Source organism: Roseibium marinum, assembly GCF_002906165.1.
In the GTDB taxonomy this organism is placed as follows: domain Bacteria; phylum Pseudomonadota; class Alphaproteobacteria; order Rhizobiales; family Stappiaceae; genus Roseibium; species Roseibium marinum.
This window is the reverse complement of sequence record NZ_PPCN01000002.1, coordinates 113,374-171,044: the sequence shown is the minus strand read 5'-3', so window position 1 is coordinate 171,044 and position 57,671 is coordinate 113,374. Positions and strand designations below refer to the sequence as shown.

Annotated in this window: 42 protein-coding genes, 1 tRNA gene and 3 pseudogenes (2 of these 46 only partly in view); 24 read left to right on the top strand and 22 right to left on the bottom strand. The window is 60.8% G+C overall.

The window, feature by feature from the left end:
- Nucleotides 1-43: the 5' end (the start) of an RNA-binding S4 domain-containing protein gene (locus tag CLV41_RS07685; RefSeq protein ID WP_408013641.1), read on the bottom strand. 314 nt of this gene lie to the left of the window's left edge; 43 of the gene's 357 nt are visible here — the first part of the coding sequence; its start codon is at nucleotides 41-43; the stop codon falls past the left edge of the window.
- Nucleotides 44-84: 41 nt separating this feature from the next.
- Nucleotides 85-3,414, bottom strand: coding sequence for a DEAD/DEAH box helicase (locus CLV41_RS07680; RefSeq protein WP_103221737.1), 3,330 nt, complete (start codon nucleotides 3,412-3,414; stop codon nucleotides 85-87).
- 808 nt (nucleotides 3,415-4,222) lie between these two features.
- On the opposite strand from CLV41_RS07680, the gene pyc reads away from it, so the two are divergent.
- Nucleotides 4,223-7,666, top strand: coding sequence for a pyruvate carboxylase (gene pyc / locus CLV41_RS07675; protein ID WP_103221736.1), 3,444 nt, complete (start codon nucleotides 4,223-4,225; stop codon nucleotides 7,664-7,666).
- Nucleotides 7,667-8,370: 704 nt separating this feature from the next.
- Here the strand turns inward: pyc and CLV41_RS07670 are convergent.
- Entirely contained in the window at nucleotides 8,371-9,126 is a 756-nt protein-coding gene (locus CLV41_RS07670; RefSeq protein ID WP_103221735.1) for a glutamine amidotransferase, read from the bottom strand.
- Nucleotides 9,127-9,220: 94 nt separating this feature from the next.
- Complete coding sequence (locus CLV41_RS07665) at nucleotides 9,221-9,697, bottom strand: tellurite resistance TerB family protein (protein ID WP_103221734.1); 477 nt, start codon at nucleotides 9,695-9,697, stop codon at nucleotides 9,221-9,223.
- 410 nt (nucleotides 9,698-10,107) lie between these two features.
- Here CLV41_RS07665 and CLV41_RS07660 point away from each other — a divergent pair, with 410 nt between their 5' ends.
- The 5 genes from CLV41_RS07660 (at nucleotide 10,108) to CLV41_RS07640 (ending at nucleotide 18,519) form a co-directional block, all read left to right on the top strand.
- Nucleotides 10,108-11,370 carry an imelysin family protein gene (locus tag CLV41_RS07660; RefSeq protein ID WP_103221733.1) on the top strand — a complete coding sequence of 421 codons (1,263 nt, stop codon included), beginning with the start codon at nucleotides 10,108-10,110 and terminating at the stop codon, nucleotides 11,368-11,370.
- Between the two features lie 86 nt (nucleotides 11,371-11,456).
- Nucleotides 11,457-12,983, top strand: coding sequence for a di-heme oxidoreductase family protein (locus CLV41_RS07655; RefSeq protein WP_103221732.1), 1,527 nt, complete (start codon nucleotides 11,457-11,459; stop codon nucleotides 12,981-12,983).
- Nucleotides 12,983-14,071, top strand: coding sequence for an imelysin family protein (locus tag CLV41_RS07650; RefSeq protein ID WP_208987364.1), 1,089 nt, complete (start codon nucleotides 12,983-12,985; stop codon nucleotides 14,069-14,071). Before CLV41_RS07655 ends, CLV41_RS07650 begins: the two co-directional genes overlap by 1 nt.
- A gap of 275 nt (nucleotides 14,072-14,346) precedes the next feature.
- Nucleotides 14,347-15,510 (top strand): DUF1513 domain-containing protein, encoded by a 1,164-nt coding sequence (locus CLV41_RS07645; protein ID WP_103221730.1) that lies wholly within the window; start codon nucleotides 14,347-14,349, stop codon nucleotides 15,508-15,510.
- A gap of 111 nt (nucleotides 15,511-15,621) precedes the next feature.
- Nucleotides 15,622-18,519, top strand: coding sequence for an AsmA family protein (locus CLV41_RS07640; RefSeq protein WP_103221729.1), 2,898 nt, complete (start codon nucleotides 15,622-15,624; stop codon nucleotides 18,517-18,519).
- Between the two features lie 85 nt (nucleotides 18,520-18,604).
- Here CLV41_RS07640 and CLV41_RS07635 read toward each other — a convergent pair whose 3' ends face one another.
- The 12 genes from CLV41_RS07635 to phnG all read right to left on the bottom strand — a co-directional run bounded on the left by CLV41_RS07635 (nucleotide 18,605) and on the right by phnG (nucleotide 28,676).
- On the bottom strand, nucleotides 18,605-19,663 hold the full coding sequence (locus tag CLV41_RS07635) for an adenylate/guanylate cyclase domain-containing protein (RefSeq protein ID WP_103221728.1): 1,059 nt from the start codon (nucleotides 19,661-19,663) through the stop codon (nucleotides 18,605-18,607).
- A complete protein-coding gene (locus tag CLV41_RS07630; protein WP_103222004.1) occupies nucleotides 19,660-20,028 on the bottom strand; it encodes a group I truncated hemoglobin in 369 nt (122 codons plus the stop codon). The genes CLV41_RS07635 and CLV41_RS07630 overlap by 4 nt, the downstream gene beginning before the upstream one ends.
- A 363-nt stretch (nucleotides 20,029-20,391) precedes the next feature.
- Nucleotides 20,392-21,222 carry a hypothetical protein gene (locus CLV41_RS07625; RefSeq protein WP_103221727.1) on the bottom strand — a complete coding sequence of 277 codons (831 nt, stop codon included), beginning with the start codon at nucleotides 21,220-21,222 and terminating at the stop codon, nucleotides 20,392-20,394.
- A gap of 158 nt (nucleotides 21,223-21,380) precedes the next feature.
- Nucleotides 21,381-21,935: a phosphonate metabolism protein/1,5-bisphosphokinase (PRPP-forming) PhnN gene (gene phnN / locus CLV41_RS07620; protein WP_208987363.1), complete on the bottom strand. Its 555-nt coding sequence runs from the start codon at nucleotides 21,933-21,935 to the stop codon at nucleotides 21,381-21,383.
- Between the two features lie 19 nt (nucleotides 21,936-21,954).
- A complete protein-coding gene (locus tag CLV41_RS07615; protein ID WP_103221726.1) occupies nucleotides 21,955-23,100 on the bottom strand; it encodes an alpha-D-ribose 1-methylphosphonate 5-triphosphate diphosphatase in 1,146 nt (381 codons plus the stop codon).
- Nucleotides 23,097-23,846, bottom strand: a complete 750-nt coding sequence (locus CLV41_RS07610; protein ID WP_103221725.1) for a DUF1045 domain-containing protein — start codon at nucleotides 23,844-23,846, stop codon at nucleotides 23,097-23,099. The genes CLV41_RS07615 and CLV41_RS07610 overlap by 4 nt, the downstream gene beginning before the upstream one ends.
- 116 nt (nucleotides 23,847-23,962) lie before the next feature.
- Nucleotides 23,963-24,667: a phosphonate C-P lyase system protein PhnL gene (gene phnL / locus CLV41_RS07605; protein WP_103221724.1), complete on the bottom strand. Its 705-nt coding sequence runs from the start codon at nucleotides 24,665-24,667 to the stop codon at nucleotides 23,963-23,965.
- Between the two features lie 12 nt (nucleotides 24,668-24,679).
- On the bottom strand, nucleotides 24,680-25,468 hold the full coding sequence (gene phnK / locus CLV41_RS07600) for a phosphonate C-P lyase system protein PhnK (RefSeq protein ID WP_103221723.1): 789 nt from the start codon (nucleotides 25,466-25,468) through the stop codon (nucleotides 24,680-24,682).
- Nucleotides 25,465-26,421 carry an alpha-D-ribose 1-methylphosphonate 5-phosphate C-P-lyase PhnJ gene (locus CLV41_RS07595; RefSeq protein ID WP_103221722.1) on the bottom strand — a complete coding sequence of 319 codons (957 nt, stop codon included), beginning with the start codon at nucleotides 26,419-26,421 and terminating at the stop codon, nucleotides 25,465-25,467. The genes phnK and CLV41_RS07595 overlap by 4 nt, the downstream gene beginning before the upstream one ends.
- Complete coding sequence (locus CLV41_RS07590; RefSeq protein WP_103221721.1) at nucleotides 26,418-27,539, bottom strand: carbon-phosphorus lyase complex subunit PhnI; 1,122 nt, start codon at nucleotides 27,537-27,539, stop codon at nucleotides 26,418-26,420. Before CLV41_RS07590 ends, CLV41_RS07595 begins: the two co-directional genes overlap by 4 nt.
- Before the next feature lie 4 nt (nucleotides 27,540-27,543).
- On the bottom strand, nucleotides 27,544-28,200 hold the full coding sequence (gene phnH, locus CLV41_RS07585) for a phosphonate C-P lyase system protein PhnH (protein WP_103221720.1): 657 nt from the start codon (nucleotides 28,198-28,200) through the stop codon (nucleotides 27,544-27,546).
- Nucleotides 28,200-28,676, bottom strand: coding sequence for a phosphonate C-P lyase system protein PhnG (phnG, locus tag CLV41_RS07580; protein WP_208987362.1), 477 nt, complete (start codon nucleotides 28,674-28,676; stop codon nucleotides 28,200-28,202). Before phnG ends, phnH begins: the two co-directional genes overlap by 1 nt.
- 151 nt (nucleotides 28,677-28,827) lie before the next feature.
- On the opposite strand from phnG, the gene phnF reads away from it, so the two are divergent.
- The 3 genes from phnF to CLV41_RS07565 all read left to right on the top strand — a co-directional run bounded on the left by phnF (nucleotide 28,828) and on the right by CLV41_RS07565 (nucleotide 33,944).
- On the top strand, nucleotides 28,828-29,568 hold the full coding sequence (gene phnF, locus CLV41_RS07575) for a phosphonate metabolism transcriptional regulator PhnF (protein ID WP_103221719.1): 741 nt from the start codon (nucleotides 28,828-28,830) through the stop codon (nucleotides 29,566-29,568).
- A gap of 719 nt (nucleotides 29,569-30,287) precedes the next feature.
- Entirely contained in the window at nucleotides 30,288-32,150 is a 1,863-nt protein-coding gene (locus CLV41_RS07570) for a hypothetical protein (protein WP_103221718.1), read from the top strand.
- A gap of 15 nt (nucleotides 32,151-32,165) precedes the next feature.
- The gene (locus CLV41_RS07565; RefSeq protein ID WP_103221717.1) at nucleotides 32,166-33,944 is read left to right on the top strand and encodes a hypothetical protein; all 1,779 of its coding nucleotides are present in this window, start codon (nucleotides 32,166-32,168) and stop codon (nucleotides 33,942-33,944) included.
- 117 nt (nucleotides 33,945-34,061) lie between these two features.
- Here CLV41_RS07565 and CLV41_RS07560 read toward each other — a convergent pair whose 3' ends face one another.
- On the bottom strand, nucleotides 34,062-36,131 hold the full coding sequence (locus CLV41_RS07560; RefSeq protein ID WP_170107142.1) for a sensor histidine kinase: 2,070 nt from the start codon (nucleotides 36,129-36,131) through the stop codon (nucleotides 34,062-34,064).
- 120 nt (nucleotides 36,132-36,251) lie between these two features.
- On the opposite strand from CLV41_RS07560, the gene CLV41_RS07555 reads away from it, so the two are divergent.
- Together CLV41_RS07555 and CLV41_RS07540 are read left to right on the top strand one after the other, a co-directional pair.
- Nucleotides 36,252-36,959: a response regulator transcription factor gene (locus CLV41_RS07555; protein WP_170107141.1), complete on the top strand. Its 708-nt coding sequence runs from the start codon at nucleotides 36,252-36,254 to the stop codon at nucleotides 36,957-36,959.
- Between the two features lie 685 nt (nucleotides 36,960-37,644).
- The gene (locus CLV41_RS07540) at nucleotides 37,645-41,091 is read left to right on the top strand and encodes an autotransporter domain-containing protein (RefSeq protein ID WP_146048532.1); all 3,447 of its coding nucleotides are present in this window, start codon (nucleotides 37,645-37,647) and stop codon (nucleotides 41,089-41,091) included.
- A gap of 13 nt (nucleotides 41,092-41,104) precedes the next feature.
- Here CLV41_RS07540 and CLV41_RS07535 read toward each other — a convergent pair.
- From CLV41_RS07535 to CLV41_RS07525, 3 genes and pseudogenes are all read right to left on the bottom strand, one after another.
- Nucleotides 41,105-41,862 (bottom strand): annotated as a pseudogene (locus CLV41_RS07535) (IS5 family transposase).
- Between the two features lie 186 nt (nucleotides 41,863-42,048).
- The gene (locus CLV41_RS07530) at nucleotides 42,049-43,614 is read right to left on the bottom strand and encodes a CYTH and CHAD domain-containing protein (RefSeq protein ID WP_103221711.1); all 1,566 of its coding nucleotides are present in this window, start codon (nucleotides 43,612-43,614) and stop codon (nucleotides 42,049-42,051) included.
- Nucleotides 43,615-43,736: 122 nt separating this feature from the next.
- Nucleotides 43,737-44,180, bottom strand: a complete 444-nt coding sequence (locus CLV41_RS07525; protein WP_170107140.1) for a cupin domain-containing protein — start codon at nucleotides 44,178-44,180, stop codon at nucleotides 43,737-43,739.
- 374 nt (nucleotides 44,181-44,554) lie between these two features.
- On the opposite strand from CLV41_RS07525, the gene CLV41_RS07520 reads away from it, so the two are divergent.
- Nucleotides 44,555-44,639, top strand: a tRNA-Leu gene (locus CLV41_RS07520).
- An 88-nt stretch (nucleotides 44,640-44,727) separates the two neighbouring features.
- Nucleotides 44,728-44,856 (top strand): annotated as a pseudogene (locus CLV41_RS28450) (DUF6538 domain-containing protein); the annotation flags it as partial.
- Nucleotides 44,857-44,905: 49 nt separating this feature from the next.
- Here the strand turns inward: CLV41_RS28450 and CLV41_RS28445 are convergent.
- Nucleotides 44,906-45,010 (bottom strand): annotated as a pseudogene (locus CLV41_RS28445) (IS6 family transposase); the annotation flags it as partial.
- Between the two features lie 165 nt (nucleotides 45,011-45,175).
- Here CLV41_RS28445 and CLV41_RS07510 point away from each other — a divergent pair.
- The 8 genes from CLV41_RS07510 to CLV41_RS07475 all read left to right on the top strand — a co-directional run bounded on the left by CLV41_RS07510 (nucleotide 45,176) and on the right by CLV41_RS07475 (nucleotide 53,592).
- A complete protein-coding gene (locus tag CLV41_RS07510; protein ID WP_103221709.1) occupies nucleotides 45,176-46,528 on the top strand; it encodes a sigma-54-dependent transcriptional regulator in 1,353 nt (450 codons plus the stop codon).
- A 3-nt stretch (nucleotides 46,529-46,531) separates the two neighbouring features.
- The gene (locus CLV41_RS07505) at nucleotides 46,532-48,514 is read left to right on the top strand and encodes a sensor histidine kinase (protein WP_208987361.1); all 1,983 of its coding nucleotides are present in this window, start codon (nucleotides 46,532-46,534) and stop codon (nucleotides 48,512-48,514) included.
- Nucleotides 48,515-48,732: 218 nt separating this feature from the next.
- On the top strand, nucleotides 48,733-50,454 hold the full coding sequence (locus CLV41_RS07500) for an OFA family MFS transporter (RefSeq protein ID WP_103221708.1): 1,722 nt from the start codon (nucleotides 48,733-48,735) through the stop codon (nucleotides 50,452-50,454).
- Nucleotides 50,455-50,544: 90 nt separating this feature from the next.
- On the top strand, nucleotides 50,545-51,429 hold the full coding sequence (locus CLV41_RS07495) for a LysR family transcriptional regulator (protein WP_103221707.1): 885 nt from the start codon (nucleotides 50,545-50,547) through the stop codon (nucleotides 51,427-51,429).
- Between the two features lie 295 nt (nucleotides 51,430-51,724).
- Complete coding sequence (locus tag CLV41_RS07490; RefSeq protein ID WP_103221706.1) at nucleotides 51,725-52,303, top strand: YqaA family protein; 579 nt, start codon at nucleotides 51,725-51,727, stop codon at nucleotides 52,301-52,303.
- A gap of 15 nt (nucleotides 52,304-52,318) precedes the next feature.
- Nucleotides 52,319-52,843 carry a disulfide bond formation protein B gene (locus CLV41_RS07485; protein ID WP_103221705.1) on the top strand — a complete coding sequence of 175 codons (525 nt, stop codon included), beginning with the start codon at nucleotides 52,319-52,321 and terminating at the stop codon, nucleotides 52,841-52,843.
- Nucleotides 52,840-53,118 carry a hypothetical protein gene (locus CLV41_RS07480; RefSeq protein WP_103221704.1) on the top strand — a complete coding sequence of 93 codons (279 nt, stop codon included), beginning with the start codon at nucleotides 52,840-52,842 and terminating at the stop codon, nucleotides 53,116-53,118. The genes CLV41_RS07485 and CLV41_RS07480 overlap by 4 nt, the downstream gene beginning before the upstream one ends.
- 30 nt (nucleotides 53,119-53,148) lie before the next feature.
- Nucleotides 53,149-53,592: a metallopeptidase family protein gene (locus CLV41_RS07475; RefSeq protein ID WP_103221703.1), complete on the top strand. Its 444-nt coding sequence runs from the start codon at nucleotides 53,149-53,151 to the stop codon at nucleotides 53,590-53,592.
- A 13-nt stretch (nucleotides 53,593-53,605) separates the two neighbouring features.
- Here CLV41_RS07475 and ppa read toward each other — a convergent pair whose 3' ends face one another.
- Nucleotides 53,606-54,151, bottom strand: coding sequence for an inorganic diphosphatase (gene ppa / locus CLV41_RS07470; protein ID WP_103221702.1), 546 nt, complete (start codon nucleotides 54,149-54,151; stop codon nucleotides 53,606-53,608).
- Between the two features lie 401 nt (nucleotides 54,152-54,552).
- On the opposite strand from ppa, the gene CLV41_RS07465 reads away from it, so the two are divergent.
- The 3 genes from CLV41_RS07465 to CLV41_RS07455 form a co-directional block, all read left to right on the top strand.
- On the top strand, nucleotides 54,553-55,131 hold the full coding sequence (locus CLV41_RS07465) for a hypothetical protein (protein WP_208987360.1): 579 nt from the start codon (nucleotides 54,553-54,555) through the stop codon (nucleotides 55,129-55,131).
- A gap of 514 nt (nucleotides 55,132-55,645) precedes the next feature.
- Nucleotides 55,646-56,545 (top strand): helix-turn-helix domain-containing protein, encoded by a 900-nt coding sequence (locus CLV41_RS07460; RefSeq protein ID WP_268952631.1) that lies wholly within the window; start codon nucleotides 55,646-55,648, stop codon nucleotides 56,543-56,545.
- Between the two features lie 756 nt (nucleotides 56,546-57,301).
- Nucleotides 57,302-57,671, top strand: partial view of a TRAP transporter substrate-binding protein gene (locus CLV41_RS07455; protein ID WP_103221700.1) — the 5' portion only. 662 nt of this gene lie beyond the right edge of the window; only the first 370 of its 1,032 coding nucleotides appear in the window; its start codon is at nucleotides 57,302-57,304; the stop codon falls past the right edge of the window.

Here is a 57,671-nt window from a genome sequence, read left to right as displayed (position 1 = left end):
AGCGGGATTTGGTGACCCTGGCGTACCAGAGCCACTTGTCCAAACGCAGGCTGCCACCGGCAGCTTGTGGGTCGGGCGCAGGAATTACTTCTTGTCCTTGCTGTCCATGTTCGCCTTCAGCGCCAGCAGCGCCGCGAAGGGTGAATTGGGATCAATCGGCTTTTCCCTGGGGGGCTTGTCACGCCGGTTGCCGCCGTCGGAGCCTCTCTGACCCCCATGTTGACCGCCGTGCTTGCCACCATGTTTGCCACCGGGCCGGCCGTCGGGCTGACCGCCGCGGTTGCGGTTGGGGCCGCCCTTGCCCTGGCGCTTTTCACCAGGTCCGGCGCTCTTGGGGTCCTGTCCTTTACGGTCTCCGCCGCGGCGTTGGTCCTGCCGGCCGCGCGGCCGCCGGTCCGGGCGGCCGGGCCGCCAGACTTCAATGGTGACCGTTTCCGTCGCGGCGTCCGCCGCAGCGGTCCCGGAAGACGCCTCGGCTTCCGTCGCTTCATTCCGTGTTTCGCCAGACACCTCGCCCGGCGTATCGGCAGATGGTTCGCTTTGCGTTTCGGCCAGCGGTTCGCTCGGCGTTCCGGCTGTTGCCGTCACTTCTTCGGAAGAAGCTGCTGCTTCTCCGGTTGGTTCCGGTACAGCGGTCTCGTCCACCGGTTCCGCGGCGGCTTCTGCGGCCGGTTCGGTTGCCGGCTCTACTGTCGCGGTTTCGGTTGTCTCCGGCTGCGGTGATGCCGGCTCCGCGGTTGCCGCCGGCACCGTTGCTTCCGGCTCAGCGGTCGGCGCCTCGGACCCATCGGGGTTGGCCGCCTCTTCGGCGGGGCGCGCGTCCTGCATTTCTTCCGCCGGTTCAGAAGCGGTTTCCGCCGGAGTTACCGCGGAGGCTTCCACTGCCGGATCCGCGATCGGCGCCTTGTCCTGCTCCGCCGCCGGTTTCACCGCTACCGGACGCTGAACCTCTTTGGTCTCCACCCGGTAGCCGAGGGATTTGAGAACGGCGGTGAAATCCTCGCCGGCGCAGCCGAGCAGGGAGGTCATGGCGACAGTCACCGTGAAACCGCCGCCCTGGGCGATCGCTCCATCCGGCGGGCTGACTTCCGCATCGAGCGGTTTCCAGGCGATCAGCGGCCGGATGAGATCCGCGAGGCGTTCCAGAATGTCGACGCGTACGGCCCTCGGGCCGCAGACGCGGAAGCCGACGACCTTGTAAAGTGCCTTGTCGATGGTCTCATCGACGGGAATGGACGTGCGGCCGGAGGCGGAAAGCTGCGGCAGCTCGGCCATGCCGTTCATGTCCAGAGAGCCGTGCTTGAGAGCCCAGAGCTGGGCAAGAAGCTGGCTCGGCGCCGGTTTCAGCAATGCCGGCACGAAAACCGTATAGGCACCGAAACGCACACCGTGCTTGCGTAGCGAGGCGCGCATGTCCTGGTCAAGCTGGCGGATTTCATCGGAGGCATCCTGGCGCTCCAGAATGCCAAGGCCCTCGACGATCCGGAAGGCAATGCCGCGGGCGAGGCCCTCAAGGCTTTCGCCGGTCTTCAGATCCGCGAGCGGCTTCAGCAAAGTCTCGATCTGTGCCTTGATCCAGAGATCGATGCGGGCCTGGACCGCGTCGCGGGCCGGACCGGTCAGATGTTCGTCGGCAAGCAACAGAACCGTAGGGGACAACACGTCCTCGCCGGCGACCAGTTTGGCGACCGGCTCACCGCGCCAGCGAACTACGCCTTCCGACGTCAGCACGAAGTCGCCGTTTTCGGATTTGCCCAGCTTTTCCGCGCGGGATTCGATCTCCGTCGTCAAGGCTTTCTGCGCGGCGGCGCGGACCGTCTTGCCGTCGGGGCCCTCGGCCGCCGAGTCGGGGGCAAACCGGAAGCCAAGCAGATTTCCGATGTGCTGACCTTCGACGAGCACATCACCGCTCGACGTAATTTCCGCTTCCAGCATTGCATTCTCTCTCAGACGTCGCATCAATACACTTGTCCGCCGATCCACGAACCGCTGTGTCAGCCGTTCATGAAGGGCGTCAGATAGTTTGTCTTCAATGGCGCTCGTCTCGCCTTGCCAGTGGGCCGGATCGGCCAGCCAGTCAGGGCGATTGGCGACATAAGTCCACGTCCGGATGTGAGCAATCCGGTTCGCGAGAGTGTCGATATCACCATCTGTGCGGTCTGCGAAGGCCAATTGACGTTTAAACCAGTCGTCGGCGATAGCGTTGTCCTGCATCAAATGCGTGTAAATCGTGTTCAGCAGGTCTGCGTGGTTCGCCGGCGCGATCTTACGATAGTCCGGGACCTGACACACGTCCCACACCAATTCGACAGCTTTTTCACCCCTGACCATGTCGGATATTGCGGGATCGCGCAATAAATGTTCAAGAGCGGTGATATCGTCTCCTGTAGGGGTCCTTGCCAGACCGTCTTCTGTGGGGACCGTATCGAGGCTCCGCCGCAGCGCTGCGGCGGATGAAAAATCCAGCGCACTGTTGCGCCATTGCAGCACTTTCAGGCTGTCGAAGTGGTGACTTTCAATCTGTTCGACCAGGTCGTCGCTCAGCGGATCGACGCGGCCGGTCACACCGAAGGTGCCGTCCCTTGTGTGCCGCCCGGCGCGTCCGGCAATCTGCCCCATCTCCGACGGGGTGAGCTGGCGGTACTGATAACCGTCATATTTGCGGTTGCCCGCGAAGGCGATGTGTTGGAGGTCGAGGTTCAGGCCCATGCCGATGGCGTCGGTGGCGACCAGATGATCGACATCGCCGTTCTGAAAGAGCTCCACCTGGGCATTTCGGGTGCGCGGGCTCAGGGAACCCAGAACCACGGCCGCGCCGCCGCGCTGACGGCGAAGCAGTTCGGCGATCGAATAGACCTCGTCGGAGGAAAAGGCGACCACGGCGGAACGCGCCGGCAGCCTCGATACCTTTTTCGAGCCTGCATATTCCAGAACGGACATGCGCGGCCTTGTGACGACATTGAGGCCCGGGACAAGTCTTTCCAGAAGCGGGCGGATGGTGGCCGCGCCAAGCAGTAACGTTTCGGATCTGCCGCGCAGGTTCAGGATCCGGTCGGTGAAGACATGGCCGCGATCCAGGTTTCCCGCAAGCTGCACCTCGTCGATCGCGACGAATTCCGTATTCAGGTCGAGCGGCATCGCCTCGACCGTCGACACCCAGAAGCGGGGATTTTTCGGAATGATTTTTTCTTCGCCGGTGATCAGCGCCACCGAGTCCGTGCCGGCGCGTTCGGCAACACGGCCGTAAACCTCGCGCGCCAGCAGGCGCAACGGAAGCCCGATCAGTCCGGACGAGTGCGCCAGCATGCGCTCGATCGCAAGGTGGGTTTTTCCGGTATTGGTCGGTCCAAGGACCGCCGTAACGGTACGGGACCGTGCCGATGGCGGCAGCGGCAAGGTTTGAGGACGGGGCATGGAAATAGTCGTGACCGGCTTTCTTGGGGCGCGTCGCCTATATCTGGTGCGGCGTGTCTACCACAGGCAAGAGGGACGTGTCCCCTTTCTTTTCGGATGGGGGCAGGGATTTTCAGGGGTGAAAATAAGCTGTGGAGAACGACTCTGGAACAAACCGTAACCGAATCGGCGACTCCGGAAGATTCAGGATTTGTTCCCTACGAGATGTGGTTTGCAAAGCGCGGCTCGCCACGAAATCGTGAATCAGGTCAAGGATTTGAGTCTCGAACTCAGTTTCGTGGCGATTTGAGCCGAAGCCCTGTCAAGAGTTAATTTCAACATAATCGCCCATTCGGTGCGCGCGGCGTCGGCGTTAACGTACGGACACAGGGTGAACGAAAGCTGGACGAATCGCTGTTTCAAAGGTGTTTTTGTTCTGTTCTCACAATATCTAGTAGGGGGGCTGCTTTCAGGGCGTAACCGGGTTCCCGCTTCCACCGGAAGCGATAGTCTCCTGAACGGACCGGGTCGCGAATTTGTGCTGAAATGAACCAGGCGCCGTTCCGGCCGGACTTTTCGCGGGGCCATCTGGATCCGTGTGGCTTTTTGTTGCGCCGCAAATATTTTGAAAGCCGAGTTGCTGCGGGAACTTCGCCGGAATAACCTTCCGGTATCCGGGAGTTGCCGGAGCAGGTGCAAAATATTCTGCCGGCCGGGACAGGCGATTGAAAAGGGAGCATGACTTCCGCCCCTTTCCAATCGCATCCGTCCAAAGTAGAAATCTTGCCGAAACAGGCTTCATTTTTAGGTAATATTGGGGAGAAGGCGTTTGGCGATAGCGAAAATTCTCGTTGCAAACAGGTCCGAAATCGCGATCCGGGTTTTCAGGGCGGCCAACGAGCTCGGTCTGAAAACCGTGGCGATCTATGCCGAACAGGACAAGTTGGCGCTGCACCGGTTCAAGTCCGACGAGGCCTATCAGGTCGGCAAGGGTCTTGGTCCGATCGAAGCGTATCTGTCCATCGACGAGATTATCCGTGTGGCCAAGCTTTCCGGCGCCGATGCGATCCATCCGGGATACGGTCTCCTGTCGGAGAGCCCGGAATTCGTTGATGCCTGCGAAGGGGCGGGCATCATCTTCATCGGACCGAAGTCTGAAACCATGCGCCGGCTCGGCAACAAGGTCGCCGCGCGCAATCTGGCGATCGAGGCCGGTGTGCCGGTTATGCCGGCCACCGATCCGCTGCCGGACGATATGGAAGAAATCAAGCGGCTTGCCGAAGGAGTCGGGTATCCGGTGATGCTGAAGGCGTCCTGGGGCGGCGGCGGCCGCGGCATGCGGGTGATCCCGGACGAAGCGACGCTGGAAAAGGTCGTTCTGGCGGCCAAGCGCGAAGCCATGGCGGCTTTCGGCAAGGACGAGATCTATCTGGAAAAGCTGGTGCAGCGCGCGCGGCACGTGGAGGTGCAGATCCTCGGCGACGGCCAGGGCGGACTGGTTCACCTGTTCGAGCGGGATTGTTCCATTCAGCGCCGCCACCAGAAAGTGGTGGAGCGCGCGCCGGCGCCTTTTCTTGCCGAGGAAAAACGGGCTGAACTCTGCGCATACGGCCTGAAGATCGGCCGGGCTGTGAATTACCGCGGCGCGGGTACGGTCGAGTTTCTTATGGATGCCGATACCGGCGCCGTCTATTTCATCGAGGTCAATCCGCGCGTTCAGGTGGAGCACACGGTGACCGAGGAAGTCACCGGCATCGACATCGTCCAGGCGCAGATCAAGATCGCCGAAGGAGCGAAGATCGGCACGCCGGAAAGCGGGGTGCCGGAGCAGGAGAATATCCACCTCCACGGCAACGCCCTGCAGTGCCGCATCACGACCGAGGACCCGGACCAGAATTTCATTCCCGACTACGGCCGCATCACCGCCTATCGCGGCGCGACGGGCTTTGGTATCCGTCTGGACGGGGGCACCGCCTATTCCGGCGCAGTGATCACGCGTTTTTACGACCCGCTTCTGGAAAAGGTCACCGCCTGGGCGCCGACCGCGGAAGATGCGCGCAAGCGCATGGATCGTGCCCTGCGCGAATTCCGTATCCGCGGTGTCGCGACCAATCTGGTGTTTCTGGAAAACATCATCGGCCATCCGGATTTCAAGGCCAACAACTATACGACCCGGTTCATCGACGATACGCCGGAGCTGTTCCAGCAGACCAGGCGCCAGGACCGGGCCACCAAACTGTTGAGATATATCGCCGATGTGTCGGTCAACGGTCATCCGGAAACGAAGACCCGCGTGCGGCCGCCGAAAGACGTGGCCGCCCCGGTGGTGCCGGATTTCGGCAATGCAAGGCCGGACGGGACCAGGCAGTTGCTCGATGAACTCGGGCCGAAAGGCTTTGCCGGCTGGATGAAGGGGCAGAACCGGGCCCTGATCACCGATACCACCATGCGCGATGCGCATCAGTCGCTGGTCGCCACCCGCATGCGCAGCCATGACATCGTCAGCGTCGCGGAGGCTTACGCCTCAGGCCTGCCGACACTGTTCTCGCTGGAGTGCTGGGGCGGGGCAACCTTCGATGTGGCCATGCGCTTTCTGACCGAAAGTCCGTGGGAGCGTTTGCACAATATCCGTGAAAAAGCACCGAACATCCTGCTCCAAATGCTGCTGCGCGGCTCCAACGGCGTTGGTTACACCAATTATCCGGACAATGTGGTCCGGTTCTTCGTTGCCCAGGCGGCGGAAAACGGCATCGATCTCTTCCGGGTGTTCGACTGCCTGAACTGGGTCGAGAACATGCGCGTGTCGATGGATGCGGTCCAGGAAGCGGGCAAGCTGTGCGAGGGCGTGCTGTGCTACACCGGCGACATGCTGGACAGCGCCCGGCCGAAATACGACCTGAAATACTACGTCGGGCTCGCAAAGGAACTGGAAGCCGCCGGCGCGCATATCCTCGGCCTGAAGGACATGGCCGGCCTCATGAAGCCGGAAGCGGCGAAGATCCTGATCCGGACACTGAAGGAGGAGGTCGATCTGCCGATCCACTTCCACACCCACGATACGTCCGGCATCGCGGCGGCAACCGTTCTGGCGGCGGTCGAAGCGGGGGCGGATGCGGTCGACGCGGCGATGGACGCGCTTTCCGGCCTGACCTCGCAGCCCTGCCTCGGTTCCATCGTCGAAGCCTTGCGCGGCAGCGAGCGGGACACCGGTCTCGACGCCAAGGCGATCCGCCAGATCTCCTTCTACTGGGAGGCCGTGCGTACCCAGTACCGGGCCTTCGAGAGCGACCTGCGCTTCGGCGCCTCCGAGGTCTACCTGCACGAGATGCCCGGCGGCCAGTTCACCAACCTCAAGGAACAGGCACGCTCGCTTGGTCTCGAAACCCGCTGGCACGAGGTCGCCCAGGCTTATGCGGACGTCAACATGATGTTCGGCGACATCGTCAAGGTGACGCCGTCGTCCAAGGTGGTCGGCGACATGGCGCTGATGATGGTCAGTCAGGGCCTCACGGTTGAAGAGGTCGAGGATCCGGCCAAGGACGTCGCCTTTCCCGACAGTGTCGTGCAGATGCTGCATGGCGATCTCGGCCAGTCCCCCGGCGGCTGGCCGGAAGCCCTGCAGAAGAAGGTCCTGAAAGGCGAAAAACCCATCACTGTGCGGCCCGGTTCGCTGCTGAAGGAGGCCGACCTGGAGGCGGAACGCAAAGAGGCGGCGGACAAGACCGGGCGCGAGATCAGCGACACGGAGCTGGCCTCCTATCTGATGTATCCGAAAGTGTTCACGGATTTCGACAAGGCGCAGCAGCAATACGGCCCGACATCCGTCCTGCCGACGCCGGTTTATTTCTATGGCCTCGAACAGGGTCAGGAGATTTTTGTCGACCTCGAACCCGGCAAAACCCTGGTCCTGCGCTGTCAGGCCATCGGCGAGACGGACGAGAAGGGGGAGAAAAAGGTCTTTTTCGAACTCAACGGCCAGCCGCGCAGCGTCAAGGTCCCGGACCGGGCCCATGGCGCGTCCGGCGCGGCGGCCATGCGCAAGGCGGAGGATGGCAATGCCGCTCATGTCGGCGCGCCGATGCCCGGCGTGATCTCCACCGTTGCGATCGCCGCCGGACAGGACGTCAAGGCCGGCGACGTGCTGGTCTCCATCGAAGCGATGAAGATGGAAACCGCGCTTCATGCCGAGCGTGATGGCAAGGTCAAGGAGGTTCTGGTCTCGCCGGGCTCCCAGATCGACGCCAAGGATCTTCTGGTGGTGTTCGAGGCCTGACAACAGATGACAACAACAAGGCTGCCCAAGGGCGGCCTTGGCCTGATGACAAAGCCCGCAGCGCGACATTCCGGACAAGAGCAGCGTCGCTGCACGCTGATCCGGACGCCAGCGTGTCAGCACGAGCGCAAGCGAGCACTCAGCCAGTCAAGCCTTTGAAATCATGAAACAAGATGCGCCTATGGCGCGAAATATGTCTGGTTCCCGGATCTGGCCATGCAGCTAGCGCTGCAGACCGTCCGGAATGACCGCAGGGGGGCTGCTGCTGCAATCGGGTCAGCGGTATCCGGATGAGGCGTTCCGCTTCTCTGGGGAAGCCCGGACGGTTACGTTGTTGATTTGGCAACGCTCCCCTGCACCGGGTGTCACCGCGGGCGCAGCGAAGCGGAGACCCGGGGCCCACTCGCGGTGCCGCTTGCTGAAGCAAGGGAATTGTTCATCGGCGGTCGCTACCCGCTTCGGGCCTGCGCGCCGTATTGTTTGTCCCGGGCTGTGTGTGAAGCGGCCTTGCAGACACCCAACAGAGCCTCTGCAAACGAGTGGGCCCCGGCTCAGCGCCGCGCTTGACCGGGGTGACAGCCGAGGGTGGTACTCAGCCTCTTCTTCATTCAACAGAGTTGATGACGCCCGGGGGTGGTCAGCGGTCTGAGGCCGCTCAAGGGCGGCCTTGAACCGGGCGACCCGGTGGGGAACCTGCTTGCGTCCTATTCCGCCGCTTTCAGCATGCCGTGTTGCACGGGAGCTTCCGCCGTGCCGATCCACAGGTCCAGAAACCGGTCGAGCCATTGGCGGACCGCGGGATCATAGACGAAGCGGCCGGCGAAATGATCGCGGCGTTGTTGAGCGCCGGGAAGCTCCATGCGCGGCGCACCCTTGGTGGTCCAGCGCACCATCATCTGGTGGGTGAGTTCCGGATGGAACTGGATGCCGTAGGCGCAAGGGCCGACACGGATCGCCTGATTCGGATAGGTAGGGCCTTCGGCAAGAAGGTCCGCGCCTCGGGGCAGGTCGAAGCCCTCCCGGTGCCACTGATAGACCTTTTTCGGCCAGTCCATGAGGGACTCGCCCGCCGCGGTCGGCTGCAGCGGATAATAGCCGATTTCGACAAGAGCGTCGTGATGCCCGGTGACCTGGCCGCCCAGATGCCTCACCATCAATTGCGCGCCCAGACAAATCCCCAGGAAGGGCTTTTGCTCCTTGAGCGGGACCTTGATCCAGTCGATTTCCTTGAGAACGAAGGCGTCGGGATCGTTGGCGCTCATCGGGCCGCCGAAAATGACAGCGCCCGCGTGTCCGTCCATGGTGTCCGGCAGCAGGTCGCCGAAGCGCGGTTTGCGGATATCCAGGGCAAAGCCGCGTTTCACCAGTTCGCGGCCGACGCGGCCGGGTGAGGAATGTTCCTGGTGGAGAACGACCAGTATCCTGGGACGATTCCCCGTGTGATCAGTTTGGAAATGCATGGCCTTAATATGCTGCAGGCGCGATTGAAAATCGAGTCCCGTTGTCTGTGCAGGCTGCGCAAAGGATTGTCACAGGCGATTGACGGTCCAGGTGTCAGTCAAGTTCGTCCATCTCCGGAGCGGTCTTGGCCACCTTGTGCCGGAGGGTCATCCGGTCCCGCGTGGAGACACCGAGCAGTTCGGCCACCCGCCAGATGGTGTTGTCCTCGAATTCGTGGACCTGACCGTCCGCATAGACGATTTCCCACATCATCTCGACAATGGCGAGGCGTTCTGTCTCGTCGGTAGTGCGCTTCAGGATGGATGTGAAACCGTAAAGATCCACGGCCTCCTCATCGCGCTGCCTGGCGATGTTGATGAGCTCCGTGGTTTCCTTGTCCGTCAGCTCGTAGCGTTGCTGCAGGATCTGACGGAGCTTTTCGCTCTCGCTCTCCTCGATGACGCCGTCAATATCGATCAGATGAAACAACAAGGCCGCCGCCGCCAGACGTTTGTCGTCCTCTGCGAAGGTCTTGTCCCCACTGTCGCCAAAAGTCAGTTCGCGAACAAAGCTTTTCAGCGAATCCAGCATGTCTTTCGTCCCTTTTTCCCGGCCGCGCCCCCGGCAACCTGGAGTATCCCGCTCTCATTCAAACCAAGCAAAGACGCTCCTGCCTTCCAAGATCAATCAACTCTTCCGCTCTGCTGAGGTTCCATAACAAAGCGGGCTGATCCAGATAGCCATAACAAAGTTTCTTTAGCATCAAAGAGTTGATGATGACTTTAAACGAATGACACGGGAACAGAAACCGGCATTTCATAATCAGCTTTTTTGAATCGTTCTAAACTATTGATTTTTTTGGATTTTTAACTTGACTTCAAGCCTCATAAAATGTTTTGACCGGTTTCTGAAAAGCGCTTCCGGCGCGTCGAAATCATTCAGTTTTCGCCTGTGGACTGACCTTTACCTGCCGCGGGCGGCATTTAAATCGGGATGGAAAAATGAATTCTTTCAAACTTGGCCTTCTGGCCGCCACCGCCCTTTTCGTCAGCCCGGCATTGGCCGCGGGCCCCGCGGACGTCCTGTCGACCTATGGCGATATCGCCCAGGCGAAATATGAAGATTCCCTGGAAAGCGCCAAGACGCTCAAAGCCGCCATTGAAGCGCTGGTTGCCGAGCCGACCGAAGCCAATCTGACTGCTGCCCGCGCTGCCTGGGTCGAAGCACGCAATCCCTACCAGCAGACCGAAGCCTACCGCTTCGGCAATGCCATCGTCGATGACTGGGAAGGCAAGGTGAATGCCTGGCCTCTGGACGAGGGCCTGATCGACTATGTCGACACATCCTATGGCGAGGATTCCGAAGAAAACGCCTTCTACACCGCGAATGTCGTCGCCAATCCGAGCCTGAAGGTCGGCGGCGAGACGATCGATGCCAGCGTGATCACGGCCGAGCTGCTTGCCGAAACCCTGCAGGAAGCCGGCGAAGTCGAAGCGAATGTCGCGACCGGCTATCATGCCATCGAATTCCTTCTCTGGGGCCAGGACCTGAACGGCACCGACGCGGGCGCGGGCAACCGTCCGGCGACGGATTTCGATGCGGCCAATTGCACCGGCGGCAATTGCGAGCGCCGCATCCAGTATCTTCAGGCCGCGACCGATCTGCTGATTTCCGATCTGGAAGAAATGTCGGCGGCATGGGCTCCGGGCGGTGCCGCCCGTGAGGACCTGGCCGGCAAGGGCGATGAAGGCGGTCTCGCAACGATCCTGACCGGCATGGGTTCCCTTTCCTATGGAGAGCTGGCCGGTGAGCGTATCAAGCTCGGCCTGATGCTGCACGATCCGGAAGAAGAGCACGACTGTTTCTCCGACAACACACACATGTCCCACTACAATGACGTGGTCGGTATCCGGAACGTCTATTTCGGCGAATACAAGAGCCCGCTCGGAAACGATGTTACCGGCGCGTCTCTGGCGGAAATGGTCGCGGAAAAGGATCCGGCCCTGGCGGAAGAGATGAAGGCGAAGCTGGACGCCACGCTGGTCGCATTCGAGGTCATGAAGGCCCGCGCCGAAGGCGGTGAAGCCTATGACCAGATGATCGGCGAAGGCAATGACGAGGGCAACGCCGTCGTTCAGGCCGCCGTCGATGCCCTGGTCGACCAGACTGCTTCAATCGAACGCGTTGTGAAAGTGCTCGAGTTGCACGACATTGCTTTCGAAGGATCCGACAGCCTGGACAATCCGACCGCCGTTTTCCAATAAGAACCAGGGGTCGGGTGGTGACGAAAACCACCTGACCCTAAACTTTCGCGGAATAGGGGCCCGCGGAAGAAAATCAGGATGCGAATATGGGATTATTCCCGATACCGGGCGCTGCTGCCGCAGCGGCGCTTGTTTGTTTTTCGGCAGGGTGCCTGTCGGCGGAAGAGCCTCTGGCGCACCGGACAGACCTGTCGGTGGCGGACCGCGCGAAGGCGGCGCAAGTGCTCCGGCTGCCAAGTGAATTCGACCGGCCAGAACCATTCGAACCGATGCAGGGCGGCGCGGGAACGTCAACCCGGCGGCCCGGGCGGGACGCCTATTCCCAGTCAAACGCCAATCTCACCTTCGAAGAAGAACAGACCTTCAAACTCGGCAACGGGCTGTTCAAGAAGTTGTGGACCTCTTCCCCATCCTCGACACAGGCCTCCGACGGTCTCGGGCCGCTGTTCAACGCCCGCTCCTGCCAGGGATGCCATCTGAAGGACGGACGCGGGCGACCGCCCCGGCCCGGGGATGAGGCCGTCTCGCTGTTCCTGCGGCTTTCCGTTCCGCCGCAGAGCGAAGAGCAGCGCCGGGAGCTTGCCGCGAGGAAGATCCTGTCGGTTCCCGAGCCCACCTATGGCGGCCAGTTCCAGACGTTCGCCGTCACCGGACTTCAGGCCGAAGGGCGGTTCGACATCGAGCATGAAAACATCGAAATACCGCTCAACGGCGGCGAGACAGCGGTGCTTCACAAGCCGGTCTACACGATGCGGGATCTCGGATACGGCGAGATGCATCCGGAGACGATGATTTCACCGCGTGTCGCGCCGCCGATGATGGGCCTTGGTCTGCTGCAGGCGATACATCCGGGCGATATGGAAGATCTTGCCGATCCGGAGGATCTCGACGGGGACGGAATTTCCGGCCGGATCAGCCATGTGCCAGATCCGAAGTCCGGTGAAATCACCCTCGGCCGCTTTGGCTGGAAGGCGTCGAAACCGACGATCCGGGCGCAGTCGGCGGCCGCATTTTCAGGCGATATCGGTCTGAGCTCGCCTGATGAGCCGGATAATTACGGCGATTGCACACCGGCCCAGACGGGCTGCCGCGCGCTGCCGCATGGCGAGCAGGCCCGGTTGGGTGAGACGGAAACTCCAGATCCGGTCATGGATCTGGTGACGTTCTATTCGGAAAACCTGGCGGTGCCGATGCGGCGCGACGTCGACGACCCGGATGTTCTCAGGGGCAAGCAGATTTTCTACGGCTCCGGCTGCGCCTCGTGCCATCGACCGAAATACGTGACCAGCCGCGACGCGGAAAATCCGGCGCACAGGTTTCAGCTGATCTGGCCCTATACCGATCTGCTGCTGCATGACATGGGCGAGGGTCTCGCGGACGGGCGGCCGGTGGGCGACGCGGACGGGCGCGAATGGCGCACGCCGCCGCTCTGGGGGATCGGCCTGACGCGGACGGTCAACGATCACACGCGGTTCCTGCATGACGGGCGCGCGCGGAACCTGCTGGAAGCGATCCTGTGGCATGGCGGCGAAGCGACGCAGGCGCGTGACAACGTCATTGCATTAAGTCCCGGGGATCGTCAGTCTCTGATCAAGTTCCTGGAGTCCTTGTAATGCGTTTTTGGGTAATGCGTTTTTGGTTTTTGGCGGCCTTCGCCGTGTTTTCTGCCGCGCCGGCGATGGCTGCGGATTTCAACCCGCCGATCGACCGGCTGATTTCGAACTATATCCGTCCGGCGATGACGGAATTTGCCGCAGTCACGGACAGGCTCCCGGATGCGGTGGCTTCCGTTTGTTCCAGTGCCGGCCCGGCGGAGATTGCCGGGTTCCAGGCCGCCTATTCGGATAGTCTTCGTGCCTTCTCGAGAGTTCACTTTCTGAGGTTCGGTCCGCTTCTCGACGATGACCGGCTCAGCCGGCTTGCCTTTCTTCCCGACCCGCGCGGCATCGCACAGCGCCAGATCCGCAAGATCTATGCGCAAAAAGATCCAAGTGTCGGGTCCGCGGAAAGTCTGAGGGACAAGAGCGTGGCGGTTCAGGGACTGACGGCGCTGCAGATGATCGCCTTCGACACTGAGAGCGAAGTGGTTCTCGGCAGCCCGGACGATGACAAGGACTACACTTGCGGTTATGCGCTGGCGATTGCCCGGAACCTTGCCGCGATTGCGGCCGGACTCGATGCCGACTGGTCGGACCCGGACGGATATCGGGCGGTGCTGTTGTCGGGCGGCCCCCGGAATGACCGGTACAGGACGTCCAAGGAAGCGATGGAAGATGTGTTCAATGCGCTGGTCACCGGCCTGATCATTGTCCGCGACCAGGATCTTCTTCCGGCGCTTGGCGCATCCGCGGCCAAGGCCAAAGCGAACCGCTTGCCGTTTTCCCGGTCCGGCAATTCCATCGTGTTTCTTTCCGGTGAATTGCACGGCATCCAGGATGCCGTTGCCAGCCTTGAGCTGGAAGACATGACGCCAACCGATTTTCAGTGGATCTTTGCCGCGCTCGACTTTGAATTCGGCAACGCTCAGGCGTTTTTGAGCGGACTGGAACCGCCGCTGCGGCGGACCTTCGGAGAAGGCGACAGTTATTCGCAGATATCGGTGCTGGCAATCACGCTGAAGTCCATCCGCGATACCATGGCGCTCGAACTCGCAGGCGCCCTGGAACTTGCCGGCGGTTTCAATGCTCTAGACGGTGACTAGGCCGTGTGGACGAATTGGGGACGCATTTCGTGAAAAAAGAGGCGAGAGATTGCGGCGAAAGATCCGCGGAGCGTATCGGCGATGCGTTCAAGGGTCCTTTGGCGTCAGGTCGAAGTCTCTTGTCTCACCTGAAGACCCGGGCCCGCAGCGCCCAATCCCCGCGCCAATCCGTCTTGATGATGCGCCCGCATCACCTGCGCCGGATTGACTTGATCTTGAACGATGCAGCTCCCGGCGAAATGCATCTCCAATTCGTGCACACGGCCTAGAACGAGATGACCCACGCAATCAAGACCGTTTCCAGAAGAAGTTTTCTTGCCGCCATGGGCAGTCTGGCGGCGGCGCCGGTCTTTTCCGGGTCCACGCTTGCGGCGAGCCTGCTGAACCGGGAGGCGGCCGACGGCGTTCCGCTTTTCGCCAGCGCCTACCGGAAAGCCGATGGCGAATTCGGCGTCGGCATTGTCGATGACCTTGGCCAGATCCTCGCGCAGATCACGTTGCCGGGCCGGGGGCACGGTATCGCGGTCGCGCCGGAGGGGTCCCGGTTCGTCGCCTTTGCCAGACGGCCGGGAACCTTCGCCGTCGTCGTGAGACCTTTCGAGGATGTCCAGCCCGAACTGATCACCTCCGAACCCGGCAGGCATTTTTACGGACATGGGTGTTTTTCGGCCGACGGCCGGTTGCTCTATGCGGTGGAGAACGATTTCGCCGCCGCACGCGGTGTCGTCGGCATCTACGACACGAGCGGCAGTGCGACACGGCGTATCGGCGAGTTCGAGACCAACGGTATCGGACCGCATGACGTTCTTCTTGGGCCAGATTATCGCACCCTGATCGTTGCCAATGGCGGAATTGAAACTCGTCCCGACATGGGCCGCGAGAAACTCAACCTGGATACGATGGCGCCGTCCGTGGTGTTCATCGACAGCCGCAGCGGGGATATTCTCGCCCAGCATGCGCTGGACAAGGAGCTGCACCAGCTTTCGCTCCGCCACATGGCGCTGGATGCCGAAGGCCGGGTCTGGGCCGGTGGCCAGTTCGAAGGTCCGCTTGACGAGGTGCCGCCACTGGTCGGGGTTTTCTCCCGGGATGCGGCGCCGAAACTTACCGCCATCCCGGAACCTGTCGCTTCCGGCCTGCAGAACTATATCGGTTCGGTTGCGGCCAATGCCGGTGGTGAGGTGATTGCGGCCTCCGCGCCGCGCGGCGGGCAGACGCTGTTCTGGAACGCATCCACCGGCGCGTATCTCGGCGCCCGGTCGATCCCGGACGGCTGCGGCGTTGCCCCGATCGATCAGGGCAGTTTTCTGATCTCGGATGGAAACGGCGCGCTTTCCCTGGTGAGCGATCCGGCCGCTCCGGCGGAAATCCTGGCTCGTCCGCCGGGTATTTCCTGGGACAATCACCTGTTTAATCTCGCAAAGATCGACGCTGCGTAACATTTAAACGGTCACAAACCCGCACTTTTCCTGCTTTTGTCAAATTCAACGGGCATCTTTAAGTTCGGATTGGTCTACATTGGGGCCGATTCGCGAAAGGGAGACGTTGAAATGCGGCGGCTTTTGATCGGACTGGGCAGTCTGGTATTCATGCTTGTGACCATCGTCCTGGTGGTTCCACTGTTCCTGCCCAAGGACGAAATCAAGCGTCAGGTAGTCGAAGAAGTGGACAAACGTCTCGGCTGGCGTGTCCGTCTCGACGGGCCTGTGTCCCTGTCCCTGTTCCCGGGGTTTTCTCTCGTTGCGGAAAATATCGGACTCTCCGGTGAAGCAGGCGCGGACGGGATTGAATTCGCCAAGGCCGAGCGGGTCGAGTTCGGGCTGGCCTGGGCCGGGTTGATCTCAGGCAATGTTCAGGTGACCGCAATTGCGCTCGACAAGCCCGACATCTATCTGGAGATCGGCCCTGACGGCGCCACAAGCTGGGAACCTCGCAGAGATCTGGAAGGCGAAACGCCAGCGTCGGACGCAGGGACCGCCGCACCGCGTGTCGTGGATAGCACCGCTGAGGACACGCCTGCCGAAACAGGCGGTCAGGCCGGATCGCCTTCGGAAGGATATCTGAAAAGCATCGGCGTCGACAGTCTGAAGATTACCGGCGGCACGCTGACCTACAAGGATCAATCCGGCGGGCAGCCGCTCAAGGTTGGCAATCTGGACCTGGCGCTGCGGGCTCCGGACCTTGGCGGCGATGTGGATCTTACCGCGAGCTTCACATTTCAGGACATGCCGATCAGCGTGGCCGGCACATTGACCGATCCCCTCGGCTTGAGCGCGGGCGAACAGACGCCCGTCTCCCTGACCGTCTCCTCCGGGGAGAACACGGTGAAGGTTACGGGCGAGGCCGGTCTGGGCCCGCTGCGGGCGGATCTGGCGCTTGAAGGCGGAGGACCTTCCCTGAAGGCGCTTGCCGCTCTGGCGGGGCAGCAGATAGCGACCGATCCGGGCGCTTATCAACTGGACGCGAAGGTTTCTGGCAGCGAAGCAGCCGTTTCGATCGCGGACCTTCATCTGGTCCTCGGTGAGCTTTCCCTGGGCGGGGCGGCGGATGCGGATCTTTCCGGACTGGTGCCGGAAGTCTCCGGCCGGCTTGTTCTGAAGGACGGATCCATATCGGACCTTCTGCTGCTCGCGGGACAGGATCTGCCGGCCAGCGGCAAATTGAGCGCGGATCTGGCGTTTGAAACGGTCGGCATGACCGGTGAGGAACTGGTGGCAGGTCTTGACCTCAACGGATCCGTCTCGATCGCCGGCGGCGAGATCGGCGGTCTCGGACTGGCGTCCGCCATGGGCGGCGACCCGGAAGCCGACAGACTGACAAACCTTGCCATGGATGTGGAGCTGCAGGGTCTTGAAAAGCCGATTGCCCTCAGTGGCGCGCTTTCCTGGCGCGGTGAAGCGTTCAGTCTTACGGGGCGGGCGGACACGGCCAAGCTGCTTGCCGGAAACGCCGCGCCGGTGTCGTTGACCGTGAAGGGCAAGCGGCTGAGTGCCGGATTTGACGGCAAGGCGTCAACGTCGGGCGCACTTGATGGCGCTGTAAACGTCGAAACAGCGGATCTGCGCGGACTGATGGCCTGGATGGGCCAGCCGATCGGCGCGGGCAACGGACTGAAGACCTTCAAGGCCTCCGGCATTTTCGGCATGCAGGGGGACACGCTCACATTTGAGGAAACCCGCTTCACGCTGGACGCGACCTCCGGAGAGGCGAACGGCAAGGTTCGGCTGGGCGGCAAACCTAGCGTCACGGCGCGGCTTGCGCTGCGTGAGCTGGTGCTTGACCCCTATCTGGGCGGAACTTCCGGATCGGGTGGCGGTGCGGCAAGGTCCTCCGGGTCTTCCGGCGGCGGCAAGAGCAATGGCAACGGCGGCAAAAAGGGAAGCGCTTCCAACTGGAGCACGGCGCCGATCGATTTTTCCGGCCTGCAGGCTGTGGATGCCGACCTCAAGCTCACGACCCGCGAAATCCGCTGGGAGAAGATCAAGATCGACGAAAGCGCGCTGTCAACCACTATCAAGAACGGTGTCCTGACCGCCAATCTGGAGAAGTTCGCGCTTTACGGGGGCACGGGAAGCGGAACCGTGACGCTGAACGGCGCGTCGGCAACGCCGCAAATCGCCGCCAAGGTTTCGCTCGCCAAACTGAACGCCTATCCCCTGTTGCGCGACGCGGCGGGATTTGACTGGATCGAGGGCAAGGCGGCGATCAGCCTGGATGTGACTTCCAAGGGTGGAAGCGAAATGGCGCTTGTCCAGGGGTTGAACGGCACGGTGAGCTACCAGTTCGCCGATGGGGCGATCCGGGGCATCAACATTCCCCAAATGGTCAGGGGCCTGTCCCTCGATACCTTGCTCGGCTGGCAGGAGGCTTCGTCGGCGAAAACCGATTTCAGCTCTCTCGGGGCGACGTTCCAGATCAAGAATGGCGTTGCCACGACAAAAGACCTTTCGCTGGTCGGCCCGCTGGTCCGCATGAGCGGCAAGGGCACGACCGACATGCCGAAGCAGAGCCTTGCCTGGAGGGTGGAGCCGAAAATCGTGCCGACGCTCGAAGGCCAGGCGCCGCGGCCGCGCCGCAAGGGCGAGGACAAGAAGCTCGCCGGGCTGGGCGTGCCGATCGTGATCGAGGGTTCCTGGAACGATCCGCGCATCTATCCGGACATCAAGGGAATCCTGGACGACCCGGAAGCGGCCTACAAACAGCTGCAGAAATCCGGCGGGGAACTGATTTCGATCCTCCAGGGCAAGAAAGAGCCTTCCGAGGCGCTGGTCGATACCGCAAACAAGGCGATCCAGAAGGCGACGGGCGGCCGCACCCAGATCGATGTCCAGAAGGTTATCGAGGGCGACGTCGACGACGAGGAAGTTCTCAAGGCCGTCGAGGAAGGCTTCGGCCTGCCGGCCGGCCTGCTGGGGAACGTGTTCGGGAACAAGAAAAAGAAGAATTAAGGTGTCTTCGACCGGTTCCCGGGAACCGGTTTATCCTGCTTCGGGACTTCGAAATCGAACGATTACATGCATGTAATCGCATGCTCTAAAACTGTCTGGCCTTCCGGGCCAGTTCGGTGCCAGGGCTGACACGCATCAGGCGCAGTTCGCCGAAACTGCGGATGTCCTGTTTGCCGAGATCCGTGAGATGAAACTCGTCGGCGAGGAATTCCTCCATGGTGCCGGGTGCGACGACACACATGGGACTGGCAAACGCCTGCAGGCGTGCTGCCAGGTTCACAGCCGATCCGAAAACGTCATAGACATATTTTTGTATACCGACCACCGATCCGACGGCGGAACCGGTGCCGAGGCCGATGCGTGCCTCCCATTTGTGCTGGTGGCTCTGGTTTCGGCGTTCCAGATACCGGACGAAACGGACGGCGCAATTGGCGACCGCGCGCGCATGATCCGGCGAGGGTTCCGGCATTCCTGCAACGGCAAGATAAGCGTCGCCGATGGTCTTGATCCTCTCGCAGCCGAATTGTTCGGCGATGCGGTCGAAGGCAGTGAAAATGTCGTTCAATTCGCCAAGTGTGACCGTCGGGTCATGTTCTGACGCAAACCGGGTGAAACCGACGAAATCCAGCATCACTACCGATACGCTTTCGTAGAGCTGGGGCGTGACAACTCCGAAGGTCTTGAACTCCTCATAGACCGAGCGTGGCATGAGGTTGAGCAGCAGGCGTTCAACACGTTCCTTCTCGCGCTCCAAATCCCGCGTGTTCCGTTCGACCATCGACGAATAGCTGTCGATCATCGATTCCAGTTCACGGATTCGCGTGATGTTCTGACACTCGGCAACATACAGGTCCTGCACGTCCGCGTTGGCAGGCGCAATTGACAGCGCAATGACCAGAGTCCGGCGCTTCACCTTGACAGAGAGTTCTCCGGTGTAGCGGCCATTTTGCTGAAGAGCCGCGCGGATTTCTTCCATGTCGACATCCCGAAGGACGTCTGGAAGGGACGATCCGGAATCCGGCTTGCCGAACCATTCCGAAAACGGTTCGTTCCAAAAAAGAAAATGCAAATCGTCTCCCCGCAGAACGGCAATGCCGACGCCGATGGCGCGCAGGAGTTGCTGGCTGATCGCGGTGATGCTCATGGAGTGCCGACCGACAGAATGGAAGTCCGGCGGGATTCGATTTCCCTCATGACGGTATCGATGTCCTGCGGCTCGATACCCTGCTCGGTGAGCGTCTCCTTCAGAAGCCTTCCCACCTCGTCAAAATCCTCGTGCGTGAGGTCCAGCGATGCATGGGCCTTTTTGATGCGCTCATCGGAATAGGAGACCGGGCCTCCTAGAAGCGAGGCAATGAACTTTGTCTGATGATCTATGAGACTTGGCATATCGACGTTGTCGAAAAAATCACCGATCTCATCGGAATCGAGTACCTTTTCATAAAAGGCCATAACGATGCGGCTGACGGATTTAAAACCGCCATATTTGTCAAAAAGGGCCTTTGCCATATCCGCGAAACTCAATTCCTGGTTAGCCACGATCAAATAAGTTTGAGAGTAGGCGACCGGGGCCTCAAAGAAAAGCCGTTTGGAACGTCCATTACAGGGTTCGATTACTTATCATCAAGCGCCGGACCTTCTTGTCGTCACGGGTGGAACGACCTCACGTCGTCGGCGATTGCAGCCGGTCTCGCGGCACCTGTGCACAGGGATATGCGGACAGGAGAGCTGGGCGGACCGTAATTCAGACTTGTTTTCAGATGCTCCAAGGGAGTGCCGGTATCGGAAGGATCGAGCGAGGAGGCTCAAAAGCCCAAGGCCTCCATCATCGCATCGACGCCGGAGTCAATCGGTTTCGCCGGCACGTGTTCACTATGAGCGTGAAACGCTCTTGTTGCCGATGCGCTGCAGGAAATCCCGGAGCCGGCCGACGAGCCGCTTTTTTGTAGCGCGGAGGGCATTGGAATATGTCGGCGACTGTTCATCCAGCCAGATCACGTTGACCGGCATGGAAGACATGGTCAGCTTGTCGGACCGCAGGGCCGTATCCGGATCGACGACCTCGTAGAAGCACTCATAGTCCGGCCATTGGTATCCGTCTTCCCAGGTCCAGCAATTGTGATCCTGGTAGTGGCGCATCAGCTTTTCGCCGAGCTTCTTGTCCGTCGGCAGCAAATCGGAAGCAGTGCCGATGCGCGGCGTGTTTCTCTCCATGAAATAGAGCACACGATCGCTGGCATAGCTGGAAACGAATAGCCTGATGTTCCGTCGCTTGCGGAGATGCGCGACGGCCCGGAAGACCTGAATATGTTCCTCGTGCCCATATTCGCCCCAGGGATTGTGGGTGACGACGAGGTCTCCGTCCTCAATGTGCGCTTCGAGGGCCTTCACAAGCAGGTGGAAGTTTTTCTTGTAGACGACCTTGTTTCGGCCGCAACGAACGCCGTAGCCGGTCTCTACCGGCTCGCGCCAGTGCGTGGAGTCGTAACAATGGGATTCGGGAATCTCCAGGCTGAGGGCATTGCTCAACGGGAAATCGTCGAAGACGGTCTGCCGCCCTTCGGTTGTCAGGGGGTCGTTTGGTGCTTCGCCGTAACACAGAACGACCTTTCTGGCCGTAGACAGAATTGAGCTCGCCCACAGCACCTCATCGTCGGGATGGGCCATGACGATGACGGCTGATTTGAAATTGTCCAGCTTCATCCTCATGGAAAGCCTTGGCCTTTAAATTCTGTTTTGTCCATTCGCGCATATGGCGAGCGATGCCTGGACTGAAACCCAATTTTCTTAAATGTTGGTTCAATCCGCAAAAAATCATCGGTATTTTTACAGGTGGGAATACTCTTCGGGCGTAGGCCGGTTCAAAACGCCAGCGCCGCCATCATCCTCTCGACGGCACCTTCCACCGTGCCGGTGTTTTCGATGCGGATGAGATTGGCGACGTTTTCCGGTTCCAGATCCGCACGTTCCAGCCGCTTCCGGATCTCCTGACGGGTTTCGCGGCCGCGGGCAGCGAGACGCTCGGCGAGAATTTCGACCGGAGCCGTGATCAGAAGAACGACGGCGTTTTCGTATTTCCGTTCAGCCTGTTTCAGGACCCGGCGGGAGCCGTTGGCAATGACGGTGCCGCCGGTGCGGATGATCTCGTCACAGGCTTTCGGGATGACATAACCGAGACCATGGGCTTCCCAGGCGAGCGCCACCTCGCCGGTGGCGACCAGCCGCTCGAACCCGGCCCGGTCCAGCGTATCGTGGTCCTCCGCGTCCGCATCCGCCTGCCGGGTGATGGCCCTTCGGGCGAATTGCACATCGCTCCGGCCCCGGAGCCGGGCTTTCAGTGCGGCCATCAGCGTATCCTTGCCGGCCCCGCTCGGACCGACGACAAGCACCATGCGGCCGGGGCCGAGTTTTGGCACTGGCGCGCCTGGCGTTTCCTCAGGCAACGCGCCGTCCCTGGCGCCAGACACCGCGCACGATGGGAACGTCGCCGACCAGCTTCACCTGGATGAGATCCGCCCTCAGTCCAGGCTGCAGCACGCCGCGATCCTTCAGGCCGATGGCTTTCGCCGGAGTCGAGGTGACCATGGCGACAGCCTTTGGCAGGGAAATCGCCTCGACTTCGTCGGCGAGCTGGAATGCCGCCTGGATCAGGGATACCGGGACATAATCGGAGGACAGCACGTCGAGATAACCGGCTTCCGCCAGCTCCTTCGCCGAGACATTGCCGGAATGGGACCCGCCGCGCACCACGTTCGGCGCGCCCATCAGCACGGCCATGCCGGCTTCATGCGACGCCTTGGCGGCCTCCGCGGTGGTCGGGAATTCGGCGATTCTGGTGTGCAGGTCGATCGCTTCGTCAACATGGTCGCGGGTTGCATCGTCATGGCTGGCGATGGTGATGCCGCGCTTCTGCGCGATCGCGGACAGCTGCTTGCGGTTCTCCGGCGCCAATCCGCTGGCACGTTCCTTTCTGCGGCGGATGAACTCGTCCATCTCGGCGTCGGAAAAACCCTTCTTGCCCTGGTAGTAGATCTTGTAGGAGTCCAGCGAAACGAACTGCCGCTGTCCGGGTGTGTGATCCATCAGGGAAATCAGCCGGATGCTGTCATCGTCCCGGAACACCTCGAAGGCTTCCAGAACGTCCGGGGCGGAGACCTCACAGCGCAGGTGAATGAAGTGATCGGCCCTGAGGCGATGTTCCTTCTGGCCGGTCTCGATGGCGTCGGCGAGAATGCGCATGTCGGGATAGCGCAGGTCCGCATCCTCGTCCATGCCGACCCTGAGGGCGTCGAACACCGTCGTGATACCCGCGCAGGCAATCTGCGCGTCATGGGCCTGGACGGCGGAGATGGCGTTCCAGCGAACTTTGGGTCGCGGCGCGTAATGGGTCTCGAGGTGATCGGTGTGAAGCTCGATCAGCCCGGGCAGCAGGTAGTCGCCGTCGCAATCGTGCCCGTCGGCCTCCGTCGGAGATCCGATCGCTTCGATCAGGCCGTTGCCGTCGAGCGAAAGAGATCCGTCAATGACTTCATCCGCCAGAACAAGCCTGGCGTTCCTGAAGACTTTCGGATGCGTGCTCATGCGTTCTCCTCGCGGGCGGTTCCGCCTGTCTGTTCTTCCGCTGCCTGCGGCGTGACGCTGCCGGTCAGCGCAAACACTTTCAACACCTGAAACGGATCGCCCGCTTGCGGCTCGACATAAAGCCCGAAGGTCCGGCAGGTGCGCGGCCGGCCGGTGACTTCGGCGAAAAAGGATCGTGCAGCCTGTGCCAGTGCGTCCGCTTCCGCATCGTTTTCCAGCTTGTTGGAAAGCGTCATGTGAAAGCGGAATTCTTCGAACACATACGGATAACCCCATGCCGTCAGATAGGCGTCCTGCCTGGAGGTCAGACCGCTTTTGCGGCGGCGTTCCAGATCGGCGGCGCTCAGGGGGGCGCGGAACGGTTCGAAGGTCCGCAGGCACTGGGCGGCAAAGGCTTGCAGCGCCGGTTCGCTTTCGTTCGGGGTCAGGGCCAGGAACCTGCCGAGCCGGTTGACGTCGAACCCCTGGATTTCAAATGGCGCAGTCCGGCCCGCAAACTCCGCGCAGGTTTCCAGTAGAGCCGCTTCGCTTTCTCCGCCACGGAGATAGAACGGCGCTTTCAGCGTGCCGTGAAAGCCGTAGCGGCGCGGGCTGGCGGTGAGTTCGCGAACCTTCTCCGGCGACAATCCGGCAATCTCCGGCTGCGAAAGGTCTCTGTCCGAAAAGGGATCGCGCCCGAGCCAGGCATTGCCGAGCTGCATCAGGCGGTCGTCGGCTTCGGCGGCGAAATAGATGGCGTAGCGCATGTCCGGAATTACGACTTCATATCTGGGGAGTTCGTGACCTAAAGAAAGGCGGTGACTTTTCTGTGACAGATTTCATTTGCTCGCAAGGCTTTCCTCATTTTTCGAGCCGACTTGCCTCAGGCGGCGGCCTCGGAACCGAACCTGGTAACGTCGATAATCCGGTCGGCGATTTCGGTGCGCACATCCTGATCGTGCAGAATGCCGACCATGGCAACCCCCTGCGCCTTTTTCTCCTCCACCAGCCGGACGACAACGGCCCGGTTGACGGCGTCGAGCGAGGCGGTCGGTTCGTCCAGAAGCAGGATCGGATAATGGGCGATGAAGCCGCGCGCGATGTTGACCCGCTGCTGCTCGCCGCCGGAAAAGGTCGCGGGCGGCAGGGTCCACAGGCGTTCGGGCACGTTGAGCCGCGACAGCAGCGCGCGCGCCGTGTTCCGTCCTTCCGTCTCGCCTGCCCCTTGCGTCATCAACGGTTCGGCAACCACATCCTCGGCGGACACGCGCGGGATGGTGCGCAGGAACTGGCTGACATAGCCGATGGTGCTTTCGCGCAGGCTGAGGACCCGGCGCGGTTCGGCCCCGGCCACGTTGATGATCTCGTCGCCGGCCGTGACAAGGATCTGACCCTCGTCGCAGCGGTAATTGCCGTAGATCATCTTCAGGATCGAACTCTTGCCGGCGCCCGAGGGACCGCCGAGCACGACGCATTCTCCGGCATTGACCGAGAACTCGACGTTTTCGACCACCGGAATGACGGTTCCGCCCTGCAGATGCATGGTGAAGGCCTTGCCGACATTGTTGAGGTAGAGACGGACTGGCATCTGAAGCGTCCTTTACACCTGGAGAATGGAAGAGACGAGAAGCTGGGTGTAGGGCTCGCGCGGATCGTCCAGCACCTGATCGGTCAGCCCGGTTTCGATGACATTGCCGTGGCGCATCACCATGATCCGGTGGGACAGCAGCCGGGCAACGGCAAGGTCGTGGGTGACGATCACCACCGACAGCCCGAGATCGGCCACCAGACGGCGCAGGAGATCCAGCAGGCGGGCCTGCACCGAAACATCGAGACCGCCGGTGGGTTCGTCCATGAAGACGAGTCTTGGCTGGGTGACGAGGTTGCGGGCGATCTGCAACCGCTGGCGCATGCCGCCGGAGAAGGAGCGCGGATCGTCGTCGATCCGGTCGCTGTCGATTTCCACCCGGCCAAGCCAGTCGTCCGCCGTGGAGCGGATATTGCCGTAATGGCGCGCGCCGACCGCCATCAGCCGCTCGCCGACATTCGCCCCGGCGGAGACATTCATGCGCAGGCCGTCGGCGGCGTTCTGGTGCACGAAGCCCCAGTCCGTGCGCATCAACAACCGGCGCTCTGCTTCGCTGAGCTGATAGAGATTGCGCATGGCGCCGTCGCGCATGCGGTATTCGATGGCGCCGGCCGTCGGTGCGAGGCGGGTGGAAAGGCAGTTGAGCAAGGTGGTCTTGCCGGAACCACTCTCGCCGACGATCGCCAGAACCTCGCCCGGCCAGAGATCGAAGGAGACCTCCGAGCAGCCGACACGGTCGCCGTAATAGCGGGTGACGTTATGGACCTGCAGCAGCGGGTCCTCCCCGTGAAACAGGTTCATCGGACTGTCTCCCCGGTTTTCGCGCCATCGATGCCGGTACTGCTGATACGGGCGGCCGCCGGATCCGCCGCCATCGGTCCGAGATGACCGTCCGCGCGGCGTTCCTCGCAATAGTCGCTGTCGGAACAGACGAACATGCGCCCGCCCCTGTCATCGAGGATGACCTCGTCGAGATAGACGTTTTCCGCGCCGCACAGGCCGCAGGGCTTGTCGAATTTCTGGATCTCGAAGGGATAATCCTCGAAATCGAGGCTCTTGACCTTCGTATAGGGCGGTATGGCGTAGATGCGTTTTTCCCGGCCCGCGCCGTAGAGCTGCAGCGCGGCCATCCGGTCGATCTTCGGATTGTCGAATTTCGGCGTCGGCGAGGGGTCCATCACATAGCGGTCGTTGACCTTGACCGGATAGGCATAGGTGGTGGCGATATGGCCGTTTTTGGCGATGTCCTCGTAGAGCTTCACATGCATGAGCCCGTAATCCTCCAGCGCGTGCATCTTGCGGGTCTCGGTCTCGCGCGGTTCCAGAAAGCGCAGGGGTTCGGGGATCGGCACCTGAAACACCAGGATCTGATCCCCGGTCAGGGGCTTTTCCGGAATGCGGTGGCGGGTCTGGATGATGGTGGCCTCCGCCGTCTCGCAGGTCGTCCTGACCTCGGCGGTCTTTTCGAAAAAGCCGCGCAGGGAGACAGCGTTGGTGGTGTCGTCGGACCCCTGGTCGATCATCTTCAGGCAATCGTCCCGCCCGAGGATTGCCGCCGTCACTTGCACACCGCCGGTGCCCCAGCCATAGGGCATCGGCATCTCGCGGGAGGCGAAGGGCACCTGATAGCCGGGAATGGCGATGCCCTTGAGGATCGCGCGGCGGATCATGCGTTTGGTCTGTTCGTCCAGATAGGCGAAATTGTATTCGCCCTGCTCATAAACGCTGTCCGGGATTTGTGCCGTATCGGTCATTGCGCGGCCTCCGTGGCGGCTTCGCCTTCTTCCTGCTGTTCGCGTCTGCCGAACCATTCGGCGCGCATGCGGCGCACCAGGTCGAGCTCGGCCTGGAAATCGACGTAATGCGGCAGTTTCAGGTGCTCGACAAAACCCGTCGCCTGGATGTTGTCTGAATGGGACAGGACGAATTCGATGTCCTGCGCAGGCGCGACCTGTTCCTCGCCAAGCTCCTGCCAGCGCATCGACCGGTCGACCATCGCCATCGACATGGCCTTGCGCTCCACCTGGCCGAAGACAAGTCCGTAGCCGCGCGTGAAGGTCGGGGCGGCCTGGGCGGAGCCTGCGAACTGGTTGACCATCTGGCACTCGGTGACCTTGATGGCGCCGAGCGTGACGGCGAACCCGAGCTCCTCGGCGAAGAATTCCACTTCGACCTCGCCATAGCGGATTTCACCGGCGAAGGGATGCGTGCGGCCGTAGCCGCGCTGGGTGGAATAGGCGAGCGCCAGCAGAAAGCCTTCGTCGCCGCGGGCAAGGTTCTGCAGCCTCAGGTCCCGGTCGGCGGGAAAGGACAGCGGCTCGCGGGTCAGGTCGCCGACAGGGGCGTCCTCGTCGGTGACGGGATCCGGTTCCATCAGGCCCTCGTCGCCCAGCAGGTCGGTGACGCGCGGCATGGGCCGGTCTTCGCTTTGTGCCGTTTCGACAGGTAGCTGCGCGCCGTCGTCTTCCGCGGCAAGAGCAAAGTCGAGCAGGCGGTGGCTGTAGTCGAAGGTGGGGCCCAGAACCTGGCCGCCCGGAAGATCCTTGTAGGTGGCCGAGACACGGCGCTCGACCAGCATGGCGCCGGTATCGACCGGCGTGCTGTAGCCGAAGCGCGGCAGTGTGGTGCGGTAGGCGCGCATCAGGAACGCTGCCTCGATCAGGTCGCCGCGCGCCTGCTTGATCGCCAGAGCGGCCAGCGTTTCGTCGTAGAGCGAGCCTTCGCCCATCACCCGCGCGACCGAATGCGACAGCTGCTGGGCGATCTGCTCCAGCGTCAGCGCCGGAACGGAGGTGTCGCCCCTGCGGCGCTTCGCCGTGAGTTTGTGGGCGTTGCGGATGGCCTTTTCGCCACCCTTGACGGCAACATACATGGCGTCAGACCTCCGTCGGCATGATGCGGGTGGACCGGGGAAGCGCGGCAATTTCCGCATCCCCGGCGAATATCAGGTCGATCCCGCGCGGGAACTGCCGGCTGTTGGCGGCAACCTGCTCCCAGAACACGGGGGGAACAGGGCTGACCGAAAAAGCCGCGCTGTCCTGAATGCCGGGTCCTTGCAGGGTTACCGCCTGCACCGCGCCGAAGTCCTGGCCCAGAAGGATGACGGTTGCCGAGCGGTCCGGATATTCGGCTGAGCCCTGGTTGAAACTTGCCAGGGGGATCATCTGCCCCGGATTGCCGACCAGCGCGAAGGCGGCCTCCACCGGTTCGCTGACGATCGGCGCTCCGGTGTGGAAGCGCAGGAAGGCCTTGACCGCGTCGGACGCCATCAGCGGCTTGTCGAGCCAGACGGGCGTGTCGTAGTCGAGGAGGGTCAGCGCGAGCGCCGCCGCAACGGGTGTCAGCGGTGCTGGCGGGGTGAGGCCACCCGCGTCAACCGCCTGCCGGGTGCCCGGACGGGCGATGGCGTTCATTGCGGCCCGGAAGCAGGCCTGGGCGTCGTGAACCGGGTCCTGAAACCCGGCTGCGAGCGGTGGTGTCGCCGGGGTTTTCCGGCTTTCCTGCGTTGCATTTGTCTCGGGAGCGGTCGTCATCAGTTGTCTCCCCGCACCATGGTGAAAAAGTCGACCCTTGTCGCCCCGGTTTCCTGCCGGACCGTCTCCTTGGCGGTTTCCTGCGCGGCGGCGAGCGGAGCGATAATGTCGTTTTCGATCCGCGCACGTGTTTCCGGGCGTTGCCAGAGTGCGTCGATCACCGCAGAATGCAAGGCCTTCTTCTTGTTGCGGCCGAGGCTGTAGGCGCTGCCGGTTTCGCCGGTCTCCAGACGCACGACGCAGCGGGTCACGGTGACTTCGCCCAGATTGAACGGGCTGCCGGTGCCGCCCATGCGGCCGCGCACCATGACCAGGCCGGTCTCGGGCTGGCGTACGAGTTCGAAGGAAGGCGGGGAGAGGTTTTCATATTTCCCGGCAATGGCTTCCGGCGTGGCCGCCGCCAGTGTCGCCATGATTTTCTTCCGGTCGCCCTCAGCGGCATCCCCGGTCCGGTCGTCGAATGTGGTTTCGGTCATGAAGCGCCTTTTGGAACTGGGCGGTCGTCGGGACATTTGGCGATCGTTGGACGGGATCGCGATTTATGCGGAGTCTCTAGCTTTGATTTGTCTATTTGTCTATACAAATAATCCGATTGACTCTTTGGTAGCGAAATTTGATGACGGGCGCATGACGAACCACAGCACTCTCGATCGCGGCGCGGGCATCGCCGTCTGGCGGCAGATCATGGAAACGCTCAAGGCCGAGATCGTCAGTGGTGCTTTCGGTAAAGGCAGCCGTCTGCCGCCGGAATCCGAGCTGGCCGCCCGCTTCGGCGTCAACCGCCACACCGTGCGCCGCGCCATCGCCGCGCTGACGGGCGAAGGCATCCTGCGCGCCGACCAGGGCCGCGGCACCTTCGTCGCCTCAGCGCCGCTCAGCTATCCGATCGGACCGAGGACGCGGTTTTCGGAAATCGTCTCGGGCCAGGACCGGGCGCCGGACGGCCGCCTCATCGGCTCGGCGTCCGAGGAGGCCGACGCGCTGCTCGCCAATCGCCTCGACGTACCGCTCGGCACCGCGCTGCTGCGGGTGGAAACCCTGCGCGTTGCCGACGGCGTGCCGATGATCATCGCCACGGGCTGGTTCGACCAGACGCGCGTGCCGAATTTCGTCACCGACTACGCCGACAGCGGCTCCATCACCACGGCCCTGAAACGCGCCGGGATCACCGACTACCGGCGCAAGGAAACCCGCATCACCGCCGAACTCGTCGAGGCCAATGACGCCCGCCAGCTCGGCCTGGCGCTGGGCCAGCCCGTCATGGTCATGGAAAGCGTCAATCTCGACATGGAAGGCCGCCCCATCCAGTACACAAGGGCGCGCGTGGCGGCGGACCGGATGCAGCTGGTGGTGAACGAGGCGGGGTGAGGGGGACCTTTTTGCAAGAATATGCCGGTCGCCGGACGATCGTCACAACTTGACTTCACGTCTGTTCCGAACGTCTGGCACGGTTCGTAATGCGCATTCCTGTTTAGTTGATCTTTCAATATCCTAAGGTGCATTTGGCACGGAGTCCGGCTCAAAAAAACCGGCCAATGAAGAGGTGCGGCCAGCGCGCTGGTCTGGCCCGCCTCGGTCCGGCTGGAGACCAGCCCCGTAATCAGGCACTTTACAACAGTCCAATAAAACGGCATGGTATGCGTGTATTGTTTATTTTTAACACTCTTTAATTGAATGGCGGTTTTGGGCCGCCGGAACGTAAAACCGGGTCGAAGCGGAGCCGGGAAGCATTTTCAGAAATACAGAAATGTATTGTGGTTTGGCCGCCAGAGCATCTTGTCTGCGTTCAGCTGAATGCAGGATGCTCTGACACTTTAAACCGATCAATTTTTGGGCCTCCGGTCTATTCCGGCCGGATGTCCGCCGATCTTGCCAGATCACAAGGGGTGAGACCAACCAGGCCCCGCAGTCGATTTTTTAGACATGGCCATGCGCGATCAGCCGCATGGGGGCCAGTTAAAGACAATACGGGATCACTCCGGGAAGGCCAGTCGCGACCCGGCCGCAAAGGAACGTTTTAAAAGATGTTCCGATGAGGCCCGCGCCTGGCTTGAAGCAGGAATTTGACTGCAGCTTGGAGGTTTTCAATGGCAATCAATTTATACGGGAAATGGCGGCTTGAGGTCGTCAAGGCGATACACAACTGGGAAAACCGGTATGTGATCGACGGGGCGTCCTCGGGTGGCGGCACATTTGACGGCGTCGTCGGACCGGCCAAGGTCATAGACGGCGTACACTGGCAATTGCGGGCCGAATACCGCGAGAATGCCGGCGAGCCGTGGGCGGAATCGGACATGATGATCGATGCGGCGCCAGACCGTATCGACATCAGGGCGACCATCGGAGCGGAAGATCCGCTGCCGCAACTCGACTTCGAGGACATCGAATGGGACGCGCGCTGGCAGGGGGACACGCTCTTCGACATCCCTGTCAGGCCGTTCGCGGTGCGTATTCTCGATCTCGGGCAAATGCCCGACGGCATTTTCGAGACGGCGATCGGTGTCTATTACATGGGCGTTCGGGTGGAAAACCACTGGGGGCTCGCCTTCGGACCCGATCACGCTATCGATATCACGCCGCAAAGCCGGGCGCAGCTTACCGCGCGCGGTATCGATGTCATCGACAGCTTCACCCAGCGCGAACTCGATATGCTGGGCCAGAAGCTGTCGGGAACCGGTATCAGCCTTGAAGGACTGGAACCGGATCGCTCCCGAGTGTTCTATTTCAAGATCGATGTGCGCGAAGCGTCGCCACGCAAGCACGACATCACCTTCTCCGTGACCAACCGTGCCGGCATGGCGGATCCCGGCGATCCGCGCCGGTTCAAGACCAAACAGATATTCGTTTCCTCTTCCTATATCGACGAGACCACAGGCCAGATCGTTTCGGAGGTGCAGGAAGGTGAAATCCGCGTGCAACTGCGCGAGGTCGCCATCGACCGTGTCACCGCCAAGAAAAAGCGCAGGCGCCTGGACGGTTCCGACGGAAAGGGTGGAGGAGAGAAGCCGCGACGCGGAGGCCGGCGGCGCAATCCCGGTGCCCGGGACCTTCGCCGTGCGCTCGAGGCGCTTCTGAAGGGCAAAGACATCGATCCCTGCCTGATCCAGAAGCTGCTTACCTGCTACTGCAGTTGCAGGGATCTGCCGGGCTTTCCGGGCGGCGGCGGATACGATCCCACCGATCCCTGGGGCGGCGGTCGCGATCCGAGGTTTCCCGGCGACGGGAAATGGCAATATCCGCCCTTCCTCGCCTTTCCCACCAAGTTCGACTACACCGTGACGCCGTCCGAACCTTTCGACGGCCAGTACGGGCCTCTGCCTTATGACGATCCGTGGTGGAAGGTGCTGCTGATCATCATTGCCGTTATCCTCCTGATCGCGGGCATGATCGCCGAAGCCGCCGACATTGCCTATCAGGACGAAGACAATGTCATCGGCACATTGGGAGCTTTCCAGCAGGACGATATCGACGCGGCGCTGTGCGTGATCGATACGGACCGGGCGCTGGCGATGAACACGGTTCTCGACGCGCAGGGCGATGAGGACTTCCTGAACCCGCTGACCGCCCTGAACGGCATGGTCACCGCGGTCACCGGCAACGTGATGACCCATGCCGAAGTCAGCAACCTGCTGGTGCTGCCGATTGACGACCCGCAGCGCAAGGTCTTCAAGTCCGGTGCGACGACCGGGTTCACCCACGGGATCATATCCGGGCTGTCTCCGACCGGGCATTCGGAAGCCGCTTGGAGCATCGATCAGCTGCAGATCACTCGTGATCCTGCGTTCGATGAGCCGACAAGCCAGAAAGGTGATTCCGGATCGGTCTGGATACACACCGAGACATTGCGTCCGGTCGGGTTGCACCACTCCGGTGCCGCCGACGGGTCGGGTAACTTCAGCATCGCTTCGCTGCTCGAAGACGTGCAGCGCATCCTTAACATCACAATCTGACGGAGGGCATGAGAAATGGTTGAAATCAACGAAACCGTTGCCCGTATTCAGGCCAGCGTGCGCCGTTTGCGCGCAGAGTATGCCGACGACCCCAATGTGGTTGCCATCGGGTTCGGGTCTCCCGAACGCGGCGGCAAGCCTCGGGACGGATTGGCGATCCTGTTTCACGTCCAGGAAAAACTGCCCTCCGAACGGGTCATCGAAGCGAAGGGCTCGAAGCCGATTCCAAAGGAGATCGACGGCTTTCCGACCGATGTCCGCGATGAAAACTACGTCAGCGGCTCCGTGGGTCAGCGCGATGAGCGCAAATACGACCCTCTTCTCGGCGGCCCGGCGTCCTCGAATTCCGAGCAGCACGTGCTGTGGTTCAACGGCGGCGGCACGCTCGGCATTTTAGGGACCGACAATGTGACGGGCGCTCCTGTCGGGTTGTCGAACTGGCATGTGTGGGCCGATGGCGGTTCGGCTGGGGATCAGATCATCCAGCCCGGGCACCCGACCGGCGGCGACCATGTGGAGGCAATCGGGAAGGTCCTTGCCTGCGGGCCGCTGGTCACGTCGCTGATCGAATGGGAAAGCCCCGATCCCATCGCGGCTATCCTCTATGGCGGCGCGGCGGCAGCGGCGATTGCGGCGGCCTGCTCCGACTACAAGGACCAGACCCGCCGCGGCCAGGACGCGACGGTCCCCCCCGCCGGGGAAAAGACCCTGCGCGAGCGGGTTTCGAACGAGATCCTCTACTACGATCTGCCGCTGCCGGGATATCCGTTCCGCGCCGAGACGATCTGGCGCTATGAACGGGAAACCGACCAGCGGGTCATGGTTCACGAGGAACGCGAGAAGGTCGCGAACGCCCAGTTCCTGCTCGGCAAGCAGGTCGTCACCGACAAGCCCGGCTACAATCCGGGCGAGCGGGCGGAAATCTTCGCCTCGATCTGGGATTATCAGCTGGCGCGCACCTGCAACGACTATCACGTCGTCGCGCATATGATCCCCCATGACAAGCCGTCCACGGCCGTGCGCTCGATCCTTCAGCCGGTTCCGTGCGACGAGGATCCCTTCGGCGGGACTGGCGACGGCGAACTGGATTGCATCCGCTTCTTCGAGATGGAAAACCAGGAAGTTGTCTACAAGGGAAGGTTCGACTGGCTCGGGTATCTGCAGCCCCAGCAGCAGAATATGTCGATCGTGTCCTGGGGCGAACTTGCAAAGGGGTTGTTGCTGCCGTCGCGCGGCATCCAGTTCAGTCACCAGCCTGTCTCCGAGGTCCGGATCAAAGTCGTTCAATACACAAGTCAGCCGGTCAGGCTGAGGGCCTTCGCCGGCGGCGTGCTGGTGGGCGAGGATGCGACGGACGGAACGCAAGGCGTCGTTCACACGCTGACCGTCAAGGGCAATGGCATTTCCTCAACGCAGGTCCTCGGTGGCGGCGGCGAGGCGGTCCTTGTCGAATATTGCGTTGACGGCCTCGACCGGGAAGGCGAGTTCCGGATCGATCTTCCCAAGGAGCAGCTCGAGGCGATCCTGAAGGATGCGCTGGAAGCGCGGATCAAGGTGAATGCGGCAAAGGCCCGTCAGTGCTGCTTCAAGGGGTCCGTGCGCATTCCGGCGACGTCGAAGCCCGGCAAGTGGGATGTCTATCTGACGGTTCAGAACATCAACAACGTTCCGGAAGGCACGAAACCGGAAGTGGCCGCGGCGACCATCGGCGGGCACCTGCTGAGCGCCCAGACGCTCAGTCCGTCTGGATGCCTGGGTATCATGCTGCTCGATCATGTCTTCGACGTGATCTAGCGTCAGTCTGCGTTCGGATGGACGCAGACCAGCTCCAAAATCGTTCAACTTGCAACAGCGCGCGGATTTTCGGACCCGCGCGCTGTTTCGCAGGAGGGTGGGCAAGGCTTTCGAATGTCACGCCGGGATGGTGAGTGCCGTGACAACGCCGCCTTGATCGCCATTGGCGATGGCAAAGGTGCCGCCGTGGGCGGCCGCAACGGCCCTGACGATGTGCAGGCCCAATCCGGTACCGGGAATGCCGCCGGTATTGGAAGCGCGAAAATAACGTTTGGAAATATCCTCCCGCTCCGCTTCGGGAATACCGATACCTTCATCGGCCACTTCGATGACGAGGGAGCCGTCCTGCCGCCGGCAGCGCATCCTGACGGGCTTGCCCGCGGCAGAGAACTTGACGGCATTGTCGATCAGGTTGGTCAGCGCCAGACCGAGCATGTCGGGATCTATCCGGCCCCTGTCATGTGCCCCGATCGACTGGAATTCGATCTCAAGACCGCTTTCGGGCGACAGTTCACGGTTTCGTCCGACAATCCCCTCCAACGTCGGGACAAGCTCCACATCCTGCAAGTTCGCCTTGGCGGTGCTGCCGTCCACACGGCTGCGATGCAGCGACACGTCCAGCACCTCGATCAGCCGCTTGACCGCGGAACGTATCTGGCTGACCCGCTGACGATTGCCCTCATCCTGCGGCGCAAGTGTTTGAAGAATGGCCGCGATACTTGAGCGGATCACGGCGAGCGGCGTTTGATACTGGTGGGTGACCACATCCACGAAGCGCAGCTGTTCGGCCTGGGCGGCGCGCTCATGCGCCAGAGCCGTTTCGGCCTCTTCCTTTGCCGTCTCCAACTCGGCGGTGCGGATTTTCACCAGGCGCATAGCTGCTTTTTCCGCCTTGCGCGACACCTGCAGCGCCTGACTTTCGCGTCTTCTCTGCTCGGCCAGTCGCGCCCGCTGCAACAGCGACAGGTTCATGAAAAAGATGAACAGGACGACGCCCGCCAGAAAAGCATGTTCGGTGGCGGTGGCGAAGGGCAACAGTCCCGACAGGCGCCCGGCGGTCGCGACAAAACCCGCCAGCAGGATCAGATAGGCCATGGTGGCCAATCCGCTGCCCGGCCTTTTGCGCCGGTACAGGATCACATTGTAGACGGAAACCAGCAGGATCCAGCTTGTGGAGAGCGCGAGCGCCGGGGGGATGACGGTGCTGCCATAGCCGGCGATGGCTGCGACCAGAACAAAGGCATATAGCGCGATCATGCCCTGCAGGCCGCGATAGAGTATCGGGAAGCGTGCCCTGGCCTCAAGCTGATCGATCATGAATACATAGCTTGTCAGCTGCGCGATGATCATGGTGCAGCCCAGGTACAGATCGCTGGCGTAATAGACCCCCAACATGGGGCCGTCGGTGATCAGTCCGCTGTCGAACAGAAACACCGAAGCCAAAGCGACCAGGAAGGCGCTGAAGGAAAAATACAATCGTTTGCGCAGAAAGAAGAAATAGTAGAGGTGAATGATCGCCAGAATGATGAAAAACGACAGGATCGCACCGAGTTTGATGCTTTCCTGGGTCGCGACATTCAGCATCGACGCCCCGGAAAGAACCCATCCCCGCAGCGCCAAGTTGCTGGTCGTCTCCATACGCATGTAAATATCGGTCAGGTCGGCGTCGGGCAGCGTCAGTTCCGCAACGAGCGAGGGTACGAATATCGCGCGCTCGGCGGAGGGAACATGGTCGCCCAGCCGCAGCAGTTCGAAATCATCGACGGACGCAGGGTGGGCCACCCGCGCGACATAGACATCCACCCGGTCGAGATAGGTGGGTATCAGATTGAGAAACAGGCTGAGCGGCCATGCGCGGTCGCGTTTGAGCGAAAACTTCACCCACAGCGCGTCCTGCGTATAGCCAAGCGCGATGTTGCCGCTTGCCGGATGCATGGCCTGACCCGCGGCGCCAAAGGCGACATCGGCAAGCGAGATCGCATGGTCGGGATCGCGCAGAACCGACATGCGGCCGGTCAGGGACGCGGATGCGAACTCCGGCCCGGCGCCGATGGCAGGAAGTTGCCCGGCGGCCGCCTCCAATTGCCAAATCGAGGTGACGTTCGAGGCAAAAAGCACCGCGGTGAAAAACAGGAGACTTCGTGTAATATCAACGACGGTTGGTACAGGACGGAATAAGCGCCGCATGCTGCTGCCTTGATCGTGGGACAATTGCATTCCTGTCCCTGTTTAAAGTACATAGGCTCTCGATAGACATGTTTGGTAAGCAAATTGTCAGGCGAGCGTGCTGGTCCCATGGCTGAGGTGATGTTGGTAGAAGATGACGTTGCGCTGCGCGAGAGCATGGCCGATTGTCTGGTCCTGCTGGGGCACACCGTTGCCGAGGCCGGCAGCGCCGTCGAACTCTATCAGCTGATGGCGGACAAGTCCTTCGATGTCGTCGTCGTCGATATCAATCTGCCGCATTACGACGGGTATTCGATCACCCGATACCTTTCCGATCAGGCCGATACGGGCATCATCATCACCACCGTGCGCGCGAGCCTGGAGGACCGGGTGCGCGGCTACCAGAGCGGTGCGGACATCTACATGACCAAGCCGGTAGAGCCGGAAGAGCTTTCCGCCGCCATCAGTGGTCTTGTGCTGAAGAGATGCGTATCGCGTACAGCCCCTATCCCTGGAACCGACACGGCCACCACCGGTGAAATGCCAGGCTGGTCCTATTCCTCCACCAACCTGGAACTCACCTCGCCCAACGGCCGCTCGGTGCGCCTGACCCGCCGCGAGGCCATGTTCGTTGATCATGTCGTGCATTCCCGGGACATCGTCATCAGCCGTGGCGACATCATCGCCACGCTGGGCGACGATACCTCCGCTTCCTCCTATCGCAAGCTGGACTCCATGCTGTGCCGCCTGCGCGCCAAAACGCTCAGCCACACGGACTTGAGCCTCCCGATCAGCACCGTCCAGGGCGTCGGGTTTTCGATGATCGCCGTTATTGCCGGACGCGGCTGAACGCCCGCATTTCCTTTCTTTCCGAACACCCTTGATCACGCCTGCGTTGCGCGTTGCCGGCCTTGGCGGTCTGCTTTCATCGTGTTCAATTTACAACAAGATCATCGAAACACAACGAGGCTTCATGGCGGAGATGCGAGAATCTCATCTAATGAAACTCGTTCTGCAACATATGTTGCAAAAGTAAAACATATGTATTTGTTTATAGATATTTCTATCAACATTATATGTTGACTTAGGATTTATATAACTATCTACATTAGATCTTGTTTTAACTTGTTATTTCAGGGAAGCGCGGCACCTCGCCTGTTACTGAAATTCAATTCAGGTGTTTGCCGGACGGCTCAAGGGCAGAGCCGGAAAAGCCGGCACCCAGAAGGGTGTGTGGAAATGAGACTGTCGACATTAAGGGAATTGAGACTGAACTCGGAAGCACCGCCGGCCTCCACCGCCCTATCGGCAACACCCGGCCAGTCGCTTTCAGGATGTTCCGACGCGCTTCGGCGGCGATGTGAGGCTGACAATCACAATGGCGCAGCGTGATTCCGGCGTGCCCGGTTCAGGACTGCCAATTCCATTCGGAGTTCCGGTTCGGCGATCGTGCCTTGCCACGGTCGACCGCCGAAAAGCGCCGCTTCCGGCTCAGAGCAAATTATCTTCTCCACATGACAATTCGGACGATGAAATGACACTGCACAAGAAACTCCCGGACACCGACCCGGCACATCGTTCGCGTGGCGCACTGTTTGGTGCGGTCTTCGCAAGCCTCGGCGTTCTGCTTGTCACCGAGGCGCAGGCCATCGACGTCTCCAGCCAGACCGATTGGAACACCGCGGTCGCGGCTGTTGCGGCAGCCGGTTCCGGCTCTGCCGTCAGCATCAACATCACCAGCGGCTTCACACTCACCAGTTCACTGGCTGGCCTGCAGGCAAGCAACGCGAACGTCACCGTGAACATCACCGGCAACAGCCAGGTGATCGATGGCGCGTCGTCTTTCCAGGGTATCCAGGTCAACGGCGCCAATGCGCCGACCGTCAACATCTCCAACCTCTCGGTCGCCAATACGGCGGTCGTTGGCGGCAACGGCGAGGCTGGACAGGATGGTTATTACAGCTCCGCGCTTTCCTACGGCTCCGGCGGCGGCGGCGGCGGTGGCCTTGGCGGCGGCGGTGGCCTTCTGGTCGGCAGTGGCGCCGATGTCACGCTCTCATCGGTCACCTTCACGGGCAATTCCGCTACGGGCGGCACTGGTGGCAATGGCGGCTCGGCGCAGAATATCGCGGCCAGTGCGTCCGGTGGCGATGGTGGTGACGGCGGCGCGATGAACGCCGGCGGCGCCGTCGGCGGCGGCGGGGCCGGCGGCGAAGGCGGCAATACCGGTACATCGGGCACGGTGGGCAGCAGCGGCGCGTCGGTGGGTGACGGCGGCGGCGGCGGCGGCGGCTCCGGCACGACCGGCAGCTCAGGTTATACGGACAGAAACGATGGCGGGGCGGGCAATGCAGGCGGGGGTGAAGGCAACTCGGGCCGCGGCGCTGTTACCAACAACGCTGGCTCGTTTGGACCCGGCTCGGATGGTGGTAACGGCGGTGACGGCGGTGGCGGGCGGGGCGGCGCGATTTATGTAGCGACCGGCGGCACACTGACCATCCTCGACACGCCGATCTCCGGCGCGGCAGTCACCGGTGGCGCAGGCGGCGGCGGCGGCACCGGTCAGGGGTCATCAGCAGCAGGCGGCTTGACCGGCAGCACCGGCAGCACCGCGGGTGCCGGGATCTTCATCGACACCACGACCGTAAACATAGGCGTGTCCTCCGGCACGGTCACCTATGCCAACACCATCGCCGGTACCGGTCGGACTGCCGGATCCGTTACCACAGCCATTAACAAGACCGGCACCGGAAACCTGGTGTTGTCCGCGGCCAATACCTTCACAGGCAACGTCACTATCGCCGGCGGCAATTTGTCGATCGCCGGTACTGCCAACCTTGGCGACGTAGCTAACGACGTGGTGATCTCGGACGGTGGAACGCTCGCCGTGACCGGCACCACGACGATGGCTTCCGGCCGGGGATTCAGCCTCGCCGGTTCGTCCGCGATCGACGTCGCCAGCGGCACCACGACAACGCTGCAGGGTGTCATTGCCGACGGCGCATCATCGGGCAGTCTGGAAAAGGCGGGTGACGGAACCCTGCTTCTCACGGCCACCAATACCTACACAGGTTCGACCGACGTCAATGCCGGCATCCTGCGCATGGGATCCGCGACGGCCTTGGCATCCACCAGCGCCGTTACGGTTGCGGCGGGTGCCACTTTCGATGTCAACGGTTTTGACTCGACGCTCCCATCACTCTCCGGCAGCGGCAGCATAACCAATGGAAACGCCACCGCGGCGGTGCTGACGACGGATTTCAACAACGCAGACACCACCTTTTCCGGAACCTTACAGGATGGAGCGGGCGTACTGTCACTCACGAAAACCGGTACAGGGACGCTAAATCTCACGGGCACCAGCAGCTATACAGGCGCAACCACCGTGAATGGCGGCACACTCTTCGTGAACGGTTCGATCGTCAGTTCCTCGGCGATCACGATCGCCAGTGGCGGCACGTTAGGCGGTTCGGGCACGGTCGGCATGGTGAGCGCGAATTCCGGGGGCACCATCGCGCCGGGCAATTCCATCGGCACGTTGAACGTGTCCGGAGATGCCAGCTTCGCGTCCGGTTCCATCTATGCGGTGGAAGTCGATGCCGCCGGAAACTCCGACTTGCTGCACGCCACCGGTACGGTGACAATCAACAACGGCGCGAGCGTGACCGTGGGTCCTGAAAACGGCACCGACACCGGTTCCACCTATGCCACCGACACAACCTACACGATCCTCACCGCCGATACTGCGGTCAACGGCACCTTCGGCTCGGTCAGCGACAGCTTCGCCTTCCTCGATGCCATGCTCGGCTATGACGCCAATAACGTCACTTTGACACTGACGCGCAATGAAACCAACTTCGCTTCGGCGGCGAACACCGCGAACCAGCGCGCGACTGCGGCGGGGGTTGGTGGCCTGACCGCGGGCAATGCGGTCTATGACGCATTCATAGGTCTGACCGACGCCGGGGCTCGCGAGGCGCTGGATGCGCTGTCGGGCGAAGTGCATGGAACGGTGCACGGCGCGCTCGCCGCTGACAGTCAATTCGGACGCGACACCATCGGCAACCGTATTCGTGGCGCCTTCGACGGCGTGGCCGCCGGCGAGATGCCGCAGATCGCCTTTAACGGCAAAGGCGAAACGCCGGGGATCAGTGGCGGCGTGGTGGCCTGGGGGCAGGGATATGGCGCCTGGGGGTCGACGGACGCCACCGCCAATACGGCTGGCGCCGACCGCAGCACCGGCGGCTTCTTCATGGGCGCCGATGCCGAGCTTTTCGGCGGCTGGCGCGCCGGCGTGCTCGCCGGCTACGGCCACAGCAGCTTCGATGTCGATGCCCGCGCGTCATCCGGCAACGCCGACAGTTACACGCTTGGCGCCTATACCGGGCGCCAGTTCGGCCCGCTCGGTGTACGGCTTGGCACCACTTACACATGGCATGATGTCGGCACGACCCGGAACGTCACCGTCGGCGCCTTCACCGACCATCTTACCGCCAAATATGCCGCCCCGACCGCGCAGGCCTTCGGCGAGGTCGGCTACACGATGGATACGCAATTGGCGCGGTTCGAGCCTTTTGCGGGCCTCGCGCTCATTCACCAGCGCAGCGACGGCTTCACCGAGACCGGCGGTACCGCGGCGCTTACCGTCTCCTCCACCGCGCAGACGCTCGGCGTCACGACCCTGGGCGCACGGGCCGAAAGGCAATTCGCCGTCATTGGCGACATGACCGCGTCACTCGCCGGTGCGCTCGGCTGGCGCCACGCGATAGGCGATGTCACCCCGGACACAGCCATGCGTCTTGACGGCGGCAGCGCCTTTACGGTCTCAGGCAGCCCGATCGACCGCGACACGGCGCTGATCGAGGCCGGTGTCAAGCTCGACTTCGGCAAGGTCGGCCGATTCGACATCGGCTACCAGGGCGATATCGGCGCCAACGCCCAGGACCACGGCTTCACCGCCAGTTTCTCGGCGCGGTTCTAGGATCTGTGGACATTTAGCGCAATGCGATGACTGTTGCAGCCATGTTCCCTGAGGCTTGATAGCTGACATCGGTCTTGTCGTATCTTGTGTTGATCCCTCTGAACTCTTTGATTTTGCTGAAATAGTTTTCAATCAGATGACGCCACTTGTAGGTTTCTTCATCGTGGGGGATGTGGACGCGACGATTGTTTTTTGCCGGAATGACGGCTTGTGCTTTGCGAGTGTCGAGGTCTTCGCGCAAGGAATTGGCATCGAATGCCTTGTCGGCCAGCATGGCGCCGAAATCCTGATCGGCGATCAGGTCTGGCACACCAACGATTTCACTGCGCTGGCCGGGCAGCAGCTTGAAGCGCACCAGATTGCCCAACGCATCGGTGAGGGCCAGAACCTTGGTGGTTAATCCGCCTTTCGAGCGCCCGATGGCCTGATTGAGAGTCCCCCTTTTGCGCCACTCGCTTTGTGGTGGACGCTGATGATCGTGCCATCGACAAGAACATATTCAAAGTCTGGATCACCCGATACAGCCTCGAAAAGTCGCTGAAATACACCGCGTTGGGCCCATCGGCGGAAACGCCGAAACACACTGTTCCATTCGCCAAACCCCGATGGGAGATCTCGCCACGGGCCGCCAACGCGCACCTTCCAGAGCACCGCCTCAAGAAACAATCGGTTGTCCCTTGCTGTCCGGCCTCGATCACGAATACTGCCGGGCAGTAACGGTTCTATAATCGCCCAGCTGCGATCCGAGATGACAAAACGTTCGCTGTGCATAAGAGCCTCCTCAAAAGGAAGCTTGAATCACAAAAATGACGATCTGTGAATCTTAAATGTCCACAGACTCTAGAGCACTTTAAAAGAATACGGAGCCGCTTGACCCGTTTTTCCGGCCTACGCCATTCGGATTGCGTTGTGTCTGAACAAGCCAATTCAAATGATTCAATATGAGCGGAAAATGTTTTAGCTCCAGAATTTCGGCGTCTTTCTGGTGGCGTCCCAATAGCCCCTGGCGTGCCGCCACATGGTCTGGCAGCGGCACTCGTGCCAGCCGATGACGAAGCCGATGGCCTGCCGCGCCGCGTCGGCTTTCGGCCCGGAGGCAGTGCAGGTCTCCGGCAGCTTCTCGGCCATGGCGACGTCGTTCAGATAACCGAAAATATCCTGCAGCTTCTTCATGCGCTTGAGGAACGGCTTGACCGTGTCCCGCGGATAGAGGCAGCCGAAAAACTCGATGCCGTAGCGCATCTTCTTCATCGTCTTGCGCATTTCGTGGCGTTCGGCAATTGACAGGTCTTCCAGCCGCTTGCCGTATTTGAGGACCTTCTTCCATTGCCTGGCGAGGGCCTTGCCGGCGAACGTCTCGACCGGCTGCGCCAGCAGCACCGTCTGGTCGAAATTCTCCGGGTCCAGCCAGCCCCGGCCTTCCGTGTAGGCGGCAAGGTCGAGCAGGAAACCGTTCACTTCGGCTGACTTCAGATGTTCTTTCAGTGTGCGGCGGGTGTCTTGTCCCCGCGTTGCGTTCAGGTTTTCCAGCAGCGCGTCGAAGGACAGGCTTTCCGGCGCCTTGGCGGCCAGCGGGGCGACGATTTCGTCGATCAGCACGTCGAGATCGCGCAAGGCGCCTGCCTCGGTGGCGATGATGCGCGCCATCTCGTCCAGAGGCAGCAGCGTCGCCGGGTTGAGGATCGGCCTGAACAGCCGGAAAGCGCTGCGCAGCCGCCGGAGGCCGACGCGAAGCTGGTGCGGTCCCTCCGGGTTATCGGAAGACAGAACCGCCAGACGGTTCTCGGCAATCTGGGTGAGGCAGGAGCGCAGGACATCCCGGAAAGCAAGCTCGGCGCTGATCCCGGAGGCGAATTCGACGGGCTCGGCGAAATAGGGAGCGCCTTCCGCCGCCGTGACGCCTTCGGCGAACCGGTAGCCCCGTTCGGCCTTGTTGAAGGGGGAAAACCGGAAAGGGGTATCCTTGAGCAAAGCCTTCGCCGCCTCGAAGACAGCAAGGCCCGGTCCGGATTTCAACTCCATCTCAAGTTCCGTCAGAGGCTGGCTGCCGTTGCCGGCGAGGATGTTGCCGGTGTCGAGCGCCAGTTCGATCCGCGCGCCGTCGCTGCCGCGGGTGAGCTGACGGGTGGTCCGCTTCATCACCGTCTCAAAACACTCGCCCAGAGGCGCGTCGCCGATGGTTTCCGCCAGTTTTTTCCTGACTTCAGGATCTTCGATGACGGAAAAATCCAGCGCCCGTGCGCTGACCGGATGCTCGGCTTCCACTGCGGTGGACAATCCGGCCATGACGCCGGTGCCGATCTTGGCCGTCTGCACCCAGCTCCGGCCGGTTTTGCGCACCCTCAGGGAGATTTTCGCCTTGCGCAGCGCCTGGTCCGGCGTGTCGAAATAGATTGACTGCAAGGTTTTGGTGACCGCCCGTCCGGCGGTGAAGCCTTCGATGGTGCCGGCGCTTTTCAACGCATCCTGCGCCATCGGATCCAGTTCGAGCTTGAGCTCGATTTCGCGTCCTGATTTGCTCATCCGGAATTTCTAGCCAAGCAAAAAGAACTTGTCCAGAAAAAGCGCACAATTTGCGCTTTTGTTCGCCGTCTAAACGTTTCGGCCGGGAATTTCCGTCGCCATGCCTGTGGCGGGCCAGAGGCTCAATTGAAGATGTTTTTTTGGATCTTGTTGATCAACCGGCAGAATTTATGAAGGTAAGAAGGCACAGGCTTCTGGTTGAAGGCGATCTTGCGGACATAGGACGGGATCTCCCAGTTGGCCGCCGATCCGTCCGGGAAAGACAGCGTCGCGCCGGGCACCGCGTGATATCTCACGCCGTTGTCGTCCGTGATGAAAGCTTCGCCTTCCAGAATGAGAATGGTTTCGTCGTAAAAATACCGCCAGCGGAACTTTCCGGAGGTGCAGGACCAGTGATCGACAAATGTCCAGTCGTCTCCGAAGCTGGAAAGGTTGTTGCAGCGTGCCTTCGGATCGCCCTCCAGGATCCAACTCGGTTCGATCGGGGAAGGTTTGAGTGCGTCCTTGTTCAGATACGAAAGGGTGAACAGGGCCGATTCCGGTAGGGCGGCGGTGTCCGGTGCCATCGCAGGCGCCGGTTGAACGGCCGGTCCTGTGTCCGCAATGCGTGCTGCGGCAGTCGGTCTTGCGGTCATCGAATTGTTGCGGAACACCATGGTTCTCCCCTTCCCCCACTATCGGGCCCTCACTATCGGGCCAATCTAGGAAACGGCCTTTGAAGGAGTCTTAAACCTTGCGGGATTCCGTTCGTCTATTGGTGGAATTTCCAACATGTATCGATCCATGGTGAATATCCGGTTTTCACAACCTCTAAAATTGTCGGAGTCCCGCTTGTGAACCGACCGGAAAAGCAGTTCCGCAGGACTGCCGGCCCCCGGTCCCCATGGAACCGCTTGCATCGCTCAAATGCCCATGATAGGCACCCTTCCCGGTGCCGGTCGCCCCTCTGGCGGAACTGGTAGACGCGCGGGATTCAAAATCCCGTTTCTTCGGAAGTGCCGGTTCGATTCCGGCGGGGGGCACCAGTTTTTACCTTGAACCTCTTTTCTTTCAATGATTTCATAGACCTAAGGCTCCAAGCGGTACACGACGCGGTACACAAGGGGTACACAAATGGGTCTCGTCTTGAAGTACATCAAACCTACCAAGACCGGTTCATATCACTATCGAAGGCGGGTTCCTGATCGTCTCAGGGAGATAATCGGAAAGCGCGAAATCAAGCGGGTCCTCGGCAATAGCGAGAGGGAGGCACTTGCGGAATTTCCGATTGCTCATCGACGCACTGAGAAGCTGTTCTCTCACGCTTGCGAAACGGCAGGTGGCTGTTTCCGGCACGGTTGTTGATGCCTTTTTGCGACCAGTAATCGAGGCTGGGAGCGACCTCTCGCTTTACCGCGTGCCTGTCCCGTTTGGATCGTTGCCCGGGCAACCGGCGGTGGTTTACGTGACAACTCCCTCGAGCCAAGAGGAGACTCTTTCCGTTGCAAGTCCAGCCTTGCAACTTTTTACGTATTCTTGCTAGGGTTTCCCGATTGTGGGGTCATAGGACAAGCGGTGGCAGATGCAGGCGGGATCAAGCGAACGAAGCAATCCGCTTGCCTCCGCGAGAATTCTTGTCGTTGATGACGAACCCGGCATGCGGCACTTCCTGGTCAAGACGCTGCAACCGATATGTCGGCATGTGGACGAGGCGCAGGACGCTCGTTCCGCCGAAGTTCTCTTGTCGTCATACCAGTACGACGTGATGATACTCGATAACATTATGCCTGGGCAGAAGGGCCTGGAATGGCTGAAGGATCAGCGGGAGAACGGTGGTTTCACCGACACGATCCTGATTACAGCCTATGCTGATCTTCAGACTGCCATAGACGCGATGCGGGCCGGTGCTTCGGATTTTCTGATCAAGCCTTTCCGGTCCAACCAGGTTCTGAACGCGATACGAAAGTGCCTCGAGCTTTCCCGGCTGAAACGTGAGAATTCTCTTCTGAGGCGTGAGTTGGATACTGTAACCAGCGGTAATCGCCGCCGGGAGCTGATCGGAAGGTCCAGCGCAATTGCCGAAGTGCGAAATCTATTGGAACGAGTCGCCCCGCTGACCACGCCTGTCTTGATCACCGGGCCGTCCGGGTCCGGAAAAGAGGTGGCTGCACGGCATATTCACGGCCATTCGGGGCGCGGCGAGGCTCCCTTCGTGCCGATCCAATGCGGCGCGATTCAAGCGGACATGATCCAGTATGAGTTGTTCGGCCATGGAGCGGGCGCCTTTCCGGGGGCACAGTCCGGGCGTGAAGGGCTGCTGACTCAAGCCTCCGGCGGCACCGTCTTTCTCGATGACGTGAGTGAGTTGAATGCAAGCGCGCAGACAGCCTTTCTACGCGTGCTGGAAGACGGCGTGATCCGACCAATGGGGACGGGACGTGACGTGCAGCTTGATCTTCGGTTCGTCATTGCTTCGACGAAACCGCTGCAAGCTGAGGTCGAAGCGGGACGGTTCCGCGAAGACCTGCTGTTTCGCACCAACGTGGTTGAGCTCGAGATGCCGCCGTTGAAAGATCGTGGCACCGATGTTCTGGAACTGGCGGACTTGTTCCAAGCGGAAATCTCGGTGGCATTGAACCTGCCAAAGGTCGAAATGTCTGCGGCCGCCAGGTCTGCAATGCTGCGCTATGACTGGCCGGGAAATATCCGGGAATTGCACAATTTCATCGAGCGGGCGCTGATCTTCGGGCGCTTTCCCCTGGAAACCCTGGGCAAGGTAGCGTTGGTCGATGAAATCGCGCCACTGAAGGACACGGAAAAGCGCGAGATCCTGCTTGCTCTTGAGGCACTGGATGGAAATCGCTCGGAAGCCGCGCGGCGTCTGGGCTTGTCGCGCAAGACTATTGACCGGAAATGCGCGGCCTGGGGTCTGTAGCTCATGTCGCGCCTTCACACCTTCATGCGCTCGGTCCGAGTGCGCCTGCTGGTCATCGCATTGCTGCCGATGCTGGTCTTGTTGCCGGTTCTGCTGGGCGGCACGATCTGGCGCTGGTCAGGCAAGGTTGATGCCCTGCTGGTGAACAAGGTTACCGGGGATCTGACCATCGCCGATCAATATTTGGCGAAGTTGATCGAGACTTCCGGAGAACAGATTGACGCGATCGCCCGGTCGATCGATTTACGCCAGGCGCTTGAGGCGGATACCGGGGCTGATTTTCTTGCGGGGGAAGAAGAACGGCTTGGCCTGGATTTTCTTCGTATCGTGCGCGTCGGGGCCGAGGCTGAAGAGTGGCCGGTCATAAGCAGTGCCCTGGACGGGCGCTGGCAAAGTGCGATCGATATCTTTACGCGCGATGATCTCGACGCACTTTCGCCCGATCTTGTCGCGCGGGCCGAGATCCCGCTTGTTCCAACGCACGGTGCCGTGCCGACGGAACGCACTGTCGAGACACGTGGTATGGTGATCCATTCCGCAGCTTCAGTGACCATGCCGGACGGCACGCGGGCGGCATTGGTTGGGGGCGTGTTACTGAACCGGAACCTCGACTTCATCGATACGATCAACGATCTGGTCTACCGCGAGCAGAGCCTGCCGGAGGGCAGCCAGGGAACGGCGACCCTGTTCCTCGAAGATGTGCGCATCTCGACCAACGTCCGTCTGTTCGAAAACGTCCGCGCGCTTGGAACGCGGGTGTCCGCGGAGGTGCGCGCCCAGGTGCTGCAGGAAGGCGAGATCTGGCTGGACCGCGCCTTTGTCGTGAATGACTGGTATATCTCGGCTTACGAGCCGATCATCGACAGCTTCAGCGCGCCGGTCGGCATGCTCTATGTCGGCTTTCTCGAAACGCCCTTCAGCGCCGCCAAGCGCAATTCCGTCATAACCCTGACCGTCGCCTTCCTGCTGATCGCGCTGGCCTCGGTTCCGGTTTTTCTGCGATGGGCCGGGCATATCTTTCGTCCGCTCGAAGGCATGATGCGCACCATCCGCAGGGTCGAAAGCGGCGACATGACCTCCCGCAACATGCCGTTCGAGGATGACGGTGAGATCACACAGGTCGCGCGGCACTTCGACAGCTTGCTGGATCTTCTTGAGGAACGCGACCGGGAGTTGCGGGAATGGGGCGAGGCCCTGGAACATCGGGTCGAGGAGCGCACCAGCGAATTGCGGGCCGCCAACCAGCGCCTGGAAAAGACCACCGAGCGGCTGATCATCTCGGAAAAACTGGCCGCGGTGGGCGAAATCACCGCGTCGGTCGCCCATGAGATCAACAACCCGGTGGCCGTGATCCAGGGCAACCTGGATCTGGCGCGCAGCAATCTGGGGGAGGCGGTGCAGCACGCGCAGGAGGAGTTCCGCCTGATCGACGATCAGGTCTATCGTATCAGCGTGATTGTTTCGAAACTGCTGCAATTTGCACGGCCCGAAGAATATTCGGGCGCTGACAACCACATTGACCCGACCGAAGTCGCGCGGGACTGCCTCGTTCTGACCCACCACCAGATCGAGATTGCGGAGATTTCCTGCGAGGCGAACCTGAACAGCCGGGAAAAGGTCCACATGTCGCGGACCGAGTTGCAGCAGGTGTTCGTCAATCTCATCCTGAACGCGGTTCAGGCCATGCCCGAGGGCGGCGACCTGCGGATCGAGTCCTATGACGAAGCGGGAGAGGTCGTCCTGAATTTCGAGGACACCGGGACCGGCATTGCCCCGGACATACTTTCGCGCATCTTCGATCCCTTCTTCACAACCAAGCAGGCGCAAGGTACCGGCCTTGGCCTGTCGATCAGCCGGCAGATCGTGAGTCGGGTCGGGGGGCAAATTTCGGCGACCTCCACCCTCGGCAAAGGGAGCAGCTTCCACATACGGCTGCCCGCCGTAAAAAAATCCGAACCGCCCGAATTGGACAAAATGTCCCAATAAGGCGTGCCGGTTGCAGGGTCGCCGGATAGATTGACGCAATCTGCCTGAAAATTGGGTGTAAAGTCGGACAGAATTTCCACTAAGTATATGATATACATAATAATTTTGCCTTGACAGCGCAAGGTCCACACGGGCTTTGCTTGTGCTGCATGCGACTGCATGTCTCGGTCAGGTCCATGGAGGGGGCTTTACCGAGGGCATTCAAGGGAGGAGAAATAATGAGCAACGCTGCAAGCGGTGCGCTGGGGTTCTTGTATAAGAGCCACATCGTCGCCGAACCCGGTTTCAACCGTTGGCGTGTGCCGCCGGCATCCATCGCCATCCATCTGTGCATCGGCTCGGTCTATGCCTGGTCGGTGTTCAATCCGGCGCTGACCCGCCAGCTCGGCGTGGTGGCGCCCGCCGCCGACGACTGGAGCCTCAGTTCCGTGGTCTGGATCTTTTCGGTGGCGATCGTGTTCCTTGGCCTTTCGGCCGCCTTCGCCGGTAAATGGCTGGAAGAGGTCGGTCCGCGCATGGTGGGCGTGGTCGCGGCGTGCTGCTGGGGCGGCGGTTTCATGATCGGCTCCTTCGGCATCGCCACGCATCAACTCTGGCTGATCTATCTCGGCTACGGCGTGCTCGGCGGCTGCGGACTGGGGCTTGGCTATGTTTCCCCCGTATCGACACTGATCCGATGGTTTCCTGACCGCCGGGGCATGGCCACCGGCATGGCAATCATGGGTTTCGGCGGCGGCGCGATGATCGCGGCCCCGGTCAAGGGCTGGCTGCTGACCCTCTACCAGAGGGCGCCGGACTACCTCGGCGCGCGGGACGCGGTCGCAACCGTGGTCGAAGGCGGCCGGGTGTTCGCTGAAACCGCCGCTGGCAAGGTCGAGGTGGTGCTCGCCACTGCCGCGCAGGCGGCGCCCTTCGGCGGCGAGGCCGGGGTCTATGTGGTCGGCACCGGCAACACCGGCGCGGCGCAGACCTTCCTGACGCTGGGCATCGTCTATTTCGTGGTGATGATCCTGGCATCTTTCCAGTATCGCGTGCCGGCCGAGGGCTGGAAACCGGCGGGCTGGGAGCCGAAGCCGGTGGCCTCGGGCCTTGTCACGCAGCAGAACGTGCATATCGATCAGGCGCTGAAGACGCCGCAATTCTGGCAGCTCTGGATCATGCTGTGCTTCAACGTGACCGCCGGGATCGGCGTGATCGGTGTCGCCAAAACCATGATGTCCGAGATCTTCGGCACCGGCATGCCGCTGGTGGTCACCGCAAGCTTCGCCTCGACCTATGTCCTGATGATCTCGGTCTTCAACATGGTGGGCCGATTCTTCTGGGCGTCTGCCTCCGACTATATCGGGCGCAAGGCCACCTATATGTGCTTCTTCGTGCTGGGTACGGTCCTGTATCTGTCGATCCCCTATTTTGCCTCGGCCGTGGCAACCAACCCGGCGCTGATCTATCTGATCGGCTTCTATGCGGCGACGATGATCATCTTCTCGATGTATGGCGGGGGCTTTGCGACCGTCCCGGCCTATCTGGCGGATATGTTCGGCACCATGCATGTGGGCGGCATCCACGGCCGGCTGCTGACCGCCTGGTCGACCGCCGGGGTGCTGGGGCCGCTCGCCATCACCTCGCTGCGGCAGCTTTCGGTGAACAATGCGATCAACGATCTGGCCACCCGGGTCAATCCGGCCGCCTTCACCGAGAAGTTCGGCGCGCCGCTCGCCCAGCTTGATCAGCTGGTGGCGGCAAAGACGGTGACCATCGCCAAGCTGATGGAGATCGCACCGGCGGGCACCATCGACCCGACGCCGAGCCTCTACAACACCACCATGTACTGCATGGCGGCGTTGCTGGTGGTCGCGTTCTTCGCCAACCTGGTGATGCGCCCGGTGAAGGAGCATCACCATCACGATGAAGCGGAGCTGCGGGCCGTTCCCGTAGAGTGACGCTTTTGGAGGGGCGCCCTTACAGGCGCCCCTTTACCCCATTTCGGATTGGTCGACTTTAATCCGCTCTCACGATAGGGGAATTCGATCATGCTCGACAAACTGGAGATGTTCATCGCGCTCGCCAAGGAGGGCCACTTCGGGCGCGCCGCCGAGCGTTTGAACATCGCACAACCGACCTTATCCGCCGGTATCAAGCAACTTGAGGAGCAGCTTGGCGTTCAACTCGTGCATCGCGGCTCGCGGTTCGGGGGGCTGACGCCTGAGGGGCAGACGACGCTCGCCTGGGCCAAGCGCATCACCTGCGATGCGAGGCAACTTCGGGATGAAATGCGGTCGAGCCGCCGGGGGCTTTCCGGCGAAGTCCGTCTGGCCGTGATCCCCACCGCGCAGACATGGGCGGGACGGCTTTGCACCGTCTTCGCGGAACGCCACCCCAATGTCCGCTTTACGATCCTGTCGCGAAACTCGCGCGAAATCCTGCAAATGCTCGAAGATTTCGAGGCCGATGCAGGGATTTCCTACCTCGCGAACGAACCGTTGGGCCGGGTCGAAACGGCCGAGCTTTATGTCGAAAGCTATCTCCTTGTCTGTGCGCGGTCCTCTCCCTTCGCAAAGAAGGCGAGCATTGCCTGGTCTGATCTGGAAGGTCAGCCGCTAGCCCTTTTGACACCGGATATGCAGAACCGCCGGATCATCAATCAGCTATTCGAAGAGGTCGGGGTGCCCCTCGCTACCTGTATCGAGTCCAACTCGATCATCGCACTGGTCGCCAGCGTGGCCTCGGGACATTGCGTTACGGTTCTGCCCGCAGATATCGCGAACTTTCTTTCGGGCGGCAAAGACCTCGCCCTGATTCCCCTTGAAAGCACGGCGCAGCAGCAGACGGTTGGTCTGATCATGCCGCATCGTGTCCCCCGCACACCCGTTCTGTCCGCGCTGATGAAAGAGGCGCGTAACGGTAGCGTCGCCTAAACTGCCAACGGGCGCGGTCAAGGATTACGACCCCGCCTCAGATGGCTGCCGACAATGCGGCTTCTTGCCAGGCTACACAATCTGACCTTGAAAAGGAGATAGTGGAGCTTCGCAGAAAAACCGCCTGCTCCGGGAGGAGAGAGGTTTACAAAGACCGCCCAGTTCTTCGCGGAGCGAAGCAAAGGAGGTTTGCTGGGGCTCGAGATTTGCCAAAACCGGCACAACTGCCAGCGACTTATAGCTTTCCCGAATTCCCCTGATGACTTTTCCCGCCGCGCCCGCTATGGGAAGCGCCATGATCAGACGTCTTTATGACTGGACCCTGTCCCTTGCCGCCGGACCGCGCGCGCCTGTCGCGCTGGGGGCGGTTTCCTTTATCGAAAGTTCGGTGTTTCCGATCCCGCCGGATATCCTGCTGATCCCGATGGTGATCGCGCGGCGGGAGAAGGCCTGGTGGTATGCCTTCCTGTGCACCCTGACGTCGGTCCTGGGCGGCATCCTGGGCTATATGATCGGCATGTTCCTGTTCGAGCAGGTGGCCGTGCCGGTGCTGACCTTCTACGGCAAGATGAACTGGCTGGCGGAATTCAAGACCATCTTCAACCAGTATGGCTGGTGGTTCGTCTTCATCGCCGGGCTGACGCCGTTTCCATACAAGGTGATCACCATCGCCTCGGGCGTCGCGGGGCTCAGCCTGCCGGTCTTCATCTTCGCGAGCATCGTTTCGCGCGGGATCCGTTTCTTCGCCGTCGCCGGCCTGCTGTATCTGTTCGGACCGCCCATCAAGACCTTTATCGAAAAGCGCCTCGGCCTCATGTTCACCATATTCGTGGTCCTGCTGGTCGGCGGGTTCATTCTGCTTCGCTATATCTGATTTTCGGGGGCCATGATGTCTGCAGAGCGACTGGCGAAATACTTGACGGGGCTGGCGCTGATCGGCGGTCTGGCCGTCATCGCGGCGGCCTGGGGCTTTCAGCTGATCGGCGGCTACGTGCCGTGCAAGCTCTGCCTCGAACAACGGGTTCCCTATTATATCGGCCTGCCTCTGACGGCCCTGGCGCTGATCGTTATGATCCGGGCGCGGTCCGGGGTCGCCATGCTGATTCTTCTGGTGGCCGCTGCGGTGTTTGCCTATGGCGCGGGTCTCGGGGTCTATCAGGCGGGGGCCGAATGGCAGTTCTGGGCAGGACCCGGCGATTGTGGCGGCGGCAGCGGGGCTCCGGCCAAGGCCGCCGACATGCTGCAGGCGCTGCAGTCCACCCGGGTGGTCAGTTGCACGGAAGCAAGCTGGCGGATGCTTGGCCTGTCCTTCGCGGGCTGGAATGCCGTCGCTTCCGCCGGGCTTGCCGGACTGGCCCTGATTTCGGCGTTGCTGTTGAAACAGCGCCGGAACAGGGTAAGTGTAGGGGGATGAGCGGTTCAGGGCATCAAGAGAACGGGCACCCGAAAGAAAAGCAGCGCGAAGAGGCTTTGCGGGCGCTCGACCGGGTCGAGGCTGAAAGCGAGACCATCGTCGGGTCGACTTTCGTGCGCATGGCCGACCGGGCCAGGAACCACATGAGCGCCGGCGACAAGGACGAGGACGACCGGATCGAAGTGTGGGGCACCCGTGTCGGGCGCGGCCTGGGACTTGTTTTTGCGATAGGACTGGCGGTTTATCTTTTTGTTACTTACGTGTTAGGCCGATAACGACAAGTTTGAGCGGCCAAAGGAATGAGTATGGCGTCGATCCATCCGGTCAGCCGGAGTGACTGGTCAGAGCTGAAGGCTCCCGACCTTGCCGATTTCGAGGTCATGGCGAGTGAAACGCTGGCCGGTCTTCCGGACGATCTTCTGCTGCGCTGCGGGCATGTGCAGATCAATATGTCGGAATATGCGCCGGACGACGTTCTCGATGCGCTGTCCATCGACGACCCGCATGAGCTTCTGGGACTGTTTGAGGGAAACGGCCTGATCGACGGGGAGGACGTGGCCGGGACCGGCCGGCTGCCCAACCGGATCTGGCTGTTCAGAAGACCCATCCTGGACTACTGGGCGGCCATGGACGAGACGTTGGGAGATGTCGTCGCCCATGTGCTGATCCATGAGATCGGCCACCATTTCGGGCTTTCGGATCAGGACATGGAACGGATCGAGGCCGCGGCGGATTGCGGCCTCGATTGAAGTCTGCAAAAAATCAAGGCCTGCCTGCCGCTTCCACCCGGGCGCGCTCGATCGACTCGGTAATCATCCGCTTCGCCGCCTCGGCCCCCTCGATGCCGGTGATCTTCACCCATTTGCCGGGCTCCAGATCCTTGTAGTGTTCGAAGAAGTGCTTGACCTGGGCCATGGTGATGTCCGGCAGATCGGCAATGTCGTTGATGTTGTCGTAGCGCATGGTCAGCTTGCGGGACGGCACGGCGATGATCTTCTCGTCCTGGCCGGACTCGTCTTCCATCAGCAGCACGCCGATCGGACGGCAGTTCATGATCGCGCCGGGCACAACCGGGCGCTGGTTGGCAACGACGACGTCAATCGGGTCGCCATCGCCGCACAGGGTATGGGGAACGAAACCGTAATTGCCCGGATAGCGCATCGGAGTATAGAGAAAGCGGTCGACATACATCGCGCCGGCTTCCTTATCCATTTCGTATTTGATCGGTTCGCCGCCAACGGACACCTCGATGATGACGTTGACGTCTTCCGGCGGGTTCTTGCCAATCGGCACGGCGTCGATACGCATTGCACACTCCTGTTTTTCGTTGCAGGGTCTATCGCAATCCCGCCGGAGAAGTTCAAGTCCTTTATTTTGCATTGCACCCAAAGGATGATCGTGGCTCTATCCGGCAAGTCAATTCGTCCGGAGGAGCGCAGATGCGCCGGTTTGCCTTTCAACTGGCGGGAGCTTTATCCCAAAGAGTGTTGATTACGACCCATCTGATGGTCCATTCCCGGTCGCCGGCGAGGCGCGTTGCGCAGCACGACCTGATTGACCGGACAAGCAGCGCAACGAAGTCCGGTGGGCGGGAATTGACCACCGGAGGCCGGCTTTGGAAGGTTTTCGGACGGCGTCGCACGTCTTGTCCGATACCCCGGATCGCACTGCGACGAACTGCTGGCCGGAAACCCTCCAAAACAGGTCAGATGAGTCATAATCAACGCTCTTTGGCATTAGGTCTCGCCTTCCTCGTCACGGCCTTTCCCTTCGTGCCGGAAGCCGCCGCGACAGGTATCGCCAGCGACTATACCAAGATCCGGCTTGAGGCCTGCACGCAGATTTCCGCGGCCGACGCGGAAGAGGGAACTTTCGGCGGCGCCTGGCAATGCGCCGGATACAAGGGCCAGCCGGTCTATGTCGCAGAAGGCGATCTGCGCATGTTCGTCTCCTTCGGCCCGACAGCGGCGGACGAGCCGGCCGCCGGCCAGACACTGCCGAATTTCAACACCGTCAACGAGACGCTCGAGTGGCGGTTGCGCGACGGCGTGCCCTTCGCGACCATCCTGCGGTGGTTTCCAAGCGTGGATGAGAGCGGCAAGACCGGCAGCGTGCTGATCGTCACCCAATTGCGCCCCGGCGGGGGCACCTGCCAGATCGCCCGGATCGACGCGCAGGCCAACAAGGACGCCAATGTCCTGGCCCGTCAGGCGGCGGACACCATGGCCGGCTCCTTCGACTGTTCCAATCCGCCGGCCGTCATGGGTACTCCGGGGATGCTTTACTGAGATCCGGCCGCCCTTTGCGTCGCCGCCGCCTCTGCAGACGGGACCTCTTGCCGGCCGCGTTCGTTCATTGCATATGAACGAAAGGTGCTGATCTTGTTTGTGGGATGGGCGGATTCGTGCCGGTACGAAGGTCTGAACGATATTCGAGATACCATGGCCAGCCGATATTGAATGCGGTTCGACGCAGACACTTCAGAACATACTCTCTTGGTGATGGCAGGACGCTTTCAAAGTTCTTTGTGTAGAGATTTTGTCTGGAATTATGCGATTGCTTTGACAAGCATCAGATGAATTCGATGCGCCTTGCCGTATTCGGAATGATTGTTCCTATTTTGAATTTGGTAGATAAGTTAATTCTTGAGAGTTTATTACTGCTCAACTTGTATCACTAATGGCTCATTCAATGAGCAGTTATGTGCTCCTGTGTTTTTTTAATTTAAATTTATTTGAGATGAATTGACAAATATACGGTGGATGCTTGATATGAGGTCATATTTTCATCGGGAAGAACGTTGTGCCGCTAACCAGTTCAAAGAGTTTTCAAGACATTGGTGCACGTCTCAGGGCGCACCGTTTAGGAAAGGGGATGACCCCCGATCAACTTGCAAAAACTCTAAAAATTTCACGTGCCGCGCTCTACCGTGCGGAAAAAGGCGAGATCCGCAAAATTGAGATGCTGACAAGCATTGCGGACGTGCTTGGTGTTTCTCTGACAAGCTTGATGGGCGTCGAGGTTGAATATCTGAGCACGTCGATATCGTTTTTCGAAAGGATGCGTCAAATAGAGGAGGAATCTCAGCAGCTTATCGGGATGTTCAGCCCGGTTTCGTATTTGCTGACCTCCGATCAGTACGACAGCATGCTCTATGAAGCTCTGTTGGAATCGATATCCAGGAACCGTGGCGACAAGGTGGAACTGAGGAACGATATCGACCTTCTGATGGAGATTCTCAAAAAACGGAAAACCTCCTTTCATCTGCGCCGGCCTCTCATCGCGAGTATCATTTCGCTAATGGATATTGAGAGATTTCTCATTTTCGGCGTTGTCGGCCGACACGATCTCGATCCAAAAACCGTCGAAAAGCGACGCCAGGTGGCTTACGCGGAAACCGAACGTATCCTTGGAATGTTCCGGTCTCCGGAAATAGGCGTTCAGATCGGTCTGGTCCGCGAACCTATCCCTACAACGAGCTTTCAGATCTTCCGGCAGGAATCGCGCTCCCTGGTTGCGGTCAGTCCATTCCGGCTCGGTGACCAGCCGAACACGCGCATTGGTGTGGGTCTGATCACAGGGGCGCCGGAGGCATTGACCCTTCACGAGAAGATTGCCGAGGAACTGTGGAGCGAAGCGGAGAAGGGCGAACAGGCTGCCAAGTCCCTCGAAGAAATCATGAGTGCTTTCGGAGTGGGATGAGAGAGCTCTTACCTATAAAAACACCTTCTAAACTCCCAGTCGATCTCAGCCGAGGGCTAGGCGCGGCCCAAGCCAATCGGGAGGCAGCCTGGCAGCGATCTCCTGGCACATTGCTTGATGGAAGACCGGCTAGGCTTCCTGACGACGACCTGGCTAACAGGGCACACATCACGCATATTGACGAAAATAGTTTCTAAAATGAGATAAATATCAAAAACTTCTCAAATTTTGCGAGATTGGTTAGTCTCGGGGGTGAATTGCTCCTTGAGCAGGGTTGCCCTTCTCTAAATCAGAGTCCGCGCAGGCGGTGCTTCTCTCTGCCGGAACAATCGGTTATCGGATAGATTGAGGAAGACAGTTGACAGGCTGGTTCTGGTTGCGAAAACGACCGGCAGGCGTATCGGTCAAGATGAAAAAGCGCGTTCTGAGCTGCGGGCGGTGTAAGCCGATATCGTAAAAATCTATATAAATTAGTCTGTTAACTGCGCTGATCTTTAAAATTGATCCTGAAAAACCGAAAACGCGCGCCACATCAAGAGCCCGCCTTCCACTCAACTTGTCTCTCATGTTCTTTCGGATGCCAGGGAGATTTTCTGACTTTCGAATGACGGCAAACTTGAAAAGGCGTATTCGCGGCACTCGGAAATGCGAGGTTCGTCTCAATTTTGATATTTTGCCCTTGACAGCATGTGGGTGATCCGCACTACTACATTTGAAAAATAGAAAGAACCGAACGTTCTTCCGGAAGGGGTTAAAATGAACAATTTATTCAGAGCATCAAAATTCAGCTTAGTTCCGGCCATTCTCGGCGGCGTGTTCATGCTGTCGTCGACGATTGGCATGGCCGCGGACTTCACCATGAAAATCGGACATCTTGAGTCCGACAAACAATCCCGCCATGTCCACCTGCTGAAGGTGGCGGAGCTCGTGAAAGAGCGCACGAATGGCGCTGTCGAGTTCCAGATTTTCCCGTCCGGTCAGCTTGGCAATCAGCGTGAGATGACCGAGGGCGTCCAGCTTGGGGCTTTGGAAGCCACAGTGGCGCCGGCAGCGTTCCTGGGTGGCTTCAACCCCGCGATCTCGATATTGGACATACCGTTCCTTCTTCCGCAGGGCGATGAGGCCG

What these genes read in the sequence shown, in the direction of transcription:
- CLV41_RS07680 (WP_103221737.1), bottom strand. Translation starts at nt 3,414, where the DNA reads ATGCCCCGTCCTCAAACCTTGCCGCTGCCGCCATCGGCACGGTCCCGT.
- CLV41_RS07670 (WP_103221735.1), bottom strand. Translation starts at nt 9,126, where the DNA reads ATGCATTTCCAAACTGATCACACGGGGAATCGTCCCAGGATACTGGTC.
- CLV41_RS07665 (WP_103221734.1), bottom strand. Translation starts at nt 9,697, where the DNA reads ATGCTGGATTCGCTGAAAAGCTTTGTTCGCGAACTGACTTTTGGCGAC.
- CLV41_RS07660 (WP_103221733.1), top strand. Translation starts at nt 10,108, where the DNA reads ATGAATTCTTTCAAACTTGGCCTTCTGGCCGCCACCGCCCTTTTCGTC.
- CLV41_RS07655 (WP_103221732.1), top strand. Translation starts at nt 11,457, where the DNA reads ATGGGATTATTCCCGATACCGGGCGCTGCTGCCGCAGCGGCGCTTGTT.
- CLV41_RS07650 (WP_208987364.1), top strand. Translation starts at nt 12,983, where the DNA reads ATGCGTTTTTGGGTAATGCGTTTTTGGTTTTTGGCGGCCTTCGCCGTG.
- CLV41_RS07645 (WP_103221730.1), top strand. Translation starts at nt 14,347, where the DNA reads ATGACCCACGCAATCAAGACCGTTTCCAGAAGAAGTTTTCTTGCCGCC.
- CLV41_RS07640 (WP_103221729.1), top strand. Translation starts at nt 15,622, where the DNA reads ATGCGGCGGCTTTTGATCGGACTGGGCAGTCTGGTATTCATGCTTGTG.
- CLV41_RS07635 (WP_103221728.1), bottom strand. Translation starts at nt 19,663, where the DNA reads ATGAGCATCACCGCGATCAGCCAGCAACTCCTGCGCGCCATCGGCGTC.
- CLV41_RS07630 (WP_103222004.1), bottom strand. Translation starts at nt 20,028, where the DNA reads ATGGCAAAGGCCCTTTTTGACAAATATGGCGGTTTTAAATCCGTCAGC.
- CLV41_RS07625 (WP_103221727.1), bottom strand. Translation starts at nt 21,222, where the DNA reads ATGAAGCTGGACAATTTCAAATCAGCCGTCATCGTCATGGCCCATCCC.
- CLV41_RS07615 (WP_103221726.1), bottom strand. Translation starts at nt 23,100, where the DNA reads ATGAGCACGCATCCGAAAGTCTTCAGGAACGCCAGGCTTGTTCTGGCG.
- CLV41_RS07610 (WP_103221725.1), bottom strand. Translation starts at nt 23,846, where the DNA reads ATGCGCTACGCCATCTATTTCGCCGCCGAAGCCGACGACCGCCTGATG.
- phnL (WP_103221724.1), bottom strand. Translation starts at nt 24,667, where the DNA reads ATGCCAGTCCGTCTCTACCTCAACAATGTCGGCAAGGCCTTCACCATG.
- phnK (WP_103221723.1), bottom strand. Translation starts at nt 25,468, where the DNA reads ATGAACCTGTTTCACGGGGAGGACCCGCTGCTGCAGGTCCATAACGTC.
- CLV41_RS07595 (WP_103221722.1), bottom strand. Translation starts at nt 26,421, where the DNA reads ATGACCGATACGGCACAAATCCCGGACAGCGTTTATGAGCAGGGCGAA.
- CLV41_RS07590 (WP_103221721.1), bottom strand. Translation starts at nt 27,539, where the DNA reads ATGTATGTTGCCGTCAAGGGTGGCGAAAAGGCCATCCGCAACGCCCAC.
- phnH (WP_103221720.1), bottom strand. Translation starts at nt 28,200, where the DNA reads ATGACGACCGCTCCCGAGACAAATGCAACGCAGGAAAGCCGGAAAACC.
- phnG (WP_208987362.1), bottom strand. Translation starts at nt 28,676, where the DNA reads ATGACCGAAACCACATTCGACGACCGGACCGGGGATGCCGCTGAGGGC.
- phnF (WP_103221719.1), top strand. Translation starts at nt 28,828, where the DNA reads ATGACGAACCACAGCACTCTCGATCGCGGCGCGGGCATCGCCGTCTGG.
- CLV41_RS07570 (WP_103221718.1), top strand. Translation starts at nt 30,288, where the DNA reads ATGGCAATCAATTTATACGGGAAATGGCGGCTTGAGGTCGTCAAGGCG.
- CLV41_RS07565 (WP_103221717.1), top strand. Translation starts at nt 32,166, where the DNA reads ATGGTTGAAATCAACGAAACCGTTGCCCGTATTCAGGCCAGCGTGCGC.
- CLV41_RS07560 (WP_170107142.1), bottom strand. Translation starts at nt 36,131, where the DNA reads ATGCGGCGCTTATTCCGTCCTGTACCAACCGTCGTTGATATTACACGA.
- CLV41_RS07555 (WP_170107141.1), top strand. Translation starts at nt 36,252, where the DNA reads ATGTTGGTAGAAGATGACGTTGCGCTGCGCGAGAGCATGGCCGATTGT.
- CLV41_RS07540 (WP_146048532.1), top strand. Translation starts at nt 37,645, where the DNA reads ATGACACTGCACAAGAAACTCCCGGACACCGACCCGGCACATCGTTCG.
- CLV41_RS07530 (WP_103221711.1), bottom strand. Translation starts at nt 43,614, where the DNA reads ATGAGCAAATCAGGACGCGAAATCGAGCTCAAGCTCGAACTGGATCCG.
- CLV41_RS07525 (WP_170107140.1), bottom strand. Translation starts at nt 44,180, where the DNA reads ATGGCACCGGACACCGCCGCCCTACCGGAATCGGCCCTGTTCACCCTT.
- CLV41_RS07510 (WP_103221709.1), top strand. Translation starts at nt 45,176, where the DNA reads ATGCAGGCGGGATCAAGCGAACGAAGCAATCCGCTTGCCTCCGCGAGA.
- CLV41_RS07505 (WP_208987361.1), top strand. Translation starts at nt 46,532, where the DNA reads ATGTCGCGCCTTCACACCTTCATGCGCTCGGTCCGAGTGCGCCTGCTG.
- CLV41_RS07500 (WP_103221708.1), top strand. Translation starts at nt 48,733, where the DNA reads ATGAGCAACGCTGCAAGCGGTGCGCTGGGGTTCTTGTATAAGAGCCAC.
- CLV41_RS07495 (WP_103221707.1), top strand. Translation starts at nt 50,545, where the DNA reads ATGCTCGACAAACTGGAGATGTTCATCGCGCTCGCCAAGGAGGGCCAC.
- CLV41_RS07490 (WP_103221706.1), top strand. Translation starts at nt 51,725, where the DNA reads ATGATCAGACGTCTTTATGACTGGACCCTGTCCCTTGCCGCCGGACCG.
- CLV41_RS07485 (WP_103221705.1), top strand. Translation starts at nt 52,319, where the DNA reads ATGTCTGCAGAGCGACTGGCGAAATACTTGACGGGGCTGGCGCTGATC.
- CLV41_RS07480 (WP_103221704.1), top strand. Translation starts at nt 52,840, where the DNA reads ATGAGCGGTTCAGGGCATCAAGAGAACGGGCACCCGAAAGAAAAGCAG.
- CLV41_RS07475 (WP_103221703.1), top strand. Translation starts at nt 53,149, where the DNA reads ATGGCGTCGATCCATCCGGTCAGCCGGAGTGACTGGTCAGAGCTGAAG.
- ppa (WP_103221702.1), bottom strand. Translation starts at nt 54,151, where the DNA reads ATGCGTATCGACGCCGTGCCGATTGGCAAGAACCCGCCGGAAGACGTC.
- CLV41_RS07465 (WP_208987360.1), top strand. Translation starts at nt 54,553, where the DNA reads ATGAGTCATAATCAACGCTCTTTGGCATTAGGTCTCGCCTTCCTCGTC.